Annotated in this window: 54 protein-coding genes and 1 pseudogene (1 of these 55 running past the window's edge); 31 read left to right on the top strand and 24 right to left on the bottom strand. The window is 71.6% G+C overall.

The annotated features are described in order from the left end of the window. The 3 genes in view from ctaD to ABCS02_RS25675 are tightly spaced (at most 3 nt apart) and all read left to right on the top strand, a layout consistent with a single transcriptional unit that may run on beyond the window. Positions 1-1,285, top strand: the 3' portion of a protein-coding gene (gene ctaD / locus ABCS02_RS25685) for a cytochrome c oxidase subunit I (RefSeq protein WP_345838532.1). The gene continues 470 nt to the left of window position 1, outside the view; only the last 1,285 of its 1,755 coding nucleotides appear in the window; its start codon lies off the left edge, out of view; it ends in the stop codon at positions 1,283-1,285. 3 nt (positions 1,286-1,288) lie between these two features. Next, entirely contained in the window at positions 1,289-1,705 is a 417-nt protein-coding gene (locus ABCS02_RS25680) for a cytochrome c oxidase subunit 4 (RefSeq protein ID WP_345838531.1), read from the top strand. Positions 1,706-1,708: 3 nt separating this feature from the next. Further along, complete coding sequence (locus tag ABCS02_RS25675) at positions 1,709-2,506, top strand: protein phosphatase 2C domain-containing protein (RefSeq protein ID WP_345838530.1); 798 nt, start codon at positions 1,709-1,711, stop codon at positions 2,504-2,506. A 196-nt stretch (positions 2,507-2,702) separates the two neighbouring features. On the opposite strand, the gene ABCS02_RS25670 is transcribed toward ABCS02_RS25675, so the two are convergent. Genes ABCS02_RS25670 through ABCS02_RS25655 form a run of 4 tightly spaced genes read right to left on the bottom strand, consistent with a single transcriptional unit; the run spans position 2,703 to position 7,118 of the window. Continuing rightward, positions 2,703-4,556, bottom strand: coding sequence for a ubiquinol-cytochrome c reductase cytochrome b subunit (locus ABCS02_RS25670; RefSeq protein ID WP_345838529.1), 1,854 nt, complete (start codon positions 4,554-4,556; stop codon positions 2,703-2,705). After that, positions 4,556-5,620, bottom strand: a complete 1,065-nt coding sequence (locus ABCS02_RS25665; RefSeq protein WP_345838528.1) for a Rieske 2Fe-2S domain-containing protein — start codon at positions 5,618-5,620, stop codon at positions 4,556-4,558. Before ABCS02_RS25665 ends, ABCS02_RS25670 begins: the two co-directional genes overlap by 1 nt. A 36-nt stretch (positions 5,621-5,656) precedes the next feature. Further along, a complete protein-coding gene (locus ABCS02_RS25660; protein ID WP_345838527.1) occupies positions 5,657-6,463 on the bottom strand; it encodes a cytochrome c in 807 nt (268 codons plus the stop codon). A 19-nt stretch (positions 6,464-6,482) separates the two neighbouring features. Beyond that, positions 6,483-7,118 (bottom strand): heme-copper oxidase subunit III, encoded by a 636-nt coding sequence (locus ABCS02_RS25655; RefSeq protein ID WP_345838526.1) that lies wholly within the window; start codon positions 7,116-7,118, stop codon positions 6,483-6,485. Between the two features lie 121 nt (positions 7,119-7,239). Here ABCS02_RS25655 and trpD point away from each other — a divergent pair, with 121 nt between their 5' ends. Continuing rightward, positions 7,240-8,307 (top strand): anthranilate phosphoribosyltransferase, encoded by a 1,068-nt coding sequence (gene trpD / locus ABCS02_RS25650; protein ID WP_345838525.1) that lies wholly within the window; start codon positions 7,240-7,242, stop codon positions 8,305-8,307. 287 nt (positions 8,308-8,594) lie between these two features. Here the strand turns inward: trpD and ABCS02_RS25645 are convergent, their stop codons facing one another. The 3 genes from ABCS02_RS25645 to ABCS02_RS25635 form a co-directional block, all read right to left on the bottom strand. Then, positions 8,595-9,518, bottom strand: coding sequence for a 5'-3' exonuclease (locus ABCS02_RS25645; RefSeq protein ID WP_345838524.1), 924 nt, complete (start codon positions 9,516-9,518; stop codon positions 8,595-8,597). Positions 9,519-9,537: 19 nt separating this feature from the next. Beyond that, positions 9,538-10,170, bottom strand: coding sequence for a hypothetical protein (locus ABCS02_RS25640; RefSeq protein WP_345838523.1), 633 nt, complete (start codon positions 10,168-10,170; stop codon positions 9,538-9,540). Positions 10,171-10,298: 128 nt separating this feature from the next. Further along, entirely contained in the window at positions 10,299-10,829 is a 531-nt protein-coding gene (locus ABCS02_RS25635) for a hypothetical protein (protein WP_345838522.1), read from the bottom strand. A 61-nt stretch (positions 10,830-10,890) separates the two neighbouring features. Here ABCS02_RS25635 and ABCS02_RS25630 point away from each other — a divergent pair, with 61 nt between their 5' ends. After that, a complete protein-coding gene (locus ABCS02_RS25630; protein WP_345838521.1) occupies positions 10,891-11,310 on the top strand; it encodes a hypothetical protein in 420 nt (139 codons plus the stop codon). A gap of 15 nt (positions 11,311-11,325) precedes the next feature. Here ABCS02_RS25630 and ABCS02_RS25625 read toward each other — a convergent pair whose 3' ends face one another. Then, a complete protein-coding gene (locus ABCS02_RS25625) occupies positions 11,326-11,691 on the bottom strand; it encodes a VOC family protein (protein WP_345838520.1) in 366 nt (121 codons plus the stop codon). 61 nt (positions 11,692-11,752) lie between these two features. On the opposite strand from ABCS02_RS25625, the gene ABCS02_RS25620 reads away from it, so the two are divergent. Continuing rightward, positions 11,753-12,214 (top strand): MarR family transcriptional regulator, encoded by a 462-nt coding sequence (locus ABCS02_RS25620; RefSeq protein WP_345838519.1) that lies wholly within the window; start codon positions 11,753-11,755, stop codon positions 12,212-12,214. On the opposite strand, the gene ABCS02_RS25615 is transcribed toward ABCS02_RS25620, so the two are convergent. From ABCS02_RS25615 to ABCS02_RS25595, 5 genes are all read right to left on the bottom strand, one after another. Next, positions 12,201-13,238 carry an FUSC family protein gene (locus ABCS02_RS25615; protein ID WP_345838518.1) on the bottom strand — a complete coding sequence of 346 codons (1,038 nt, stop codon included), beginning with the start codon at positions 13,236-13,238 and terminating at the stop codon, positions 12,201-12,203. The genes ABCS02_RS25620 and ABCS02_RS25615 overlap by 14 nt on opposite strands. Positions 13,239-13,262: 24 nt before the next feature. Further along, on the bottom strand, positions 13,263-14,303 hold the full coding sequence (locus ABCS02_RS25610) for an FUSC family protein (RefSeq protein WP_345838517.1): 1,041 nt from the start codon (positions 14,301-14,303) through the stop codon (positions 13,263-13,265). Between the two features lie 22 nt (positions 14,304-14,325). Beyond that, complete coding sequence (locus tag ABCS02_RS25605; protein WP_345838516.1) at positions 14,326-14,811, bottom strand: hypothetical protein; 486 nt, start codon at positions 14,809-14,811, stop codon at positions 14,326-14,328. Between the two features lie 24 nt (positions 14,812-14,835). Beyond that, the gene (locus tag ABCS02_RS25600) at positions 14,836-16,638 is read right to left on the bottom strand and encodes a pyruvate kinase (protein WP_345838515.1); all 1,803 of its coding nucleotides are present in this window, start codon (positions 16,636-16,638) and stop codon (positions 14,836-14,838) included. 100 nt (positions 16,639-16,738) lie between these two features. Continuing rightward, complete coding sequence (locus ABCS02_RS25595; RefSeq protein ID WP_345838514.1) at positions 16,739-18,784, bottom strand: copper-translocating P-type ATPase; 2,046 nt, start codon at positions 18,782-18,784, stop codon at positions 16,739-16,741. A gap of 99 nt (positions 18,785-18,883) precedes the next feature. Between ABCS02_RS25595 and ABCS02_RS25590 the strand changes: the two genes are divergently transcribed. Further along, the gene (locus ABCS02_RS25590) at positions 18,884-20,014 is read left to right on the top strand and encodes an NAD(P)-binding domain-containing protein (protein WP_345838513.1); all 1,131 of its coding nucleotides are present in this window, start codon (positions 18,884-18,886) and stop codon (positions 20,012-20,014) included. A gap of 3 nt (positions 20,015-20,017) precedes the next feature. Here ABCS02_RS25590 and ABCS02_RS25585 read toward each other — a convergent pair whose 3' ends face one another. Then, positions 20,018-20,995 carry a LacI family DNA-binding transcriptional regulator gene (locus ABCS02_RS25585; RefSeq protein ID WP_345838512.1) on the bottom strand — a complete coding sequence of 326 codons (978 nt, stop codon included), beginning with the start codon at positions 20,993-20,995 and terminating at the stop codon, positions 20,018-20,020. A gap of 122 nt (positions 20,996-21,117) precedes the next feature. Here ABCS02_RS25585 and ABCS02_RS25580 point away from each other — a divergent pair, with 122 nt between their 5' ends. Genes ABCS02_RS25580 through ABCS02_RS25555 form a run of 6 tightly spaced genes read left to right on the top strand, consistent with a single transcriptional unit; the run spans position 21,118 to position 29,828 of the window. After that, on the top strand, positions 21,118-22,530 hold the full coding sequence (locus ABCS02_RS25580; protein WP_345838511.1) for a cytochrome ubiquinol oxidase subunit I: 1,413 nt from the start codon (positions 21,118-21,120) through the stop codon (positions 22,528-22,530). Between the two features lie 11 nt (positions 22,531-22,541). Continuing rightward, positions 22,542-23,558 (top strand): cytochrome d ubiquinol oxidase subunit II, encoded by a 1,017-nt coding sequence (gene cydB, locus ABCS02_RS25575; RefSeq protein WP_345838510.1) that lies wholly within the window; start codon positions 22,542-22,544, stop codon positions 23,556-23,558. Between the two features lie 10 nt (positions 23,559-23,568). After that, the gene (locus ABCS02_RS25570) at positions 23,569-25,122 is read left to right on the top strand and encodes a GMC family oxidoreductase (RefSeq protein ID WP_345838509.1); all 1,554 of its coding nucleotides are present in this window, start codon (positions 23,569-23,571) and stop codon (positions 25,120-25,122) included. Position 25,123: 1 nt separating this feature from the next. Continuing rightward, positions 25,124-26,356 carry an MFS transporter gene (locus tag ABCS02_RS25565; RefSeq protein ID WP_345838508.1) on the top strand — a complete coding sequence of 411 codons (1,233 nt, stop codon included), beginning with the start codon at positions 25,124-25,126 and terminating at the stop codon, positions 26,354-26,356. After that, positions 26,356-29,061: a glucosidase gene (locus tag ABCS02_RS25560; RefSeq protein ID WP_345838507.1), complete on the top strand. Its 2,706-nt coding sequence runs from the start codon at positions 26,356-26,358 to the stop codon at positions 29,059-29,061. Before ABCS02_RS25565 ends, ABCS02_RS25560 begins: the two co-directional genes overlap by 1 nt. After that, a complete protein-coding gene (locus ABCS02_RS25555) occupies positions 29,058-29,828 on the top strand; it encodes a glucose 1-dehydrogenase (protein ID WP_345838506.1) in 771 nt (256 codons plus the stop codon). The genes ABCS02_RS25560 and ABCS02_RS25555 overlap by 4 nt, the downstream gene beginning before the upstream one ends. Positions 29,829-29,847: 19 nt before the next feature. Here the strand turns inward: ABCS02_RS25555 and ABCS02_RS25550 are convergent, their stop codons facing one another. The 3 genes from ABCS02_RS25550 to ABCS02_RS25540 form a co-directional block, all read right to left on the bottom strand. Then, a complete protein-coding gene (locus ABCS02_RS25550) occupies positions 29,848-30,261 on the bottom strand; it encodes a nitroreductase/quinone reductase family protein (protein WP_345838505.1) in 414 nt (137 codons plus the stop codon). Positions 30,262-30,295: 34 nt separating this feature from the next. Beyond that, on the bottom strand, positions 30,296-31,483 hold the full coding sequence (locus tag ABCS02_RS25545; RefSeq protein ID WP_345838504.1) for an acyl-CoA dehydrogenase family protein: 1,188 nt from the start codon (positions 31,481-31,483) through the stop codon (positions 30,296-30,298). Between the two features lie 108 nt (positions 31,484-31,591). Beyond that, on the bottom strand, positions 31,592-32,356 hold the full coding sequence (locus ABCS02_RS25540; protein ID WP_345838503.1) for a glucose 1-dehydrogenase: 765 nt from the start codon (positions 32,354-32,356) through the stop codon (positions 31,592-31,594). 181 nt (positions 32,357-32,537) lie between these two features. On the opposite strand from ABCS02_RS25540, the gene ABCS02_RS25535 reads away from it, so the two are divergent. The 10 genes from ABCS02_RS25535 to pgi are packed head-to-tail and all read left to right on the top strand — an operon-like array spanning position 32,538 to position 43,895. After that, on the top strand, positions 32,538-34,679 hold the full coding sequence (locus ABCS02_RS25535; protein ID WP_345838502.1) for an Ldh family oxidoreductase: 2,142 nt from the start codon (positions 32,538-32,540) through the stop codon (positions 34,677-34,679). A gap of 13 nt (positions 34,680-34,692) precedes the next feature. Further along, entirely contained in the window at positions 34,693-35,841 is a 1,149-nt protein-coding gene (locus ABCS02_RS25530) for an acyl-CoA dehydrogenase family protein (RefSeq protein ID WP_345838501.1), read from the top strand. Next, a complete protein-coding gene (locus tag ABCS02_RS25525) occupies positions 35,838-37,307 on the top strand; it encodes a class I adenylate-forming enzyme family protein (protein ID WP_345838500.1) in 1,470 nt (489 codons plus the stop codon). The genes ABCS02_RS25530 and ABCS02_RS25525 overlap by 4 nt, the downstream gene beginning before the upstream one ends. Then, on the top strand, positions 37,304-38,137 hold the full coding sequence (locus ABCS02_RS25520; protein WP_345838499.1) for a DUF6282 family protein: 834 nt from the start codon (positions 37,304-37,306) through the stop codon (positions 38,135-38,137). Before ABCS02_RS25525 ends, ABCS02_RS25520 begins: the two co-directional genes overlap by 4 nt. 56 nt (positions 38,138-38,193) lie before the next feature. Further along, positions 38,194-39,390 carry an L-2-hydroxyglutarate oxidase gene (gene lhgO / locus ABCS02_RS25515; protein ID WP_345838498.1) on the top strand — a complete coding sequence of 399 codons (1,197 nt, stop codon included), beginning with the start codon at positions 38,194-38,196 and terminating at the stop codon, positions 39,388-39,390. A gap of 52 nt (positions 39,391-39,442) precedes the next feature. Further along, entirely contained in the window at positions 39,443-40,159 is a 717-nt protein-coding gene (locus tag ABCS02_RS25510; RefSeq protein ID WP_345838497.1) for a SatD family protein, read from the top strand. Further along, positions 40,135-40,887: a hypothetical protein gene (locus ABCS02_RS25505; protein ID WP_345838496.1), complete on the top strand. Its 753-nt coding sequence runs from the start codon at positions 40,135-40,137 to the stop codon at positions 40,885-40,887. The genes ABCS02_RS25510 and ABCS02_RS25505 overlap by 25 nt, the downstream gene beginning before the upstream one ends. A 48-nt stretch (positions 40,888-40,935) precedes the next feature. After that, positions 40,936-41,151, top strand: a complete 216-nt coding sequence (locus tag ABCS02_RS25500; protein WP_345838495.1) for a hypothetical protein — start codon at positions 40,936-40,938, stop codon at positions 41,149-41,151. Positions 41,152-41,203: 52 nt separating this feature from the next. After that, the gene (locus tag ABCS02_RS25495) at positions 41,204-42,157 is read left to right on the top strand and encodes an NADP-dependent oxidoreductase (RefSeq protein ID WP_345838494.1); all 954 of its coding nucleotides are present in this window, start codon (positions 41,204-41,206) and stop codon (positions 42,155-42,157) included. A 58-nt stretch (positions 42,158-42,215) separates the two neighbouring features. Further along, positions 42,216-43,895, top strand: coding sequence for a glucose-6-phosphate isomerase (pgi, locus tag ABCS02_RS25490; RefSeq protein WP_345838493.1), 1,680 nt, complete (start codon positions 42,216-42,218; stop codon positions 43,893-43,895). A 152-nt stretch (positions 43,896-44,047) separates the two neighbouring features. Here the strand turns inward: pgi and ABCS02_RS25485 are convergent, their stop codons facing one another. After that, on the bottom strand, positions 44,048-45,559 hold the full coding sequence (locus ABCS02_RS25485) for an MFS transporter (protein WP_345838492.1): 1,512 nt from the start codon (positions 45,557-45,559) through the stop codon (positions 44,048-44,050). Positions 45,560-45,675: 116 nt separating this feature from the next. Between ABCS02_RS25485 and ABCS02_RS25480 the strand changes: the two genes are divergently transcribed. Continuing rightward, a complete protein-coding gene (locus ABCS02_RS25480) occupies positions 45,676-46,323 on the top strand; it encodes a TetR/AcrR family transcriptional regulator (protein ID WP_345838491.1) in 648 nt (215 codons plus the stop codon). A 10-nt stretch (positions 46,324-46,333) separates the two neighbouring features. Here the strand turns inward: ABCS02_RS25480 and msrA are convergent, their stop codons facing one another. Together msrA and msrB are read right to left on the bottom strand one after the other, a co-directional pair. Then, positions 46,334-46,882, bottom strand: coding sequence for a peptide-methionine (S)-S-oxide reductase MsrA (gene msrA / locus ABCS02_RS25475; protein WP_345838490.1), 549 nt, complete (start codon positions 46,880-46,882; stop codon positions 46,334-46,336). After that, entirely contained in the window at positions 46,879-47,346 is a 468-nt protein-coding gene (gene msrB, locus ABCS02_RS25470) for a peptide-methionine (R)-S-oxide reductase MsrB (protein ID WP_345838489.1), read from the bottom strand. The genes msrA and msrB overlap by 4 nt, the downstream gene beginning before the upstream one ends. A gap of 164 nt (positions 47,347-47,510) precedes the next feature. Between msrB and ABCS02_RS25465 the strand changes: the two genes are divergently transcribed. Then, positions 47,511-48,731 carry an alpha/beta fold hydrolase gene (locus ABCS02_RS25465; protein WP_345838488.1) on the top strand — a complete coding sequence of 407 codons (1,221 nt, stop codon included), beginning with the start codon at positions 47,511-47,513 and terminating at the stop codon, positions 48,729-48,731. Positions 48,732-48,771: 40 nt separating this feature from the next. Then, positions 48,772-50,142 (top strand): FAD-binding oxidoreductase, encoded by a 1,371-nt coding sequence (locus ABCS02_RS25460; RefSeq protein WP_345838487.1) that lies wholly within the window; start codon positions 48,772-48,774, stop codon positions 50,140-50,142. A 3-nt stretch (positions 50,143-50,145) separates the two neighbouring features. Here the strand turns inward: ABCS02_RS25460 and ABCS02_RS25455 are convergent, their stop codons facing one another. Continuing rightward, on the bottom strand, positions 50,146-50,661 hold the full coding sequence (locus ABCS02_RS25455; protein WP_345838486.1) for a hypothetical protein: 516 nt from the start codon (positions 50,659-50,661) through the stop codon (positions 50,146-50,148). A gap of 210 nt (positions 50,662-50,871) precedes the next feature. Here ABCS02_RS25455 and ABCS02_RS25450 point away from each other — a divergent pair. The 4 genes and pseudogenes from ABCS02_RS25450 to ABCS02_RS25435 form a co-directional block, all read left to right on the top strand. Then, positions 50,872-51,193, top strand: a pseudogene (locus ABCS02_RS25450) (PQQ-dependent sugar dehydrogenase); the annotation flags it as partial. A gap of 285 nt (positions 51,194-51,478) precedes the next feature. Then, complete coding sequence (locus ABCS02_RS25445; RefSeq protein WP_345838606.1) at positions 51,479-52,216, top strand: CoA pyrophosphatase; 738 nt, start codon at positions 51,479-51,481, stop codon at positions 52,214-52,216. 216 nt (positions 52,217-52,432) lie between these two features. Further along, on the top strand, positions 52,433-53,332 hold the full coding sequence (locus ABCS02_RS25440) for a phospholipase (RefSeq protein ID WP_345838485.1): 900 nt from the start codon (positions 52,433-52,435) through the stop codon (positions 53,330-53,332). A gap of 1 nt (position 53,333) precedes the next feature. After that, positions 53,334-54,296, top strand: coding sequence for a hypothetical protein (locus tag ABCS02_RS25435; RefSeq protein ID WP_345838484.1), 963 nt, complete (start codon positions 53,334-53,336; stop codon positions 54,294-54,296). Between the two features lie 12 nt (positions 54,297-54,308). On the opposite strand, the gene ABCS02_RS25430 is transcribed toward ABCS02_RS25435, so the two are convergent. Both ABCS02_RS25430 and ABCS02_RS25425 read right to left on the bottom strand, forming a co-directional pair. Then, a complete protein-coding gene (locus ABCS02_RS25430; RefSeq protein ID WP_345838483.1) occupies positions 54,309-54,674 on the bottom strand; it encodes a type II toxin-antitoxin system PemK/MazF family toxin in 366 nt (121 codons plus the stop codon). Further along, the gene (locus ABCS02_RS25425; RefSeq protein ID WP_345838482.1) at positions 54,671-54,889 is read right to left on the bottom strand and encodes a ribbon-helix-helix domain-containing protein; all 219 of its coding nucleotides are present in this window, start codon (positions 54,887-54,889) and stop codon (positions 54,671-54,673) included. Before ABCS02_RS25425 ends, ABCS02_RS25430 begins: the two co-directional genes overlap by 4 nt. 85 nt (positions 54,890-54,974) lie before the next feature. Here ABCS02_RS25425 and ABCS02_RS25420 point away from each other — a divergent pair, with 85 nt between their 5' ends. Beyond that, the gene (locus ABCS02_RS25420; protein ID WP_345838481.1) at positions 54,975-55,520 is read left to right on the top strand and encodes a dihydrofolate reductase family protein; all 546 of its coding nucleotides are present in this window, start codon (positions 54,975-54,977) and stop codon (positions 55,518-55,520) included. Between the two features lie 11 nt (positions 55,521-55,531). Here the strand turns inward: ABCS02_RS25420 and ABCS02_RS25415 are convergent, their stop codons facing one another. After that, positions 55,532-55,933: a DUF3054 domain-containing protein gene (locus tag ABCS02_RS25415; RefSeq protein WP_345838480.1), complete on the bottom strand. Its 402-nt coding sequence runs from the start codon at positions 55,931-55,933 to the stop codon at positions 55,532-55,534. Positions 55,934-55,950 lie beyond the last annotated feature (17 nt).

Raw genomic sequence — 55,950 nt, 5'->3', positions numbered from 1 at the left:
CGGTTGGTTCGCCTATCAGCCGCTCGCGAGTGCGACCTTCTCGCCGGGCGTCGGCGGCAACCTCTGGATGCTGGGCCTCGGCATCAGCGGTTTCGGCACGATCCTCGGCGCCGTGAACTTCATCACGACGATCATCACGATGCGTGCCCCGGGCATGACCATGTGGCGGATGCCGATCTTCTCGTGGAACACGCTGATCACGAGCATCCTCGTCCTGATCGCGTTCCCGGTGCTCGCCGCCGCGATCCTCGCCGCCGCCGCCGACCGCGTGCTGGGTGCGCACATCTACGATCCGCAGAACGGCGGCGTGCTGCTCTGGCAACACCTCTTCTGGTTCTTCGGCCATCCCGAGGTGTACATCATCGCGCTGCCATTCTTCGGCATCGTGTCGGAGATCTTCCCGGTCTTCAGCCGCAAGCCGATCTTCGGCTACAAGACCCTCGTGTACGCGACGATCTCGATCGCGGCGCTCTCGGTCGCGGTGTGGGCGCACCACATGTACGTGACCGGTGCGGTCCTGCTGCCGTTCTTCGCGCTCATGACGATGCTCATCGCGGTGCCGACGGGCGTGAAGATCTTCAACTGGATCGGCACGCTCTGGCGAGGGTCGGTGACCTTCGAGACGCCGATGGTGTTCGCGCTCGGCTTCCTCGTGTCGTTCGTTTTCGGCGGTCTGACCGGCGTCATCCTCGCCTCGCCCGCGTTGGACTTCGCGCTGTCCGATTCCTACTTCGTGGTCGCGCACTTCCACTACGTCGTGTTCGGCACGGTCGTGTTCGCGATGTTCGCGGGCTTCTACTTCTGGTGGCCGAAATGGACCGGGCGAATGCTCAACGAGCGCCTCGGCTACATCCACTTCTGGCTGCTGTTCATCGGCTTCCACATGACGTTCCTCATCCAGCACTGGCTGGGCGTCGACGGCATGCCGCGCCGCTACGCCGACTACTCGGCGGAGGACGGCTGGACGTGGCAGAACCAGGTCTCGACGATCGGCGCGATGATCCTCGCGAGCTCGATGATCCCGTTCCTCCTGAATGTGTGGATCACCGCGCGCCGCGCGCCGAAGGTCACGGTCAACGACCCGTGGGGCTACGGAGCGTCGCTCGAGTGGGCCACCTCGTGCCCGCCGCCGCGTCACAACTTCACCTCGATCCCGCGCATCCGCAGCGAGCGGCCCGCGTTCGACCTGAACCACCCCGAGGCCGCGCTGGCCGTGGGGGTGGGCCCGGCGAAGGATGCGCCGGATGCCCCGGTCGTGGACGTGGCTGCCGGAGAGGTGAAGTAAGCGATGCGCACCAATACCGGACTCTGGTGGCTTCTCGCCGGCTTCTTCCTCTTCGTCGAGGTCGTCTACACCGTCTGGCACGTCATCTCGTACGGCGTTCCGGAGTATGTCGGCACGGTGGCCTTCCTCTTCGGCGCCCTCATGTCGGTCATGATCGCGTTCTACACGTCGCGCGTGCACCGCGCACAGGGCGGGGAGCTGCCCGAGGACACCGTGACGGCCGACATCGACGACGGCGACCCCGAGATGGGCGAGTTCAGCCCGTGGTCGTGGTGGCCGATCGTCCTGGCCGCCTCCGCCGCGATCGGCGCGATCGGGCTTTCCGTCGGCACCTGGATGGTCCCGATCGGGCTGGGCGTGTTCGCGGTCGCGATCGTCGGCTGGGTGTACGAGTACTACCGCGGTTACTTCGCGCGCTGATCCGTGCCGATCCGCTTCCGGGCGGGCGCGGCGTCGGACGTCGGAGCCTTCCGCACGTCGAATCAGGATGCCGCGTTCACGGCGCCCTGGGGCGCTGCCGTCGCCGACGGCGTCGGTGGCGGTCCGTCGGGAGATCTCGCGTCAGCGGCGCTCCTGAGGCGATTCGCGGACGGTGCCGTCGGGATCCCCGACGAGCGCCGGCTGCTGGAGCGGATCCGCGCGGCGAACGGTGATCTTCGCGGCCACGTCCGACGCGATCCATCCCTTCAAGGGATGGCGACGACGCTCACGGGCGCGTTCGTGAGCCTGCACGGCACCGTGCTGCTCGCACACACCGGCGACTCGCGCGCGTACCTCCTCCGGGGCGGCACGCTCACGCGGGAGACGCGTGACGACTCGTACGTCCAGGTGCTCGTCGAGCGCGGGTTGCTCACGCCCGAGGATGCCGCCCAGCATCCGCGCCGCAACCTCATCACGTCGTCCCTCGGGGGAGGTGACGCCGACCTCGTGTCGGTGCGCGAGCGCGACGCCCTGACCGGAGACCGCTGGCTGCTGTGCAGCGACGGCCTCTCCGACTACCTCCCGGACACCGAGCTCGCCGCGATCCTCGCCGGCATCCGGTCGCCCTCCGGCGCCGCCGAAGCGGCCGTGAGCCTCGCCCTGGAGGCCGGCTCCCGCGACAACGTCACCGCGGTCGTCGCCGACCTCGTAGAGGCCTGGGACGCGAGCGATCCGCATCCGATCTTCTTCGGCTCCGCCGCCGCCCCCCTCGACGTGATCGACGCGCTCGAGAGCGCCTGACCCGCCCGCTCCTCCGCCCGCCGCTGCCACGCCGGCCCACCCATCCGCGAGACTGCATCGGCGCTCCGAGGCTGCGGGGTACGCCTGACGTCTCGGAGCGCACGTGCAGTCTCGCGGATGGCGGGGACGGGGCGGGGCCGGGATGACGAAGGCCCCCGGGTAACCGGGGGCCTTCGTCAGGGGGCGGGGGAGCAGATCAGCGCTCGGGCTTGTCCTCCGGCTCGTGCGGCGCGATCTCCGTCGTCGGCTCGTTGCTGGTCTGGTTCAGTTCCGTAAGGCCCCGGGGGGAGGGGAGCTCGCCCTCGGCCTTCGCGAACTTCTCGACGACGGGGTGACCGTCCTCGATCGCGCGCTGCGCCGCGGCCTCGACCTCTTCGGCCTCCGCCTCGTCGAGGTGGGTCAGCTCGTGGTGCTGGTGCGCCACGGCCTCCTCGAGCTGCGCGTGGGTGACGGGCGTCAGCCGGTCCTCGAAGAACCAGCGCGAGAAGCTCGAGCGCAGGTGCTCGTGCCACGGGATCCGGCCCTGGGCGTTCGGGCGCACCACGAGCGGCTCGTACGTCTCGTAGTCGACGAGCTTCCAGCGCTCGTACTCGTCGAGCGGCTGGTGCACCTCGATGTACTCACCGCCCGCGAGACGGACGATGCGGCCGGACTCGTAGCCGTGCAGCGCGACCTCGCGGTCCTTCTTCTGCAGCCCGATCGCGACGCGCTTCGTGATGAAGTACGCGATGATCGGCGCGACGATGAGCGAGACCTGCAGGGTGTGCGTGACGCCCTCGATCGTGAGCATGAAGTGCGTCGCGATGATGTCCGACGAGGCGGCGGCCCACAGGACCGCGTAGAACACGACACCGGCGGCGCCGATCGCGGTGCGCGTCGCGGCGTTGCGCGGGCGCTGGGCGATGTGGTGCTCGCGCTTGTCCCCGGTGACCCAGGACTCGATGAACGGATAGATCGCGACGAGGACCAGGAACACGACCAGCACGACGACCGGGATGATGATGTTCCACGACCACGTGTGATCCCAGAACACGCTCTCCAGGTGCGGCGGCACGAGACGCAGGGCGCCGTCCGCGAAGCCGATGTACCAGTCTGGCTGGGTTCCGGCGGAGACGGGGGAGGGGTCGTACGGACCGTACGCCCACACCGGGTTGATCGTGAACAGCGAGGCGATCAGGACGATCACGCCGAACACCGTGAAGAAGAAGCCGCCCATCTTCGAGGCGTAGATCGGCAGCATCGGGTAGCCCACGACGTTGTTGTTCGTCCGTGCCGGGCCCGCGAACTGCGTGTGCTTGTTCACGATCATGAGGATGAGGTGAACCGCGAGCAGCCCGACGAGGATCGCCGGCAGCAGCAGGATGTGGAGCGTATAGAAGCGGCCGACGAGCTGGTCGCCCGGGAACTCGCCGCCGAAGAGGAGGAACGAGGTCCACGTGCCGATCAGAGGGAGGCCCTTGATGAGGCCGTCGATGATCCGGAGGCCGTTGCCCGACAGCAGGTCGTCGGGGAGGGAGTAGCCCGTGAAGCCCTCGCCCATGGCGAGGACGAACAGCACGAAGCCGATGACCCAGTTCAGCTCACGGGGCTTGCGGAACGCACCCGTGAAGAAGATGCGGAGCATGTGCACGCCGATGCCGGCGACGAACGTGAGGGCGGCCCAGTGGTGGATCTGGCGGACGAGCAGACCGCCGCGGATGTCGAACGACAGGCGCAGCGTCGAGTCCAGCGCGGCCGACATCTCGACCCCGCGCATGGGGGGGAACGCGCCCGTGTAGTGCGTCGGCACCATCGAGGCCTGGAAGAAGAACGTCAGGAACGTTCCCGAGAGGAGTATGACGACGAAGCTCCACAGCGCGATCTCGCCGAGCATGAACGACCAGTGGTCGGGGAAGATCTTGCGACCGAGCTCCTTCACGAAGCCGGAGAGGCTCGTGCGGTCGTCGATGTAGCTCGCGGCTGCTCCGACGAAGCCGCCGATCGGCTTGACCTCTTCCTCGGACTTCGCGGGTGCGTCGACGGCCCCGTCAGTGGCGGTGGCGGTGCTCATCAGTGGCGCTCCCAGAAGCTCGGACCGACGGGTTCGTTGAAGCCGCTCTGCGCGATGAGGTATCCCTCGTCGTCGACCGTGATGGGCAGCTGCGGCAGCGGACGGGCGGCCGGGCCGAAGATGACCTTCGCGCCGTCCGAGATGTCGAACTGCGACTGGTGGCAGGGGCACAGCAGGTGGTGGGTCTGCTGCTCGTACAGGCCGACGGGGCAGCCGACGTGCGTGCAGACCTTCGAGTAGGCGACGATGCCGTCGTATGACCAGCCCTTGCGGTCCGGCGCCTCGGTCAGCTGGTCCTGCGGCATCCGCACCATCAGCACGATCGCCTTGGCCTTCGCGTTGAGGTAGGCCTTCTCGTCCGCGTCCTTGAGGTCGGCGAGCGGCTCAGGGATGACGTGGAACGCCGAGCCGAGCGTGACGTCCGAGGCCTTGATGGGCCGGCCGCTCGGGTCGTGCGCCAGGCGCATGCCCTTCTCCCACATCGTCTCCTCGAGGAGCGTGACGGGGTTCTCGTTCATCGGCGCGAGGCCGCGGAAGAGCGTGAGGCCGGGGAGGATCGACGCACCGAGCGCGATGAACAGCGAGTTGCGGATCATCGTGCGGCGCCCGAAGCCGGACTCCTCGTTCGCGTCGACGAACGCCTTGATCGCGGCAGCGCGGGTCGAGTCCTTGCCGCGCGTCGGGTGGCGGTGCTCGACGAACTCCTTGTCGCTCATGATCGCCTTCGACCAGTGCAGGGCACCGACGCCGATCGCGAGCAGGGCCAGCGCGATGCCGAGCCCGATGAAGAGGTTGTTGTCGCGGATGCTCCCGATCGAGCCGTCCTCGATGGGGAAGATCATGTAAGCGGCGATCGCCCAGATGCTGCCCGCGACCGACAGGTAGAAGAGCGTGTAGACCGTGCGGACCGCGCGGCGCATCGCCGCGGGGTCCTTGTCGGTCATCCGCTCGCGGTGCGGCGGCAGGTCAGGGGTCTGCACCGGGTCGGGCACCGCCACAGCGAGCCCCGAGGAGGGCTGCCAGTTCGCCCTCTCCAGGTCTGTTGCGTCGTCCTCGTGTGCCATGGTGCTCCTCGTACGTTCCGTATGGTCGATCGTCGGTCAGTTGGACTTCGCGGTGATCCACACCGTGACCGCGATGAGCGTGCCGATACCGAAGATCCAGATGAACAGGCCCTCCGAGACAGGACCCAGGTCGCCGAGGCCGTAGCCGCCCGGGGACTCGTTCTGCTGCAGCCAGAGCAGCGACGAGATGATGTCGCGCTTGTCCTCGGGCGTGAGGTTCATGTTGTTGAAGACCGGCATGTTCTGCGGGCCGGTGACCATCGCCGCGTAGATGTTGAGCGCGCTCGTCGTGTGGATGTTCGGGGCGTACTTGCCTTCGGTGAGCGCACCGCCCGCGGCGGCGACGTTGTGGCACATGGCGCAGTTGATGCGGAACAGCTCCGCGCCGCGCGCGACGTCGCCCTGACCGTCGATGATCCGGTTGTCGGGGTACGACGGGCCGGGGGCGACGGACTGGACGAACGCGCCGATGTCGGCGATCTGCGCCTCGGTGAACTGCACCGGCTTCTGCGGAGCCTGCGGGCCCTGAGCCTGCAGCGGCATCCGGCCGGTCGAGACCTGGAAGTGGACCGCGAGCTCGCCGACGCCAACGAGCGACGGGCCGTTCTCGGTGCCCTGCAGGTTGAGGCCGTGGCAGGTGGCGCAGTTGGCCTGGAAGAGCTTCTTGCCGTTGTCGGCGTTGCCCATCGAGGCGGTCGGTGCGGTGTTGTCGCTGGTCGCGGCCATCGCGGCGGATGCGCCGGCGTAGATCCCGCCCGTGAGCAGGAGGCCGATGCCGATCAGAGCGGCTGCGGCGAAGGGACTGCGGCGACCGGCCTGACGGCGCTTCGGGTGACGTGCCATAGGATTTCGGCTCCGCTTTCTACTTCAGGAAGTAAATGACGAGGAACAGGGCGATCCACACGACGTCGACGAAGTGCCAGTAGTACGACACGACGATCGAGGTCGTCATCTCCTTGCGCCCGAAGTTCTTGACGGCGTAGGCCCGGCCGATCACGAGCAGGAAGGCGACGAGGCCGCCGGTGACGTGGAGGGCGTGGAAGCCGGTGGTGAGGTAGAAGGCCGACGCGTACGAGTTCGCGCTGATCGGCATCCCCTCGGTGACGAGCTGGGCGTACTCCCACACCTGGCCGGAGACGAAGATCGCGCCGAGAGCGAAGGAGAGGAAGAACCATTCCGTCATGCCCCACCGCAACGGGCTGCCGCCCGTCTTGTAGGGCTGGAAGCGCTCAGCGGCGAAGACGCCCATCTGGCAGGTGACGGACGAGAGCACGAGGATGATCGTGTTCACGGTCGCGTACGGCACGTTGAGGTGCTCGGTCTGCGATGCCCAGAGCTGCGGCGACGTGCTGCGCAGCGTGAAGTAGATCGCGAAGAGCCCCGCGAAGAACATGACCTCGCTGCCAAGCCAGACGATCGTCCCGACCGCGACCGGATCCGGACGCTTAACGGTACGCAAAGCCTGGGAGTACGTCGCTGGGGTCGTCACGGACTCCATTATGGCCGAAACCGGGAGGCGATTTTCGCACCACGACGCCGTGACGCGGCCGTCCTGACACTTAGGACCGCCTAAGAATCGGCGGCGAAGTCGCCGTGAGTCCCTCACTAGGATCGTGCCTATGGCGGACCTGTACACGTGGCCGACGACCCTCACCACGCTTCTCGAGGGGCGGGATCTCAGCGTGTCCGAGTCGACGTGGGCGATGCGGCGCATCATGGCGGGCGAGGCGACGCCTTCGCAGCTGGCCGGTTTCCTGATCGCGCTGCGCGCCAAGGGCGAGACCGTCGACGAGATCGTCGGCTTCCGGGATGCCATTCTGGAGGCAGCGCTCCCGCTGCCGGTGCCCGCGGACGTCCTCGACATCGTCGGCACGGGCGGGGACCGCTTCGGCACGGTCAACATCTCCACGATGTCGGCGATCGTGGCCGCGGCATCCGGGATCCCGGTCGTGAAGCACGGCAACCGCGCCGCGAGCTCGTCGTCGGGCTCCTCCGACGTGCTGCGCGCGCTGGGCATCGACCTCGGGCTCAGCCCGGAGGCGGTTGCCGAGTCCCTCGCGCGGACCGGCATCGCCTTCGCCTTCGCGTCGGCCTTCCACCCGGGCTTCCGGCACGCGGGCGCGACCCGCGCCGAGCTCGGCGTGCCCACCGTCTTCAACATCCTCGGCCCCCTCTGCAACCCCGCGCGGGCCGAGGCCAACGCCGTCGGGGTCGCGCATCTCGACCGGGTGCCGCTCATCACGGGCGTGTTCCGGACCCGCGGCGCGACCGCGCTCGTGTTCCGCGGCGACGACGGGCTGGACGAGCTGACGACGACCGGCCACAGCCGCGTGTGGGAGGTCTCGCTCGGGGACGTGCACGAGCACGACCTCGACCCGCGCGACATCGGCATCCCGTTCTCGGACATCGACGAGCTCGTCGGCGGCAGCCCGGAGCACAACGCCGAGGTCGTCCGCCGCGTCTTCGGCGGCGAGACCGGGGCCGTGCGCGACATCGTGCTGCTCAACGCGGCCGCCGGCATCGTGGCGTTCCGCCTCTCCGTCGATGCGGGCGAGGTGCAGCGGCCGATCGTCGAGCGCCTCGCGGAGGCGAAGGACGTGGCCGAGGCCGCGATCGACAGCGGCGCCGCCGCCGCGAAGCTGCAGGAGTGGGCCGAGACCACCCAGGCCCTCGCCGCCGCGTCCTAGCCTGCCGCCCCGGCCGCCGGGCCCGTGCCGAGGGCCGTGACGAGCGGAGGAGATGGGACGAGCGGAGGGCCGGATCGGTCCGAGCATCCTCCCTCTGTCCCATCTCCTCCGCTCGTGACGGGTGCGGTCGCGGGCGTGTGGGTGGGGCCGCGCGGGCGAGTGGGCTCACCTGTCGCTCCCGACCGCTTGCGCGACTGATGGGGACAGGTGAGCGGGATGGCTTGTCGCTCACCTGTCGCGAGATGCGGCGCGGCGGGTCGATCGCGCCGGGTGAAGGGCGTGGGGGGTCAGGCGACCGTGGCGAAGGCGTCGCGGACGCGGGCCACCGAGGAGGCGAGGGACCAGCGCGCGGCGAAGTCCTCCAGCGCGGGATCGGCTTCGGGGACGGGGCGGATGCGGGCATCCGGGACGTCGAGGCGCAGGTCGCGCGCGACCTCGACCACGCGCGGCGCGACGGCGAGGTAGTCGAGGCCGGCGAGGACCTTCGTGGCCTGGCCCGGCGACATCCCGACGCCGGCGCGGGCGGCGGCGATGATCCCGGCGAGGCTCCCGTGCGCGTCGATCAGGGTCGCGGCGGTCTTCTCGCCGATGCCGGCGACACCGGGCAGGCCGTCCGAGGAGTCGCCGCGGAGCGTGGCGTAGTCGGCGTACTGATATCCGTGGATGCCGTACTTCGCCAGGATGACGGCATCCGTCACCACCTCGAGATTGCTCATCCCGCGGGCGGTGTAGACCACCCGGACGTCGCGGTCGTCGTCGACGAGCTGGAAGAGATCGCGGTCGCCGGTGACGACATCGACCGCGAGATCCGAGTTCGTCGCGAGCGTGCCGATCACGTCGTCGGCCTCGTGCTCGGGCGCGCCCACGACCGGGATGCCGAGGAGCGCGAGCGCGTCGCGGATGACCGGCACCTGGATCTCGAGGGGATCCGGGACCACCTCGACATCGGGGGCATCCTCGACGACGAGGGCCACGCGGTGGGTCTTGTAGCTCGGGATGAGGTCGACGCGCCACTGCGGACGCCAGTCGTCGTCCCAGCAGGCGACGAGATGCGTGGGGGAGTAGAGAGTGACGAGCTTCGCGATGCTGTCGAGCAGCCCCCGGACCGCGTTGACCGGGGTGCCGTCGGCGGCCCGCACCGTGTCGGGGACACCGTAGAACGCGCGGAAGTACAGGGATGCGGAGTCGAGCAGCATGAGGCGCGGGGTCACCCGGCCAGTCTGGCAGGGGTCAGCAGCCGGGGCCGCGCGGATTCTCCAGGCAGGTGCGCTGCACGAGCGCGGTGCGCACCTCGACGATGCGGACGTCGTAGGCCGCGCTCGTCGCGCGGACCGCGCCGGCGACCGGCCGCCAACCCCCGCCGAAGTCGACGGATGCCGCGTAGTCGACGCGCGCGTGCGCGGAATACGTGCCGGGCGCGGCGTAGACGTGGCTCGTCGGGGTGGGGGTGAAGTCGGCCTGCCCGAGGCGAGACCAGGATGCGCCGCCCGTCGTCGCGGCGCGGGTGCCGCCGTCGCCGTAGTCGAACGCGAAGCCGACCGGTACGAAGCGGACCGTGACGGCGTAGCCGAGGAGCGTGCCGGTGAGCCGCTGCTCGGATGCCGCGGCCACGAGGTTCGTCGGCATGCCCACGACGCCGAGGCCGGTCGGCTCACCCGTGATGCTCGGGGCGTCGGGGACGAAGGAGGCGAGGTCGGCGAGCGTGACGTCGGGGAGGCTCGCGACCTCGTAGCCGCCCCGGCACAGCGCCGTCGCGCACGCCCGCGTCGGCGCCGGCGCCGGGGCCGGCGCGGCAGGCCCGGCGTCGGAGTCGGCGTTGTCGGAGCCGCTGCCCGACCCTGGCCGAGTAGTGGAGCCCGACACGTCGACGCTCGTGCCGTCGGTGGTGGCTTCGCAGTGTGAGGACCATCCGGACCCGCATTGAGAGCCGGCTTCCACAGGAACGGCGAGTGGGAGAAGAGCTGCCGCCACGGCGAGTGGGAGAAGAGTTGCTATTCGCACGGTGTTCCGTCGGAGCGCCCGGTGATGGATGAGATCCGCAGCCCAGTGTCGGAGATATCTGACTTCTCGAAGCTGACCTTCATGCGCTGCACATCTCCTCGATCGGGATCGACGGCCGAAGCGCCTGACGAGTCGAACAACTCCACGCGACTGACGTCGAGGCAGACAGAGGCGCTCAACGGGGTATCCGGGCGCCTCTCGAAGAGATCGACGGCTGAGTCGCCACGAACGGTGAGACCATCAGCATGCATCCGAGAGAAGGACCTGCGATCCTCGGCGTTGGCGTCGCCGGTGGTCCAGGAGTAGACGTCCTCGAAGGTGGGGGGGTCGGCGAGGTCCACTCGGTTCAGGGCGTCGACGTAGGCGCGGTAGGTCGCCTCGGCGGCCGCGAAGGCCTCCGCGTCGGAGGCGAAGGACGGGGCGGGGGTCGGGGTGGGCGAGGGGACGGGCGTGCAGCCGGCCAGGGCGACCGCCGCCAGGGTGAGCGCCGCCAGGGCGAGGGCGGACGCGCGACGGAGCATGCAGCCACCGTAGTGAGCGTGCCGGACGGCATCCGCGGTTATCCACAGGCATACTAAGCGCGTGCAGATCTCCAAGCTCCTCGCGACCGCGACGATCGTCGCCGTCGGAACCGTCGGTCTCTCCGCGTGCGCGGGATCGTCGAGCGGCGGCTCCACGTCGTCGCCCACGCCCACGGCAATCGGCGGCAACTTGATCGCCCCCGTCACGATGAGCGCGAACGATCTGCAGGGGGCGACGGTGAAGCTGCTCGTCGGCCAGGTGCTCAACATCAACACCGGCTCGCTCGCGACCGACAGCTACTCGGGCACCGTGGCCGACATCCACGTCGCGGCCTTCACGGCGGGCTACACGAAGGACGGCGCGACCTTCAACCCCGGGGTGACCGGCATCGCTCCGGGAACGACGACCGTGACCATGACGAACGCGAACGGCGGCATCCAGCCGTTGCAGTTCACGGTCGTCGTGTCCGCCAAGCAGTAGCCCGCCGCGCGCCGCTCAGGCGCGGTCGTGGAGGGTGACGCGGTAGCCGTCGGGGTCGGCGAAGGTGAAGGTTCGCCCGAACGGGCCGTCGATCGGCGCGGACACGATCGTGTGTCCGTCGGCGACGAGGGCGTCGTGGATGGCCTGCACGTCGGTGGCGTGGAGCCAGATCGCCGTGCCGACGCCGGGCTGGCCGGCGTCGAGGTCGGTGCCCGGAACGATGTCGCGGAGGGCGAACGCGATCGGCGACGTGGCGAAGACGACGGCATGCGGCGGTCCGGCGGGCGAGCGGACGAGGCCGAGGTACTGCTCGTAGAACGCCTGCGACGCGTCGAGGTCGCGCGCCTGCAGGGAGATGAAGTCGGGGCCGGTGGCGGGCATGGAGTGCTCCTTAGATCGTGTCAGTCTTCTGACACGAGGAACTGTATGTCAGACTACTGACATGAGTCAAGACGACGCCGGTGTCGACCTGGAGACCTCCCTGGGCTACCTCCTGAAGGAGGCGTCGAGCGCCCTCCGCATCGCGATGGAGGACGTGCTGCGGCCGCTCGGGATGACCGTGACCCACTACGCGTGCCTCGAGCTGCTGGCGCAGCGACCCGGGTTGTCGAACTCCGAGCTCGCGCGCGGCGCGTTCGTGACCCGGCAGTCGATGAACGTGCTGCTCCAGGCGCTGGAGCGGGAGGGGCAGGTGACCCGGCCCTCGGAGGCGCCCGTCGGGAAGGTCCTTCCCACCCGGCTCACGCCGCGCGGCCGGCGGAGCCTGGAGAAGGCGAGCAGCGCGGTCCGCTCCGTGGAGATGCGGATGCTGGCGGGCCTGACCGAGACCGAGCAGCGCGGCGCGTTCCGGATCCTCCAGAGCATGGTCCGTTCCCTGCGCGAGAGCGGCGTCAGTCCGTCGTGAGGTTCTCGTGGACGCGCCGCAGGTCCTCCACGAGCGCGCCGACGAGGATCCAGTGCCGCGGCGCCTGGGCGACCACGAGCGGCGTCGTCAGCACGGGCAGCTCGGCGGTCATCGTGGACTCGGACGGCTCCGCGCGCCGCAGCAGGAGCAGCGTGTCGTGCCCCGCCCGGCGGAGCTGGTCGGCGATCTCGCGCACGATCGGATCCGCGCCGAGGTCGGGGTCGTAGCGGTCGTAGACCCCGCGGGTCATCCCGGACAGTTGCGTCACGATCGGCGTGAACTTCTCCAGGAGGTGCGCGAGCTCGGCGAGCTCCTCCCGGTGCCGTCGGCCGCGCGGGTTGAACGTGAGCGACTCCGCGGCCGCTGCGACGGCGGCGTTGGCCGTCGCCAGCAGGGGCCGGAGGAGCCGCACGCGCGTCATCAGATCCTCGCGCTGCGCGGGCGTCTGCGGCGTGACGAGCGCGTCCGCGAGCCGGTCGAAGGCCGCCGCCATCTCCGCCCCGAGCGCGTCGATCTTCTCCTGCGCCGGCCGCGCGAGCACCGGCGGGACGATCAGCAGGTTCACGATGAAGCCGAGCACCGCGCCGATCAGCGTCTCGATGACGCGGTCGAGCGCGTAGGCGGGGGTGGACACGCCGATCGACAGTACGAGGAGGGCGCTGATCGCGATTTGGTTGGAGCCGACCGGCGTCATCCGCAGCGCCCACGCGAGGAGCAGCCCGCCGGCGACGGCGACGAGGATCACCCACGGCTGGGGACCGAAGAGGATGCTGAGCCCGGACGCGAACACGACGCCCGCGATCACTCCGGCGGTGTACTCGATCGCGCGCGTGAACGACTGGTTGACGCTCGGCTGAACCACGAGAAGAGCGGCGATCGCGGCGAAGATCGGCGGCGGACCCGGGATGAGCAGCGGCGCGATCAGCCACGCCGCGAGGGTCGCCACGATCGACTTCACGACCTGGAGGAACGGCCCCCGCTGGGGTGCTCGGACGGCCTTCGTCATGCGCGCGGTGACACTCATGCGACCACGCTAGAGGGCGGGGGATCAGACGGTGGCGAGGTTCTCGTGGATGCGCCGCAGATCCTCCATGAGCGCGCCCACGAGCACCCAGTGCCGCGGGGGATCTGCGATCGAGAGCGGCGTCGTGAGGGCCGCCGGCTCGATGGCAGCCGCCGATCCGGGCGCCTCGACGCGCGCCCCGGTGGTCCGCACGTCGTGGCCCGCGCGCCGCAGGTGCTCGGCGAGCTCGCGGACGGCGGGATCGGCGCGCAGCGTGTCGTCGTAGCGGTCGGTCACCGCGCGCGTCATCCCGACGAGCTGCGTCACGATCGGGGTCAACAGGGTGCACAGCCGCGTGAGCCCGGCGAGCTCCTCGCGGTGGCGGCGGGCACGGGGGTTGAGCGCGAGCGAGTCCCGGCCGGCCGCGATCGCGTCCGCCGCCTCCTGCACCAGCCCGTGCAGCGTCCGGGCGCGGGCGAGGAGCCGGACGCGCTCGTCCGCGGTGAGCGGGGTCTGCAGGGCGTCGGCGAGGCGGTCGAAGGCCGCGGCGAGCTCGTCCGTGAAGGCCTGGAGCTTCGCGTGCGCGGGGGCGAGCGCCACCGGCGGCACGATCGCGAGGTTCACGAGGAAGCCGATGATCGCGCCGACGAACGTCTCGACGAGCCGGTCGATCGCGTAGTCGGGCGTGATCGGCGCCATCGCCAGCACCAGGACCGCGCTGATCGCGATCTGGTTCGCGCTGCCCGGCGTCATGCGGAAGACCCACGCGAGGAGGAGACCGACCGTCGCGGCGGTGAGCACCACCCACGTTCCCTCGCCGAACAGGAGGCCGAGGAGCGAGGCGACCCCGACGCCCGCGACGACCCCGACGGTGCGTTCGAGGCCCTTCGTGAGGGACTGGTTCACGCTCGGCTGCACCACGAGCAGCGCGGCGATCGCGGCGAACACGGGCGGCGGGCCGCCGGGGATCACGACGAGCGCCACGAGCCAGGATGCCGCGACCGACACCGCCGACTTCAGGACCTGGAGCAGGGGCCCGCGCTCGGGGGCCTGGAACGATCGAATCATGCGCCGCGTGGCATCCACGTGCCCACGCTAACGGCGCGCGCTACGGACGGCGGGCGTTGAGCGCCGACGCGGCCTGGGCGGGCGTCCGGTCGAGCTGGCTCTTCGGCCAGGTGAGGTCCCAGCCTCCCGACGAGGCGCGCGTGGCACGCATCGCCTCGGCCGTGTGCTCGGTGCGCGGCACGGACGCGACCGCGTCGTAGCGACGCAGGCGGATGCCGAGCAGGAGCGAGGTGCTGCCGATCCGGTCGATGTCGCTCCAGGGCACGACGCCGACCGCGGCGATGCGGATGCCGGCGTCCGTGGCGCGCAGGATCGTGCTGCGGACCCACATCCGCGCGATCGAGAAGCCGCCGCCGATGCCGAAGAAGCCGATCGCGCCGACCCCGACGACGATGTTGAGCACCTGATCCGGTCCGACGGCGATCACGACGACGCCCATCGCGGCGACTACGGCGCAGAAGACCGCGAGGATCACGAGGCGTCCGCGCGGGGACACGATCGACACGGGCGGACGGACATCGGTCACGATCGCCCAGCCTAGCCCGCGGGCTCAGCCGTCGCGCTGCCAGGAGCCGAGGCGCCGCAGCAGCGGCCGCTTCTTCTCGAGGTGCTCGTGCATGCGGCGCAGGATGTCGTCGAGCGCCTCGATCGCGTCGGTGATGTACGGCCCCTTGTTGAGCATGACGCACTCCGCGCGGTCGCCCGCCGCGGCATCCGTCACCTCCGCGCGGGTCGGCACGCCGGAGCCGGCGAGGCTGTCGAGCACCTGCGTCGCCCAGATGACGGGGATGCGGGCGGCCTCGCAGAGCCAGAGGATCTCCTCCTGCACCTCCGCAAGCCGCTCGAACCCGGCTTCGACGCCGAGGTCGCCGCGAGCGATCATGACCCCGACGCGCGGGCGCCGCATGAGCTCGAACACGATCTCGGGGAGGGCGGCGAACCCCCGCGTCGTCTCGATCTTCACGACCACGCCGAGGGCGGACTCGTGCTCCTCCAGTCGGTCGAACAGGGCGCGGACGTCGGTCGCGGAGCGCACGAACGACAGCTGCACGATGTCGGCGATCCGCATGACGTGGACGAGAGCCTCGTCGTCCTCGTCGGTGAGCGCTCCGACCGGCAGGTCGGTGTCGGGGAGATTGATGCCCTTCTCGGCACGCAGCTTCGTGCCGCCGGGGGCGGCGAGCGTGATCTCGACGGAGGCCTCGTCCTCGCCGGTCGCGGTGACGACGCCCTCGATCACGCCGTCGTCGAACGCGACGCGGTCGCCCTCGCGGACGGACTCGAGCGCCTCGGGGAGCGTGCAGCCGATGCGGTGGTCGCCGGCGTCGGTGGCGGCGACGGGCGTCAGGTCCGTCGTCAGCGTGACGGTGTCGCCGACGTGGATGCGGAGCGCGCGTTCGACCGGCGGCAATGCGCCGATCCGCGCGATCCCGTGCGGGGCGGCCAGCTCGGTGCCGGTCGCGAGGTAGGACGTGCGGTCGACCGTGACGAGGACCGCGCCGTCACGGATCTCGGCGACCGGCAGCGTCCGTTCGCGATCGCGCGTGTCGAAGAGGTGGACCTCGTCGCCGAACGACAGGCCGGCGAGCCAGTCCGCGTCGTCGATCGGTGCGATCACCCCGTCGAGCGGACCGGTCTCGGCATCCGGCGCCGTCAGCCAGAGCCGTGCGAGCTGCGTGACGCGCCCGAGCTCGTCGCGCGTCGGCCGCACCTTGGCGACCCGCGGGCCCGGCGCGATCGGACCGGTGCGGAGCTTGGGTCCCGCCAGATCCATCGCGACCGGGATGCCGGCATCCGTCGCGCGGACATGGGCCGCCATCCGCGCCCACGCCTCGGGGCCGTCGTGCGCGCAGTTGATCCGCGCGACGTCCATTCCGGCGCGCGCATACGCCGAGACCAGGTCCGGGTGGTCGGCGGCCTGGCCGGGGAGGGTGACCATGATGCGCGTGCTGCGGTCGTCGGGCGTGCCGCCGAGCAGCTGCGCCGCGTGGATGCCGAGCTCGCGCAGGGCCGTCGCGTGCGAGACCGGCTCCTCCGTGTTCTCCGCCTCCGGGCGCAGCGCATCGTCGAGCATCGCGAGGACGGCGTCGAGGTTGCCGAGCACGTCGGGCTCCATGCGCCCGAGCGAGGAGAGGCCCTCCGCGCTGAGGCGTCCCTGGAGCTCCCGCAGATCGTGCGAGCGCAGTGCGAGGTAGTGGGCGAGGTTCGCGGCCCCGGCGCGGTGCGACGTGTGGACCGCTGCGATCGTCGCGTCCGCGGCGCGTTCCGCCGCGATCGCCTCCCCGCGCAGGGCGGCGACGTCCGCGCGCAGGACCTCGAGGCGATCGGCGCGCTGTGGCGTCGGTGGATGCATCGATGCCCTCCTTTTCGTCGACGCTATCCGAGCCCGGTGAACGGATGGCGTCCCGACGGGGGCCGGAATGCGGTGATCGCTATGGATCACCTGAGAGAGCTCAGGCGCCGGGCGACAGGTCGATCCGGCGGAGGGTCTGCGCGTTGAGGGCCACGACGATCGTCGAGAGCGACATCAGCAGGGCGCCGACGGACGGTGGCAGCACGAAGCCGACCGGGGCGAGGACGCCTGCCGCGAGCGGCACAGAGATCAGGTTGTATCCGGCCGCCCACGCGAGGTTCTGCACCATCTTCCGGTAGGTCGCGCGCGACAGCCGGATGACGGACACGACGGAGCGCGGGTCGGAACTGGCGAGGATGACGCCCGCCGACGCGATCGCGACGTCGGTGCCGGCGCCGATCGCGATGCCGACGTCGGCGCGCGCCAGCGCGGGTGCGTCATTGACCCCGTCGCCCACCATCGCCACGATGCGTCCGCCGGTCTGGAGCTCGGCGACCTTCGCGGCCTTGTCCTCGGGTCGGACGCCCGCGAAGAAGCGCTCGATCCCGAGCTCCGCCGCGACGGCGCTGGCCACGGCGGGGGCGTCCCCGGTGATCATCGCGACCTCCACGCCCAGCCCGCGGAGCGCCTCGACGGCGGCGCGCGACTCGGGGCGCACGTCGTCGGCGACCTCGATCGTGCCGAGCGGCTCGCCCGCGCGGACGACCCACAGGACCGTGCCGGGGGAGTCGGACGCGGGATGCGGCAGGCCGAGCTCGGTGAGGAGGTGCGGCCCGCCGACGCGGACCTCCTCGCCGCCGACCGTGGCGCTGACGCCCACGGCCGGTGCGGCGGAGAACCCGGATGCGACCGGCACCGGCAGGTGTGCCGCGGCATCCCGGATCGCGCGGGCGAGCGGGTGCTCGCTGTCCGACTCCGCCGCCGCCGCGAGCGCGAGGAGCTCGTCCGCGTCGACCCCGGCCGCCGGCCGCACGGCCGTGACGGCCGGCTCGCCGCGCGTGAGGGTGCCGGTCTTGTCGAAGAGCACGACGTCCACGAGCCGCATGCGCTCGAGGGCGAGCCGGTCCTTCACGAGGATGCCGGCGGACGCCGCGCGACCCGTCGCGATCGCGACGACGAGCGGGATCGCGAGGCCGAGGGCGTGCGGGCACGCGATGACGAGGACCGTGATCGTACGGACGACCGCCTCGTCCGGCATCCCGAGGGCCGTCCAGACGACCGCAGTGAGGATCGCCGCGCCCAGCGCGAACCAGAAGAGCAGCGCGGCGAACCGGTCCGCGAGCCGCTGCGCGCGGGACGTGGAGGACTGCGCGTCCGCGACGAGGCGCCGGATGCCGGCGAGCGCGGTGTCGTCGCCGGTCGCGGTCACCACGACGCGGAGCCCCGAGTCGGTCGCGACCGTGCCGGCGGTGACAGCGTCGCCGACGGCGCGCGTGACCGGACGCGACTCGCCCGTGATCATCGACTCGTCGACGGCGGCGGCGCCGTCGACGATCCGTCCGTCCGCGGGAATCGTCGCGCCCGGACGGACGACGACGGTGTCGCCGACGCGGAGCTCGGCGGGGGAGACCGTTACCGTGCGCCCGTCCTCGACGCGCTCGGCCGTGTCGGGCAGGAGGGCGGCGAGGGCGTCGAGCGCCGAGCTCGCCTGCGCGAGGGAGCGCATCTCGAGCCAGTGGCCGAGGAGCATCACGACGATGAGGAGCGCGAGCTCCCACCAGAAGTTCAGCTCGTGGTCGAGGAGGCCGAGCGTGGCGCCCCACGAGGCGAGGAACGCGACGGTGATCGCGAGGGAGATGAGGAGCATCATCCCGGGCTGGCGGGTGCGCAGCTCCGACCAGCCGCCGGTGAGGAACGGCCGGCCGCCCCAGATGAACATGACTGTGCCGAGGATCGGCGACACCCAGGTCAGACCGGGGATGGCGGGCAGGGTGTAGCCGAGGATCATCGCGAACATCGGCGAGAGGGCGACGACCGGCACCGCGAGCACGAGCATGATCCAGAAGAGGCGCCGGAACTGCCCCACGTGGCCGCCGTGGTCGTGGCCCCCGTGGTCGTGGTCGCTGTGCCCCGCGTGTTCGTGGTCGTGCGGGTGCGTGTGCTCGGCGTGTCCGTCGTGCGTCATGTCCATCTCGTGCTCGGCCATCACTCTCCCTCTCTGATACCCCCCTAGGGTATCGAGAACGTCGAAACGCGTCGTGCTCTTCCCGGAATAACACGATCGGCGTCGCGGTTTCCCTCGGTCGTGGATATCTCGCCGGTCGACGTGCTCGTGATCGGCGCCGGGCAGGCCGGGCTGTCCGCCGCCTACCATCTGCAGCGCCGCGGGTATGCGGCTGCGACGTCCGACGCCCGCGAGGCGCGGGGCACGTACGTGGTGCTCGACGCGAATCCGGCGCCCGGCGGCGCCTGGCAGCACCGGTGGCCGTCGCTGCGGATGGCGACGGTGAACGGCATCCACCAGCTGCCCGGGTACCCGGTGCCGCCTGCCGATCCCGCGGCGGCGAGCCACGACGTCCTCCCGGCCTACTTCGCCGAGTACGAGCGGCGGTTCAGGCTCGCGATCGAGCGACCGGTCGCGGTGCGGGCCGTACGGCGGGCCGACGACGACCCGCACGGCCGACTGCTCGTCGAGAGCGACCGGGGCACGTGGTCGGCGCGGTTCGTCATCAACGCGACCGGCACCTGGACGCATCCGTTCTGGCCGCACTATCCCGGACAGGAGCTGTTCCGCGGGCGGCAGCTGCACGTCGCCGACTATGTCTCGGCCGACGAGTTCGCCGGGCAGCGGGTCGTGATCGTCGGGGGCGGCGGCTCGGCGCTGCAGCTGCTCGACGAGATCTCCCACGTCGCCGAGACGACCTGGATGACCCGCCGCGAGCCCGAGTGGATCCACGACGACTTCGACGAACCCGCGCGTATCGCGGCGATCCGGGGCGTCGAGGAGCGCGTGCGGCAGGGCCTCCCGCCCGGCAGCGTCATCTCGGTGACGGGGCTCCGGTGGAACCGGTGGGCGCAGTCCGCCCACGACCGGGGAGTCCTCGTGCGGCATCCCATGTTCACGCGGATCGAGGAGGACGGCGTCCGGATGCCGGATGGCTCGTTCCTCCCCGCGGACGTCATCCTCTGGGCGACCGGGTTCCGTGCCGCGATCGACCACCTCGCGCCCCTCCGGCTCCGGACGCCGCAGGGCGGCATCCGCGTCGCGAACGCGCGCGCGACGGACGAGCCGCGCCTGTTCCTCATCGGCTACGGGCCCTCGCAGTCGACGGTCGGTGCGAACCGTGCCGGCCGCGAGGCCGTGCGGGCCATCATGGCGGAGCCGGACGTCGTCCGCGCGGCAGACGCGAACGGGCTCGTCGCCGTCTCGCGCTGACGGTCAGGCGGAGGCGCGCTCGACGACCACGAGGCGCTGCGGTCCCTCGGTCACGGGCAGCGGCTCGCCGTCCTCGAGTGCCGCGACGATCGCGTCCGGGCCGCCGAGCCGCACGAGCTGATACGTGACGGTCGTGAGCGCGGGGATCGCGAAGGCCGCCAGCGGGTGGTCGTCGATGCCGATGACGGCGACGTCGTCCGGAACGCGGATGCCGGCGCCGTGCAGTGCCGCGAGCACGGGGAACGCGACCTCGTCGTTGTACGTCGCGACCGCCGTCACCCCGGCATCCCGCACCGCCGTCACGATCGCGTCCGGATCGGTACCCGCGCCGAGCGCCGTGAACCGGAGGCCGAGCAGCCGCGACTCGTCCTCCGCTGAGAGGCGCCGCTGCTCCGCGAGATGCGCGAGCGGCGCGTCGGCGGGGCTCCAGTATCCGATCCGCTCGTGGCCGCGGCGCTGCAGGAAACGGATCTGCTCGCGCGCGCTCATCCCGATCCACCGGTCGAGCTCGGGCCGGGAGGAGAGGCTGACGAGCCGGTGGACGCCGAGGCCCTGGAGCTCGTCCGCGAGCTCCTCGGGGAGCGGCGACGTCGTGAGCACGGCGAACGGCGTCACGACCGACGCGAGACCGCGCAGGAGCGTGTGGTCGGTGCCGCCTCGGCCGGGCGGCGCGACGACGGCGATGTACCCCGCCTCCTCGATCGCGGCCGCGAACTCCCGCGCCTGCGCGGAGATGCGCTCGCCGTGCGGCAGGTCGCTGAGGTCCACGAGCACGATGCGGGTGCGCCCGCGGGCGAGCGCCTGCGCGTGCGCGCTCGGCACGTAGCCCAGGGACTGCGCGGCGGCGAGGACGCGATCGCACGTGCTGGCCGGGATCGTCTGCCCGGGCGTGCGGTTGAGCACGTAGCTGACCGTCGCGGTGGACACGCCGGAGAGCCGTGCGACGTCAGCAGCGGTGGGACGGCGAGGGCGTTCGAGCATGTCGGTTCTCAGCGTAGGCCTCGTCGCGGCGGCGCGCTGATTCACCGGCAGTTCACCGTGCGGAGGGCCCGCCGGGTCTAGCGTGAAGCTGTTCGCGCTCTTGGCGTGGAGGGGAGCGGAGCTTGGACGACCTGGACCTCAGCCGCATCCAGTTCGCTTTTACGAGCATCTATCACTTCTTCTTCGTGCCGATGACGATGGGCACGGCCGTGCTGGTCGCGATCCTCCACACACGCTGGTACCGGAAGCCGACGCCGGAGCGGAAGCGCGTGCTCCGCTTCTTCGGCGGGCTGATGCTCATCTCGATCGCGGTCGGCGTGGTGACCGGGCTCGTCCAGGAGTTCCAGTTCGGCACGAACTGGTCCGCGTACGCGCGGTTCGTCGGCGACGTGTTCGGTGCACCACTCGCGATGGAGGGCCTGCTGGCCTTTTTCCTGGAGTCGACGTTCCTCGGCCTCTGGCTCTTCGGCTTCGGTGTGCTGCCGCGCGGCCTCCATCTCCTGACGGCGTGGCTCGTCGTGCTCGGGGCGTTCCTTTCGGCGGTCTTCATCATCGCGGCCAACTCCTGGATGCAGAACCCGGTCGGCTACACGATCAACCCGGACACGAACCGCGCCGAGCTCACCTCGATCGGCGACCTGTTCACCAACCGGATCTTCATCGGGGGATACGTCCACGTCGTGGTCGCGGCCCTCATCATGGGCTCCTGCCTCATGCTCGCGGTCTCGGCGTGGCAGCTGCGCAAGAAGCGCAACGTGGCCGAGTTCGCCTCGACGGCGAAGCTCAGCCTCGTCGTCCTGTTCATCGCGGCGGTCGTGCAGTTCCCGGTCGGCGGCCAGCTCGGGATCAACGAGACCACCTACCAGCCGATGAAGATCGCCGCGGCCGAGGCCAACTGGAACACGTGCCAGCCCTGCTCGTTCTCGGTGCTGCAGATCGGCGGATGGACCGCGGACGACCCGCCGACCAAGATCATCGAGATCCCGCACCTGCTCTCGATCCTCGCGACCGGCACGTGGGACGGGCAGGTTCAGGGGCTCACACCGCTGCAGGACCAGTACGCGCAGCAGTACGGCCCCGGCGACTACGTCCCGCCCGTCGCCGTGCAGTACTGGTCGATGCGCGTCATGGCGTACGGCGGCGCGGCGCTCGCGATCTTCGCGGCGTGGGGGCTCGTCCTCCTGTGGCGGCGGCGCCTTCCCCGAGCGCGCCTGTTCCTGTGGATCGCGAGCTGGATCATGGTCACGCCGTTCTTCATGACGACCGCCGGATGGCTGCTGACGGAGAGCGGACGCCAGCCGTGGATCGTGCAGGGGCTCATGCTCACGAAGGACGGCCTGTCCGGCTCCGGCAGCGCGGCGCAGATCATCGTCAGCCTCGTGATCCTCGGGGTCCTCTACGTGTCGATCGGCGTCGTCGCGACCGTGCTCATGATCCGGCACGCCCGCCGCGGCCTCCCCGAGGACGACACCGGCCCGACGGATGCCGACGACGCCCGGCCCTCCGACCACCAGACCCCGTCGCTGACGTACTGAGGAGCGTGAGCATGGAGCTGTCGACGTTCTGGTTCATCGCCATCGCGTTCTTCTGGACGGGCTTCTTCGTGCTGGAGGGCTTCGATTTCGGGGTGGGCATGCTCCACGCGATGATCGGGCGCGACGACGTCGAGCGCCGCGTCATGATCAACACGATCGGGCCGGTGTGGGACGGCAACGAGGTCTGGCTCATCGTCGCCGGCGCCGCGACGTTCGCCGCGTTCCCGGGCTGGTACGCGAGCTGGTTCTCGGCGCTCTACCTCGCCGTGTTCCTGCTGCTGGCGGCCCTCATCCTGCGCGGCGTGTCGTTCGAGTTCCGGGGCAAGCTCTCCGGCGCCACGTGGCGCGCGGTCTGGAGCTGGAGCCTCACGATCGGCTCGTTCGTCGCGCCGCTCCTGCTCGGGATCGCGCTCGGCGACCTGCTCGCGGGTCTCCCGCTCGACGCGAACGGCGACTTCACCGGCACGTTCCTCGACCTGTTCACCCCGTACGGCGTGCTGCTCGGCCTGACGCTCGTCGGGCTGTGCCTGCTGCACGGGGCCGCGTTCCTCGGGCTGCGCACCACGGGCACGATTCTGGCCCGCTCGCGCGCGCTCGTCGGGGTGCTCGCGATCCCGGTCGGCGTCCTAGTCGCGGCGGTCGCGGTCGCCACGGCCCTTCTCGCGCCGACGGGGCCGTGGGGGATCCTGGCCGTCGCGTTCCCGGTCGCCGGGATCCTCGTCGCGATCGCGACGGGCATCCGTGGCCGCGCGCCGCGCACGACGTTCGTCGCGACCGCGGTCGCGATCGGCGGCACGATCGTGGCGCTGTTCGCCCACCTGTACCCCGCGCTGCTCGTCTCCACGACCGATCCGTCGGCGACGCTCACCGTCGCGAACTCCGCGTCGAGCGCGTACTCGCTGCAGGTGATGACGGTCGTAGCGCTCGTGGCGGTGCCGATCATCCTGCTCTACCAGGGCTGGAGCTACGTCGTCTTCCGCCGCCGGGTCGCCGCTCCCGTCTCCGAATCCACCCGCCCACTCGACTGAAGGCACGGACATGGACCACGAGTACGACGTCATCATCATCGGCTCCGGCGCGGGGGGCGGCACGCTCGCCCATCGCCTCGCGCCCACGGGCACGCGCATCCTGATCCTCGAGCGCGGCGACTGGCTGCCGCGCGAGACGCAGAACTGGGATGCCACCGAGGTGTTCGTCCACAACCGCTACGTCTCCAAGGACACGTGGTACGACGAGAAGGGGAAGAGCTTCCAGCCGCAGGTGCACTACAACGTCGGCGGCGCGACGAAGCTCTACGGCGCCGCGCTCTACCGGCTGCGGGCCGAGGACTTCGGCGAGCTCCAGCACTATGACGGCGTCTCGCCCGCGTGGCCGGTTCCGTACGACGTGTTCGAGCCGTATTACACGCAGGCCGAGGAGCTCTACCAGGTGCACGGCGCCCGCGGCGAGGACCCGACCGAGCCCCCGAGCAGCGCGCCGTACCCCTGGCCCGCCGTCACGAACGAGCCCCGCATCCAGAAGCTCTTCGACGACCTGCAGCGTTCGGGCCTGACGCCGTTCCATGCCCCCGCGGGCGTCATGCTGAACGAGGCCGACATGGCGCACGGCCGCTGCATCCGCTGCGCATCGTGCGACGGTTTCCCGTGCCTGGTGCACGCGAAGTCCGACGCCGAGGTCGTGGCGGTGCGCCCCGCCCTGGAGCATTCGAACGTGACGCTCGTCCGCGGCGCGGAGGTGACGCGTCTGGAGACGGATGCCACCGGCCGCACCGTCACGGAGGTCGTCGCGACCGTCGACGGCCGGCCGGAGCGGTTCCGCGGCGCGATCGTGGTCGTCTCCGCCGGCGCGGCGAACACCGCCAAGCTTCTGCTGCGCAGCGCGAGCGACCGGCATCCGAACGGGCTTGCGAACGGCTCCGATCAGGTCGGACGCAACTACATGTTCCACAACAGCCTCGCCTTCCTCGCCGTCTCCCCGGAGAAGAACGACACGCGCTTCCAGAAGACCCTCGCCGTCAACGACTTCTACTTCGGCGACGACGACTTCCGTTACCCGATGGGCAACATCCAGATGGTCGGCAAGAGCTCGGCCCCGATGTACCGCGGCGAGAAGCCGATCGAGACGAAGCTCGCCCCGACCTTCGCGCTTACCGAGGTCGCGACGCACGCCGTCGACTTCTGGCTCTCCACGGAGGATCTCCCGCTCGCGGAGAATCGCGTGACGCTCGCGCCCGACGGGAACGTCGTGCTCAGCTACACGCCCAACAACCGCAAGCCGCTCGACGAGCTGTTCCACCGCATCGCGCACCGGCTCAACCACCTCGGCTTCGACCGGAGCCGCATCGCCGAGCGCAACGCCTACATGAAGAACGAGATCCCCGTCGCGGGGTGCGCGCACCAGGCGGGCACGGCGCGGTTCGGCGCCGATCCCGCGACCTCCGTCCTGAACACCGACTGCCGCGCCCACGAGGTCGACAACCTGTACGTCGTCGACACGAGCTTCTTCCCGTCGATCGGCGCGGTGAACCCCGCGCTCACGGCGATGGCGAACGCGCTCCGCGTCGGCGACCACCTCGCAGAGCGGCTGCGCTGAGATGACGGATGCCGCGGGTGGGGGACCGGGGGCGCGCCGCGGGGCGCCGCTCGTGTTCGGCGCGGGCCTGGCGCAGGGGCTCGTGCTCGTGTGCTTCCCGGCGGCGGCATCGGTCCTCACCTCGCCCGCCGGCTACGCGCTGAGCGCGACGCAGTACGGCTTCATGTTCGCGCCGCAGGTCGTGCTGGCGATCGCCGGCGCGGCCCTCACCCCGGTGCTCGCGCGGCGCTGGTCGCTGCGGGGCGTGCTCGGCCTCGGTCTCGCCGCGAACCTCGCCGCGATGCTCCTCATGGTCGCGAGTCTCGGGGTGGCGCCGTCGGCGCTCGCGTACGTGCTCCTCCTTGCCGCGACCGGATGCCTCGGCGTCGGCTTCGGCACGTGCGTCTCCTCGCTCAGCCAGTTCGCCGCCGCGCTGAAGGCGGGCGCGGAGAACCGCAACGTGCTCGTGCTGAACGTCATGCTGGGCCTCGGCACGGCGCTCGCGCCCGTGCTCGTCGCGCTGCTGCTGCCGGACTGGTGGATCCTCCCGCTCCTCGTGTCGGCCGGGCTCGTCGTCCTCCTGGTGGCGACCGCGCGGGTCCGGCTCGACCCGGGCGCGCCGGCGCCGGCCGCGGGCGCCGCCGCCCCGCGACCGCGGCTTCCGCGCCGGTTCTGGTGGTACGTCGCGGCGGTCGTCCTCTACGGCGTGTGCGAGACCCTGTTCGGCAACTGGTCGACCCTGTACCTCTCCGGCGAGCGTCAGCTGCCGACCGCGGTCGCGTCGGCGGCGCTCGCCGCGTTCTGGGCGTGCGTCACGCTCGGTCGCGTGATCGTCGCGATCCTGCCCGCGCGCATCCCGGTCCCCGCGGTGTACGTCGTGCTCCCGTTCCTGATCGCGGGTGCCAGCCTCGCGGTCGCGTCGGCGAGCACGTCGGTCGCGGCCGTGCTGGCGTACGCGGCGGCCGGGCTCGCGTGCTCGGCGATGCTGCCGCTCTCCGTCAGCTTCGGCGAGCGCGAGTTCGCGCGCTGGGGATCGACCTCGTCGGGCGAGCTCATCGCCGGCTATCAGGTCGGCTACGGCATCGCGGCGTTCGGCGCGGCGCCGCTTCTCGCCGCGACCGGGCTCCCGCTCGGCGCCGTCTACGTCGTCGGCGCCATCGCGGCCCTCGCGCTGGCTGTGACCGCTCTCACGATCTCCCGCGGACGCGCGCTGCGCGCCGCGCCCTTCCTCACCACCGGCACGAAGGAGTCCTGATGACCGACATCCCCGCCTCGCACGGCGCCGCGGCGAAGACCGCGGAGGGCATCCGACTCGCCGAAGCGGCCACCGTGCCCTGGCGCGACTGGGGTCCGTACCTGGCGGAGCGCGCGTGGGGGACGGTCCGCGAGGACTACAGCGCCGACGGCGAGGCCTGGGCGTCGTTCCCGCACGAGCACGCGCGCTCGCGCGTGTACCGCTGGAACGAGGACGGCATGGCCGGCTTCTGCGACGAGAACCAGACGTGGTGTCTCTCCCTCGCGCTGTGGAACGGCGTCGATCCGATCCTCAAGGAGCGCATGTTCGGCCTCACCGGGCCGCAGGGCAACCACGGCGAGGACGTCAAAGAGTACTGGTGGTACCTCGACGGCACGCCGACCCACTCGTGGAACACGTGGCGCTACCACTACCCGCAGCGGGCCTTCCCCTACGAGGAGCTCGTGGAGGAGAACGCGCGCCGCGGCAAGCACGACCCCGAGTACGAGCTCGTCGACACGGGCGTCTTCGACGAGGACCGGTACTGGGTGGTCACGGTCGACTATGCGAAGGACGGGCCGCGCGACCTCCTCATGAACATCACCGTGGAGAACGCCGGCCCCGACGAGGCGACGATCGAGGTCCTGCCGACGCTGTGGTTCCGCAACAACTGGTCGTGGGGCTATCCGGATGCCCCGGAGCCCGTGCTCTACGCCGCGGACGGCCGGATCGTCGGCGAGCACTCGCGCTCCGGTCCGCTCGTCCTCGTCGGTGAGGGGGAGCCGGAGCTGCTGTTCTGCGACAACGAGACCAACACGCAGCGCCTGTACGGGGAGCCCGGGCCGGCGTACCCGAAGGACGGCATCAACGACTACGTCGTCGATGGGGCCGCGACGGTGAACCCCGCGCAGCGCGGCACGAAGGCCGCCCTCCGGTACACGCTCACCGTTCCCGCGGGCGGCTCCGCGCGTGTGCGCGCCCGCCTCGTCGGGGCCCCGCATCCCTCCGTCGGGATCTCGGCCGCGAAGCTCCGGTCGCGGAAGATCCCGACCGGCGACAAGTTCGACCGCGTGCTGGCCAAGCGGCGCGCGGAGGCCGACGCGTTCTACGACGCGACGCTCCCGGTGTCGGCGGGCGCCGAGGAGTACCGGGTCGCCCGGCAGGCGTTCGCGGGCCTCCTGTGGGGGAAGCAGTTCTTCCACTACGACGTGGAGCGCTGGCTCGAGGGAGATCCCGGGCACCCGGCCCCGCCGCCGGGCCGCGGCCTCATCCGCAACGGCGGCTGGCGCCACCTCGACAGTCACGACGTCATCCTCATGCCCGATCCGTGGGAGTACCCCTGGTTCGCGGCGTGGGACCTCGCGTTCCACTGCGTAACGCTCGCGCACATCGACCCCGAGTTCGCGAAGGCGCAGCTCATCCTGCTGCTGCGCGAGTGGTACATGCATCCGGGCGGGCAGATCCCGGCGTACGAGTGGAACTTCTCCGACGTCAATCCGCCCGTCCACGCCTGGGCCGCGATCCGCGTCTTCGAGATCGACGGCCGCACCGACTTCTCGTTCCTCGCCCGCGTGTTCCACAAGCTGCTGATCAACTTCACGTGGTGGGTCGACAACAAGGACAAGGAGAGCGACAACCTCTTCGAGGGCGGCTTCATGGGCCTCGACAACATCTCGCCCCTCGACCGGTCGAAGCTCTCCGCCGACATCGGATACCTGGAGCAGGCGGACTCGACCGGGTGGATGGCGATGTACGCGATCGACCTCCTCGACATCGCGCTGCGGCTGGCCCTGCACGACGCCTCCTACGAGGACATCGCGACGAAGTTCTTCGAGCACTTCACCGCGATCGCGATGGCGGCGAACGACGGCATCATGTGGGACGAGGAGGACGCGTTCTACTACGACGTGTTCCACCGCGCAGACGGTGTCGACGTGCCGATCAAGGTGAAGTCGCTCGTCGGTCTCGTGCCGCTGCGCGCGGCGCTCTCGTACGGCGTCGACTTCGTCGGCGACGCCCTGCCCGACTTCCGGGACCGGGGGCAGTGGTGGCTCGCGAACCATCCGCAGGCGCAGTCGCTGTTCCACATCCGCGACATCGACGGGGTCCGTCATCGCCTGCTCGCCCTCATCCCGCCGGACCGCCTCGTGCGGCTGCTCGGCAACCTCTTCGACGAGAACGGGCTCCTCGGCCCGTACGGCGTCCGCGCGATCTCGGCCTGGCACCGCGAGCACCCGTTCTCGATGTGGGTGGGCGACGAGCTCGCAACCGTCGACTACGAGCCCGCGGAGTCGACGACCGCGCTGTTCGGCGGCAACTCGAACTGGCGCGGGCCGGTGTGGATGCCGCTGAACGTCATGATCGTGGAGGCCCTGCGCGACTACGACGAGCTCTCGCCGGACGAGTTCGACGTGGAGTTCCCGGCCGGGTCCGGGCGGACGCAGTCCCTGGCCGCCTCGGCGGACGACATCTCGCGCCGGCTCGTCTCGATCTTCCTCCCGGGCGAGGACGGACGCCGCCCGGTGCACGGCTGGTACGACCGGCTCGCCGTGGATCCGCGCTGGAAGGACAACCTCGCATTCCACGAGTACTTCCACGGCGACACCGGAATGGGGCTGGGCGCTGCCCACCAGACCGGCTGGACCGCGCTCGTGGCGCACCTCATCATGACCACCGGGGCGGCGACCTCCCCCCGCGACCAGGAAGAAACGGAGACACCGGAATGACTCTCGAAGGCAAGGTGGCGGTCGTCACCGGCGGCAACAGCGGCATCGGCAAGGCGATCGTGCTCGAACTCGCGGCGCAGGGGGCCTCCGTCGTCATCGACTACGTGTCCCACCCGGAGGCGACCGAGGAGCTCGAGCAGAAGCTCGCGGCGCTCGGCGACGACCGGGTGAGCGCCGTCGACGCCGACGTCAGCAAGGTGGGGGACCTGCAGCGTCTCGTCGACGCGGCCGTCACCGCCTTCGGCCGGCTCGACATCATGGTCAACAACGCGGGCGTCGAGACCCGGACGGACGTCCTGGAGACCACCGAGGAGCAGTACGACTTCGTGATGGACGTCAACCTCAAGAGCGCGTTCTTCGGCACGCAGCTCGCGGCGAAGCAGATGATCGCGCAGGGCGGTGGCGGCTGCATCATCACCATCAGCTCGGTGCACGAGGACTGGCCCATGCCGGGCAACACCGCGTACTGCCTCTCCAAGGGCGGCGCGCGGATGCTCGCCCGTACCGCGGGTCAGGAGCTTGGCCCGCACGGCATCCGGATCGTCAACGTCGGACCGGGCGCGGTCGCCACCCCCATCAACACGTCGACGATGGCCGATCCCGCGAAGATGAAGACGCTGGATGCCGCCATCCCGCTCGGCAGGATGGCGCAGCCGGAGGAGATCGCGAGCGTCGTCGCGTTCCTCGCCTCCGACGGCGGGGCCTACCTCAACGCGACGACCGTGTTCGTCGACGGCGGTCTCATGCACTCCAGCCCCGGGCTGTAGCGCAAGCCGCCGGTCGGAGTCAGGCGGTCGTGTCCCGCACGAGGTGGAAGACGGCGATCGTCCGCTTCGTGCGCTTCTCGTAGGACGCGAAGCCGGATGAGGCCGCCGTGAAGCGCTGCCACGCCGCATCCCGCTCCGCGCCGCGGAGCTCGACGGCCGTCGTCGGCACGGTGCCCGTGCCCGTCTCGACCTGGATCGCGGGGTGCGCGCGGAGGTTGTGCGCCCACGCGGGCTCCTCGGGCGCGCCGCCCTTCGACGCGGCGACGAGCCAGCCGTCGTCGGTGGGGATCCCCATGAGGGGATTGACGCGGGCCGCGCCCGTGCGGGCGCCGGTCGTGTGCAGCAGGATCAGGCGGTCGCCGAATCCTTCGGTCTCGACGTGTCCGCCGTTGCGTCGGAACTCGTCGATGATGAGCGCGTTGAAGTCGGTCACGCCCTCAGCCTAGGCGCGCCGCGAGCGCGGGGGCTCAGACGACGGTCGCGACGGGCTGCTCGTTCCCGAGCAGCTTCTTCCCGTAGATCTCCTCGGCGATCTCGTGGTTCAGGTAGGAGTGCCGCGTGGCGACCGAGATGTTCCGCGAGATGCGCTGCAGCGGACTGACCAGGGCGAACGCGCCGGCGCCGGACACCGAGATCAGGCCGTCGACCGCCTCGCGCAGCGTCTTGCCGACCCAGGCGAGGGCCAGCCGGCGCTCCGCGCGCTCGAGCTCCGGCATCTCGTCGCCGAGGGCCGCATAGTGCATCACGGCGGCGGCGGAGTCCTCGGCCACGAGCTCCGCGGCCCGGATGGCGTTCGCGGCCCGCGCGATCCCGATCTGCGCCGTCGGCGCGTCCACGTGCGAACGGTAGGTGGTGTCCGAGATGCCCTTCGATGGCGCCCGCCCGATCACGTACTCCAGTGCCGCCTTCGCCATCCCGAGGATGGGCCCGGCGACCAGCACGCTCCCGGTCGGCACGAACGCCGTCGCGTAGAGCTCTTCCTCGAGGTGTGGCGTCGCCCGCCAGCGGGCCAGGTCGTGGCCCGATCCGGCGTTGAAGTCGATCCGGTGGTCCGGGACGAAGACGTCCTCGCCGACCCACGTGTTGCTGCCGGTTCCGCTCATTCCCGCGACGAACCAGACGTCCTTGAGTGTCAGCTCGCTCGTGGGAAAGACGACCAGCCCGCCGAGGATCTCACCGTCCTCGGTCGTCGTCATCGCTCCCGCGACCAGCCACTTCGCGTGGACGGCGCCGGAGGAGTTCGCGAACGACCCGCTCACGCGGTAGCCCCCGTCCACCTTCACGGCCGTGCCGACCGAGCCCGTGGCGCCGCAGATCAGCGTGTCGGCAGACGCGCCCCAGATCTCCTGCTGCGCCTCGTCGCCCATCCGGCCGACGAGCCACGCGGCGGCGCCGTACAGGGCGGTCGCCCACGACACGGATCCGTCGCCGCGGCCGAGCTCGCGGTGCACCGCGAGCAGGGTGGGGACGTCGACCTCGTAGCCGCCGAAGCGCTTCGGCACGGCGAGTCTGAGCAGACCGGCATCCCGCAGAGCGGCGATGGTCTCGACGCTCACGCGTCGCTCCCGCTCCGTCTCCTCGGCGTTCTCCTTGAGCTGCGGGATCAGTGCGGTGGCCCGGTCCACGAGCTCCTGGTACTCGCTGTTCGTTGACATCATCGTCTTCGCTCCCTCGGAATGTGGCGACATCCTTGCTCGCTGTGCCCAGGACACCGCGGAACCGGGCGCGCGGTCGGGAGCGGTCCGCTCAGCGAACCGCGAGCGTCAGGACGCGGTCGCGCGGGGGAGCGCGAGGTGTCCGGTGTGCGCCGTGATGCCGCCGTCGACGACGAGCGTCGTGCCCGTGATGTAGGAGGCCGCGGGCGAGGCGAGGAAGTAGATCGCCTCCGCCTGCTCGCGCGGGACGGCGAAGCGCTGCATCGGCACGCGGGAGGCGATGTCCTTCAGCAGCTCCTCCATCCCGTTCGCCTGCGAGGTGGCGAGGCCCGTGTCCGTCGCCCCCGGGGCGACGGCGTTCACACGGATGTTCTGCAGCGCATAGTCGAGCGCCGCGGCCCGGACGAGATTGATCACGGCGGCCTTCGAGGTGTTGTACGCCCAGGATCCCGGGTCGGCGCGGATGCCCGCCGTGGACGCGGTCGCCACGATCGCGCCGCCGCCCGACTCGCGCAGCGCCGGAGCGGCGTGCCGGATGCCGAGAACCACGCTGCGGACGTTGATCGCGAGGATCTCGTCCAGCCGTTCGAGGGCGTCGTCCTCTTCGATGCCGGGGCTGCCCGCGGTGCCGGCGTTCAGGGCGACGGCATCCAGTCGCCCGAAACGCTCACGCGCGAGCGCCACCATCGCCGCGTTGGTCTCGACCGTGCGGACGTCGCCTTGGAGCGGGACGACCGTGTCGTGGTCGTCCGTCCACGCGAGAGAGTCGCCGTTGAGGTCGACGGCGACCACGCCGTAGCCACGCTCCGCGAACAGCTCCGCCGTCGCGCGGCCGATCCCCGATCCTGCGCCCGTCACGATTGCCGTCTTCATCTGTGCTCCGATCCTTCGCGCGTGCGAGACACGGCCGACTATCCAGCCGCCGCGGGGCCCCGAGCGCAGCCGGTCCGCTCTCCGAACCGGCCGCCGACCGGGGAGACCCCTCGCAATAGCGTGCAGAACACCGCAGAGTCGCGATCTTCCCGGCTCGGTCGGGAAAGCGAGGGATGCGCCGGTGCTGAGGATCGCGTGGCTTCCGGGTGACGGGGTGGGCCGCGAGGTGACGGCGGGTCCGGCCCGGATCCTGGAGCATCTCGCCGGCGAGGGTCTCGTCGAGGTGACCGGTCCGTGGCCGGTCGGTGCGACGGCGCTCGTGCACGAGGGCGAGCTGCTGCCGGTGGCGACCCGGGCGGCGTGCGACGCGGCGGACGCGATCCTCCTGGGCGCCGTCGGAGACGATCCGCGTCTCGAGCTGCCCGAAGGCACGCGACCGGAGCTGGCGCTGATCGAGCTGCGTCGGCGGTACGACCTGCGGGTCTCCGTGCGGAACGTGTGGCTGGGCGACAGCGAGATCGTGGTGGTGCGGAATCTGCTCGGCGGCGCATACGGCACGGCCGAGGACCGCGAGGAGGGGGATGCGGCGAGCGACCGCTTCCGGCTCACGGCCGGGCAGATCGCGGAGCTCGCCGGCCTCGCGTGCGACCACGCGGAGGCGCTCGGCGGCCTGCTCGTCTCGGTGGACAAGGCGAACCTGCTCGCGACGAGCCGGCTGTGGCGGCGCGTGGTCGGGCAGGTGTGCGCCGAACGCGGCGTCGAGGTCACGCACCTGTACGTGGATCGCGCGGCCTACGAGTTCGCGAGCAGGGACGCGTTTCCCGACGTCGTGCTCGCGGAGGGCCTGTTCGGCGACATCCTGAGCGATCTGCTGTCCGGCCGGGCGGGCTCGCCCGCGCTGTGCGGGTCGGCGAGCATCAATCCCGGGGGGCCGACCGCTGTGCGGTGCCGTGGCCTGTATGAGCCCGCCCACGGGTCGGCGCCCCGCCGCGCGGGCCGGAACCAGGTGAGCCCGCTGGGCGGGTTCCTCGGGCTCGTCAGTCTGCTGCGCAGCCGGCCCGAGACGGCGCCGTGGGCGGAGCGGGTCCGGAACGCGCTGACGGAGGTGTCCGAGTCGGGGCCGTGGACCCGCGATCTGGCACCCGCGGGTCAGCCGGTCTCCGGCACGAGCGAGGTGACGGATCGGGTGGTCGAGCTCGTGCGAGGCCCGGTGCGCCGGGTCGCGCCCGCGGCGCCCCCGCCCGCGCGATGGGACGCGGCCGCGCTGGAGCGCTGGAGCGCCCAGGTGCTCGAGCGCGCCGGGCTCTCCGCACCGGACGCCGACGTCACGGCCGAGGTGCTCGCGTACGCCGACCTCGGCGGCATCGACTCGCACGGCATCGTGCGGCTGCCGGCCTACGCGCGCCTCCTCGAGGAGGGGATCGTGCGCGCCGACGTCCGCCCGGAGGTCGTCCGCAGCGACGGGGCGGTCGCCCTCGTCGACGCGCACGACACGCTGGGCGCCGTGGCATCCGCGTTCGCTCTCCGGCACGCGGAGGAGCTGGCGCGCACGCATGGCGTCGGGTGGGTCAACGTCCGATCGAGCAGCCACCACGGCGCGTGCGGGTACTACGTGCGGGAGGCCGCGCGGCGCGGCTTCGTCGCGCTCGCCGCGACGAACACGGGCGGCCTGGTCGCCGCGGCCGGCTCCACCCACCCCTACCTCGGGACGAACCCGCTCGCGTTCGGTGCGCCCGTCGCGGGGGAGGACCCGTTCGTCCTGGACCTGGCGACCTCCGCGGTCGCGGGCGGCAAGTTCGAGATCGCGCTGCGCGAGGGTGCCAGCGTCCCGCTGGGGTGGGGCCTGGACGCCCGGGGTGCGCACGCGACCGATCCCGCGGCCGTGTACCGCGAGGGGGGATCGCTGCTCCCGCTCGGGAGCTTCCCCGAGCTCGGCGCGCACAAGGGCTTCGGCCTCGGGCTGCTCGTCGAGGTGCTCACCGCGGTCCTCGCCGGCGGTCCGACGGGCCCCGCAGTCGGGAACCTCAGCTTCAAGGCGGCGGTCGCCGCCCCGGCGGTCAGCCACGTCCTGGTCGTGCTGGAGCCCGGGCGGCTCGGCGGCGTCGCCGAGGTCGAGGCGCGGCTCGCGGCGCTCCTCGCGGAGCTGCGCGCCCTGCCCGCCGCCGACGCGACGAACCCCGTGCGTACCCCGGGTCAGCGCCGCGCCGCCGAGACGCGGGCGAGGTCCCATCACGGGGTCCCGCTGGCGGCGTCGACCGTGGTGGTGCTGACCGAGCTCGCGGAGCGCTATGGAGTGGCGTTCCCGGCGCCGGTGGAGAGCTGACGAAAGGAACCGCATGTATCCGTCCCTCACGTTCGACGTCGCGCGCGCCGCGTGGATCGCCGCCACGGCTCGCGAACTCGAGGGGTTCGCGGAGGCGAACCGGGCCGAGCTCGACGCCTGCGACCGGGCCTGCCGGTTCCCGCGAGAGCTGTATCGCGAGCTGGGTGCGCGGGGCTACCTCGCGCCGATGGTCCCCGCCGAGTACGGCGGTCTCGGCGGCGGGGTCGCGGAGTACGCGGTCATCTCCGAGGAGGTGGGTCGGCACGGCCTCGTCTCGGGTCAGATCGCCTCGCAGGGGCAGCGCTGGCTGCTGGACTGGGGCACTCCGGAGCAGAAGGACCGCTGGCTCGCGCCGCTGTCGTCGGGCGAGGCGGTCTTCTCCGAGAGCATCAGCGAGAAGAACGCCGGCTCGTCCTTCCGGAACCTCACCGCGACGGCGGTGCGGGACGGGTCGGACTGGGTCCTCACCGGGTCGAAGACGCACGTGAACCTGGGGCCCGCGAGCGACGTCACGCTGTTCTACGCCGTCGCCGAGGAGGGGCTCACGAGCTTCCTCGTCGACATGACGCTGCCCGGCATCTCGACGCAGCAGACGGATCCGGTCGGCCTGCGGCTCATCCCGACCGGCGACGTGGTCTTCGACGCGGTCCGCGTCCCGGCATCCGCGATTCTGGGCGTCCCCGGCGGCGGCCTGGAGACCTTTCTGTCGACGTTCAACATCAGCCGGCTCGGCAACGCCTCGGAGCTGATCGGGCTGGCCCGCCGCGCGCTGGAGCTGGGTCTGCGGTACGCGCGCACGCGTGAGGTGGGCGACAGCATGGTGACCGACTTCCAGGGGATCCAGTGGATGGTGTCCGACGCCTGGCAGGCCGTGCAGGCCGCGTCGCTCGCGCGGGATCACGCGGCGCTCTGGCACCACGCCGGGCACGACATCGCCTTCGAGACCTCGGTCGCGAAGCGGCTGGCGATCGACGCGGCCGAGAAGGCGAGCGAGACGTCGTTCTCGCTGACGGGCGGTCACGGCCTCTACACCGACGAGCCGTATCACTCGATTCTCAGCGACATCAAGGTCCTCAAGGTGGGCGGTGGCTCCTCCGAGATCCTCCGCAACTACCTCGCCCGCCGGATCCTCAAAGACCCCGGGCACGAGGGTCTGGCATGACCGATCACCTCACCGGGCTGCTCCGCGAGGCGGCACGAGACCGTCCGGAGCTGGCGCTCGGCGTCTCCGGCGACCTCCGGCCGCTGGCCGATCTGCTAGCGGCCGCCGAGCGCCGCGCCGCCGTCCTCCTCGACCGGGGGCTGCAGCCCGGGGACCGCGTGGCGCTCGTCGCCCCGTCGTCGACGGACTATCTCGTGCACGTCATTGCGGGCATCCTCGCCGGTCTTCCCACGGCGCTCGTCAATCCGACCTACCCGACCGAGCTCCTGGCGTCGATGGTCGATGACATCGACCCGGCCGCTGTGGTCGTGGGGGCCGGCGTGGATCCCGCGATCGCGGGCGGCCGGGGCTGGGGCGACGTGACCGGTGCACTCGCGGACTCCGGGGCATCCTCGGACCGCTCGGTCGCGCCGCGCGAGCTTCCCGGCGCGGCGGCGGGCCGCCTCGACACCGCCCTCTTCCTCCACACCTCCGGCACGACGGGCCAGCCGAAGTTCTGCGCGCTGTCCCACGAGTACCTCCTGCGCCTCGGTGCGCGCTTCGCCCAGGAACTCGGGCTGTCGGCGGCGGACCGGGTCCTCGCCCCGCTGCCGATGTTCCACATCAACCCGCTGGGGTACGGCTTCTTCGGGGGCCTCGCGGCGCGAGCGGACGTCGTCAGCGTCGCGGCGTTCTCCGCGAGCGGCTTCTGGCCGCTCGTGCGGAGGGAACGGATCACGGCGCTCGTCCTGCACGCGCCGCCCGTCGAGATCCTCAAGCGCGCGACGACGGCGTCCGACGCGGAGGGACACCGCGTGCGGACGATGTTCTACGCCGACGGCGACTTCATGCGGACGTTCGGCATCGGGCGGGCGACCTCGGGCTACGGTTCGACCGAGTCGGCGGGGCTTTCGCACCTGCGGACGTGGACGTCCGGGGACGAGCTCCCGCGGGACGCCAGTCGGCGCGCCGGTCGCGGACGGGACGACGTCGAGTGGCGGCTCGACGAGTCCGGCGGTCTCCTCGTCCGGGGGACGGCTCCCGGCGTGCTGTTCTCGGGGTACTGGCGGGACGGCGCCGTGCGGCCGGCGCTCGACGAGGACGGCTGGTTCGAGACCGGCGACCTCGGGCGACTCGACGAGGACGGCGGGCTCGTCTTCCTGGAGCGTCGCGCCGAGTCGATCCGCGTCAAGGGCGAGTTCGTGCCGATCCCCTTCGTCGAAGAGCGCCTGGGGTCGATCGCGGCGCTGGACGACCTCGCGATCTGGCGGCGCCGCGGCGACCTCGTCGACGACGAGGTGACGTTGTACGCCGTGTGCGATGCGCTGCCCGTCGACGAGATCCGAGCCGTCGCGGCGGAACTTCCCGCGTTCATGCGGCCGGTCGCGGTCGCGCGGATCGAGCGGATGCCGCGGGATGCCGCCGCCGGCAAGGTCCAGCGGCGGCTGCTCGACGGGGCGGACGTCCTCGAGTGGGTCGAGCTGTGACCGCCGCGATGCCCGACTGGGCGGTCGACCTCGTCGACTTCCACGTGCACTCCTCGCCGAGCGTGCTTCCGCGCCACTCCGACGACGGGGACACGGTCGGCGCCCTGCGGGCGCTCGGGTTCTCGCACGTCGTGCTGAAGGCGCACGAGGGATCCACGGCGGAGCGGGCGGCGCTCGCGGGCGAGGGCGTGTACGGCGGCGTCGTGCTCAACAGCCCGGTCGGCGGCGCGAACCCCGACGCCGTCCATGTCGCCGCGCGCCTCGGCGGCCGCGTCGTGTGGATGCCGACCGTCTCGTCGCGCAACCATCAGGCGCACCAGTCCAGCGGCGAGCTCGACGTGCACACCGGATTCCGCCTGCGTCCCGTCGACGTCGTCACCGACGGCGAGCTCCGCCCCGAGTGGAGGGACGTGCTCGACGCGGTCGCGGCGCACGACCTCGTCCTGGTCAGCGGGCACCTTGCCGCGTCCGAGACGCTCGTCGTCTTCGCCGAGGCGCACCGTCGCGGCGTCCGGCGGCTGCTCGTCAACCACCCGATGATGCCGTTCATGGGGTGGGACGACGACATCGCGGCGGGCCTGCGCGCGCTCGACGCGCACCTCGAGCTCGGCATCCTCCCGGACCTGCTGGCGCCGGAGGGGCCGGGCAGTCTCGCGCTGACCGCGACCTACCCGCGCGAGCTCCTGGTGTTCGGCGGCGACCTCGGCCACGCCTCGTTCGCGACGCCGGCCGAAGCTCTGCCGGCATGGCTGGGCCGGCTCGAGGCCGCCGTCGGCGCGTCGGCGGCCTCCGCCATCATGGGTGCGCAGGGCCGTCGGCTCCTCTTGTGATCACCTTCCGCGCTTCTTGTGATCACCTTCCGCACCTCCCGAGAAAGGACGTCTCCATGACCCAGCGCGTCGCCGTCGTCGGCGGTGGAATCATCGGCACGACCGTCGCGCGCGCGATCCTGCGCCGCGACCCGGGCGTGGCCGTCACCGTCTTCGAGAAGGAGCCGGCCGTCGCCGCCCACCAGACCGGGCACAACAGCGGCGTCGTGCACGCGGGCCTCTACTACGAGCCGGGGTCGCTCAAGGCCCGGCTGTGCCGACGCGGCGGACTGCTGCTGCGGGAGTTCTGCCGCGAGAAGGATCTGCCGTATGAGGAGTGCGGCAAGGTCGTCGTGGCGCAGGACGCGGCCGAGTCTGTGCGGCTCGAGGGCATCGCGAAGCGGGCCGTCGCGAACGGCGTCGAGGGTGTGCGGATGCTGGACGCCGCGGAGCTGCGGCGACGCGAGCCGCACGTTCGCGGCATCCAGGCCCTCCTCTCGCCGGTCACCGCAATCACGGACTTCACCGCGGTGACGCGGGCCGTCGCGCGCGATGTCGAGGAATCCGGCGGCGAGGTGCGTCTCTCGACGGAGGTCCGGGGGATGACCCGCCGGGGCGCGGAGGTCGTGGTGCGCACGTCGGACGACGAGGAGGCGTTCGACTTCGTGATCGGCTGCGCGGGGCTGCAGAGCGATCGTGTCGCGGAGATGGCCGGCGACGGTCCGGAGCCGAAGATCATCCCGTTCCGCGGGGACTACTACGCGCTCGTCCCCGAGCGGCGCGACCTCGTGAACGGGCTCGTCTACCCCGTCCCGGACCCGCGGTACCCCTTCCTCGGGGTGCACGCGACCCCGCGGGTCGACGGCGAGGTGCTGCTGGGCCCGAACGCGTTCCTCGCGCTCTCGCGGGAGGGATACCGGTGGGGCGACGTCTCCGCCGGGGACCTCCTCGACGTGCTGCGGTACCGGGGCTTCCGGAGATTCGCGCGCCGGCACTGGCGGACCGGGGTCGCCGAGCTCCGCCGATCCACGAGCCGGCGGGCGTTCGTCGCCCAGGCCCGGCTGCTCCTGCCGGACGTGCGGCCCGCCGACGTCGTGCGCGTCGCGAGCGGGGTGCGCGCGCAGGCGCTCGAGCCGACGGGGGAGATGGTCGACGACTTCCGGCTGGTGCGCACCGACCGTACGATGTCGGTGCGCAACGCGCCGTCGCCCGCTGCGACGTCGTCGATGGCGATCGCCGAGCACATCCTGGCCGAGCTCGGCACCCCGTGGTAATCAAATAAGCAAATAGCTTCTATTCCTCGAATATAAGCAATACCCTTACGACGTGCCTATCGCGGTCCTCGCCGACATCGTCCGCTCGCGGGAGCTCCCCGACCGCGGTCGCGGTCAGCGCGTCGCGGAGGAGGTCTTCGCGCGCGTCGAGCGCGACCTGGTCGCGGGCGCGACGGGGGAGACGCGCCAGGCGGCGCCGCTCGGAGCGGCCGTGCAGCCCTTCCGTCCCACGGTCGGCGACGAGTTCCAGGCCGTCTACGCGGACCTCGGCGACGCGCTCGCCCGCGTCCTGCTCGTCCGGCTCGCACTGCCCGCCGAGCTCGACTGCCGGTTCGGTCTCGGCAGCGGGTGGATCGCGCCGGTCCCGTCGGGCGATCGCGACGACCTGCAGGACGGCTCGGCGTGGTGGTCCGCCCGCGCCGCCATCGAGGCCGCGCACGCGTTGCAGAGCGGTGTGGCCGACGGCAGCCGCAGCTGGTTCCTCGCGGCCGCCGACGACGCGGACCCCGTGCTGCCGCGGCTGGCCCCGCTCGTCAACGCCTACCTGCTGGCCCGTGATCAGCTCGTGGCCGAGCTCTCCGAGCGCGCCCGGCGCAGCGTGTACGGCTGGCTCGCCGGGCACCGCCAGGTCGACGTCGCCCGCGAGCTCGGGGTGAGCCAGTCGGCCGTGTCGCAAGCGCTCCGGCGCGGACCCGCGGCGGCCCTCGTCGCGGGATGGACCGCCCTGCGCGAAGGAGGGATGCCGTGGCACTCGCCGGCCTCGTCCTGATCTCGATCGGCCTGCTCGACCTCGCGCGCGACCTGAGACCGCCGCGCTGGACGGGGCTGCGCTCGGGCATCCTCACGGCGCTCCTCGCGGGGGTCGTCGTCGTGGCCGCGGCCAGCGTCGCGCTGTCCCTCGGCTACTCGGCGTTCGCCGCTCTCGCGCCGCTGGTCGCGGTCGCCGCGTGGTGGGCGCTGCTGCCGGACCGGCCGCTGCGCTCCCCGAGGCTCGCGCTCGGGCTACCGGTCCTCCTCGCCGTCGCGATCGTGCTGCTGATCGCGCTGCCCGCGCCCGGCGGCCCCTCGGTCCTGCGCGACGCCTATGCGACCACGTCCTTCGCCTCGGCCGTCTCGCTCGACGGCATCCTGCTGATCGCGGGCGTGACGCTGTTCCTCGTCTCGCCCGGCAACCGGATCGTGCGGATCGCACTGCAGGACGAGATCGGCCCCGGCGCGGCGACGTCGTCCGCGACCCCGGTCGTCGGCGGGCTGAAAGGCGGCCGCCTGATCGGCCCGCTCGAACGGATCCTCATCCTCGGCCTGTTCGTGGCGAACGCCGCGGCCGTGATCGCCGCGCTCATCGCGGCGAAGGGGATCGTGCGCTTCCCGGAGATCTCGAAGGACGCCGAGGGCGGCAACCGCGCGGAGTACTTCCTCATCGGCAGCCTCGTCAGCTGGGCTACGGCTCTCGCCGGTGTGGGCGCGCTATGGCTCGCCCACCTCCTGCCGGTGTGAGCAGTCTCTCCTCACTCCCGATCGCGTTCCCCGCCCTAGGCTCGGGGGGTGGAAACCTTCCTCGCGATCCTTCTCCTGGTCAACGCGGCCTTCAACGTGCTCGTCTGGCCCCGCTTCTACGGCCGGATCGCGAAGGATCCTCGCGCCCGCGACGAGAACGGCCGCCGCACGAAGTTCCTCACGGTGCACGCGATCCTGATCGGCGCCGCCCTCGTGCTCGCCGCGCTCTCCGCGGTCGTCGCCGTCTGGGCCCTGGTCGCGTAGCATCCGTCGCCTCGCCGGCACCGCGCGATTTGCAGGGGATAGCGTGGGGGACATGACGGAGAAGCGGTGGATCGCGCCGAGTTTCGGCGACGCGGACGTGTTGGAGCTCGAGCGGTTCGAGGTCGGCGACCTCGCACCGACAGAGGTCGAGATCGAGGTGCGAGCGGTGGGGATGAACCCCGCCGACGCGAAGGCCGTCGCCGGCGCGTACGCCCGGAACGCGTCCGCGCTGCCGATCCGGCCCGGATACGAGGTGTCCGGGGTCGTCCGGCGGCTCGGCGCGGATGCCGCGGGCAGCGGTCTCGCCGTCGGCGACGAGGTGCTCGCCTTCCGCATCAGCGACGGCTACGCGACCGCCGTCGTGACCGACGTCGCGAACGTCTTCCCCAAGCCGGCCGGGCTGAGCTTCGCCGTGGCCGCCAACCTGCTGCTCGCCGCGACGACGGCGGCCGACACGCTGCGTGTCGTCGACGTGGAGGAGGGCGACGTCGTGCTCGTGCACGGCGCGTCCGGCTCGGTCGGCGGCTTCGCGATCCAGCTCGCCCGCCGCGAGGGCGCGGAGGTCATCGGTACGACCTCGGCGCGCCACCGCGACGAGGTGGACGCTCGCGGTGCGATCGCGGTCGAGTACGGCGACGGGCTGCGCGAGCGGATCGCGGCCGTCACGCACCGGGTCGACGCGGCGATCGACTGCGTCGGCACGGACGAGGCCGTCGACGTCTCCGAGGAGCTCGTGGCGGACCGGTCGCGCATCGTCACGATCGCGGCCCAGGCGCGCGCGAAGGCGGACGGCTTCCCCGCCGTCGGCGGCGGCACTCCGGAGAGCGCGGCCTTCCGTGACTCCGTGCGGCAGCAGATCCTCGACCTCGCGGGGTCGGGGGAGCTGCGGATGCCGCCCGTGCGCACCTTCCCGTTCGCCGACGCGCGCGACGCACTGCGTCTGCTCGCGTCCGGGCATCCCGGCGGCAAGCTCGCCCTCGAGGTGACGGCCGCCGACCGCGCCTGACCGTGAACAGATGACGAACGCGGCGGCCGGGTCGGCCGGGCCTCGCTAGGTTGAAGGGGTGACCGCACCCGTCGACCCCACGACCACGTCCGCCTGGAGCCGCCTGTCCGCGATTCGCGACGGCTTCGCCCCCGATCTCCGCGGCTGGTTCGCCGCCGACGCGGGCCGGGTCGAGCGACTGACCCACACGGTCGCCGACCTCCACGTGGACCTCTCCAAGAACCTCGTGACGGACGAGATCCTGAGCGCCCTCCTGACGCTGGCCGAGGAGACGGGCGTCGCCGATCGCTTCGCGCGGATGCTGCAGGGCGCGCACCTCAACACCAGCGAGGACCGCGCCGTCCTCCACACCGCCCTTCGCCGCCCCGGCGGCGAGAGCCCGGCGCTCGTGGTCGACGGACAGGACGTCGACCACGACGTCCACGAGGTGCTCGACCGGATGTCGGCCTTCGCGGACCGGGTCCGCTCGGGCGAGTGGCGCGGCGTCACCGGCAAGCGGGTCACGCACGTGGTCAACATCGGCATCGGCGGATCCGACCTCGGGCCGGTCATGGTCTACGAGGCACTGAAGCCGTATGCGGACGCCGGCATCGAGGCGCGCTTCGTTTCCAACATCGATCCGACCGACGTCGCGCAGAAGACCGCGGACCTCGACCCGGAGACGACGCTCTTCATCGTGGCGTCGAAGACCTTCACGACGCTCGAGACGCTCACCAACGCCCGGCTCGGGCGCGAGTGGTTGTGGGCGCGGCTGACGGATGCCGGCGCGATCGACGGGAGCGACGCGTCCCGCGCCGACGCTGTCGCGCACCACTTCGTGGCCGTGTCGACGGCGCTGGACCGGGTCGCGGCGTTCGGGATCGACCCCGCGAACGCCTTCGGCTTCTGGGACTGGGTGGGCGGCCGCTACTCGGTCGATTCCGCGATCGGGCTGTCGCTCGCGATCGCGCTCGGGCCGGACGCGTTCCGCCAGCTGCTCGCCGGCTTCCACGCCGTGGACGTGCACGTCGCGACGACGCCCCTCGAGCGGAACGCCCCGGTGCTACTGGGCCTGCTCAACGTCTGGTACACGAACTTCCTCGGCGCCCAGTCGCACGCCGTGCTGCCCTACGCGCAGCAGCTGCACCGTTTCCCCGCCTACCTGCAGCAGCTCACGATGGAGTCGAACGGCAAGTCCGTGCGCTGGGACGGCTCACCGGTGGTCACCGACACCGGCGAGATCTTCTGGGGCGAGCCGGGCACGAACGGGCAGCATGCGTTCTATCAGCTCATCCACCAGGGGACGCGCCTGATCCCGGCCGACTTCATCGCGTTCGCCAACCCGGCGTATCCGCTCGAGGACGGCGGCCGCGACGTTCACGGCCTCTACCTCGCGAACTTCCTGGCGCAGACGAAGGCGCTCGCGTTCGGCAAGACGCCCGAGGAGGTCGAGGCCGAGGGCACGACCGGCGCGCTCGTGGCGGCACGCACGTTCCCCGGCAACCGCCCGACCACGTCCATCTTCGCGCCGGCTCTGACGCCGTCCGTGCTGGGGCAGCTGATCGCGCTCTACGAGCACATCGTGTTCACGCAGGGCACGATCTGGGGCATCAACTCGTTCGACCAGTGGGGCGTCGAGCTCGGCAAGCAGCTCGCCCTGCAGATCGCGCCCGCGATCGAGGGAGATGCCTCAGCCCTCGAGGCGCAGGACGCCTCGACCGGCGCACTCCTCGCGTTCTACCGCGCCCACCGCGCCTGACCGCGTGGCGGCGGCCGGACGTCCCGCACAACTCCTGCAATCCGGCCCCGGCCGACGGGGCCGGGGCCGGATTGCCGCTGTCCGCGCGGCAGCGCTGCACGAACCGCAGGAGTTGCGCGGCGCCTCCCGCCGGGTCGCGGCGGGAGGCGAGGTCAGTGCGCGGCGACCGGTTCGGGGGCGTCGGCGCCCGGCGCGGGCTCGACGTGGGGGACACGGCGACGGAACAGGAGCGCGGCGACGATGGCGCCCACCGCGAAGAAGCCCGCAGCCCACCAGTAGGCGGCCGAGTACCCGGCCACCGCGCCCGAGGCGATCGTCGCCGCGGGATTCGCCCCGGACACGAGGTGCGCCGTCAGGTACGCCGTGGTGGCGGTGGCGGCGATCGTGTTGAGCAGGGCAGTACCGATCGCCCCGCCCACCTGCTGGCTCGTGTTGACCATGGCCGATGCGACTCCGGCGAAGTGCCGGTCGACGCCGTAGGTCGCCGTCTGCATGGACGCCGGCATGATCGTGCCGACGGCCGTCCCGAGGATCATGAGCGCGGGCAGGACGTCGGCGGCGTAGGTGCTGCCGACGTCGAGCCGGGTCAGAAGCACCATCGCGGTCGCGCCGAGCAGCATCCCGATCGGCACCATGAGCTTCGCGCCCAGCCGCGGGAACAGCAGGTTCGTGGACAGCTGGGCGGCGAGCACGAGCATCGCGATCATCGGCAGATACGCAAGACCGGTCTGGATGGGGCTGAATCGGAGCGTGAGCTGCAGGTAGTACGTGACGAACAGGAAGGTCGCGAACATCCCCGACCCCGCGATGAGGATCGAGAGGTAGGCCGCACCGCGGTTGCGGTTGAGGATGATCGGCAGCGGGAGCAGCGGATGCGCGGCGCGGCGCTGCCACAGCACGAACGCGACGAGCAGGATGCCGGCGAGCGTCAGCACGCCCCACGCGAGCGGCGAGTCCCAGCCGTCGGTCTCGGCGTTCGCGAAGCCGTACACGATCCCGAACAGGCCGCCCGAGACGAGGATGGTGCCGGGCACGTCGAGCTTCGGGCGCGGGCCGCTGGAGGTCATGCGGCCGATGAACAGCAACGCTCCGACGATCGCGATCGCGGCGAAGAAGATGTTGATGTAGAGGTTCCAGCGCCAGTCGAGAACCTCGGTGAGGAACCCGCCGAGGAGCAGACCGAGCGCCCCGCCTGCGCCGGCGATCGCGCCGAACACGCCGAAGGCGCGCGCGCGCTCCTTCGGGATCGTGAACGTCGTGGTCAGCACGGCGAGGGCGGTCGGTGCGAGCAGCGCGCCGAAGGCGCCCTGGAGGGCGCGCGCGGCGACCAGGATGCCGAAGTCGGGTGCGGCGCCGCCGAGGGCGGAGGCCAGGGCGAAGCCGATGAGGCCGATGATGAACGTGCGCTTGCGTCCGATGAGGTCGGAGAGGCGGCCGCCCAGCAGCAGGAGCGAGCCGAACGCGAGCGAATAGGCGGTCACGACCCATTGCCGGTCGCCGTCGGAGAAGCCAAGGTCGGCCTGTGCCGAGGGCAGTGCGATGTTCACGACGGTCGCGTCCAGCACGACCATGAGCTGGGCGAGGCCCACGGTGACGAGGGTGAGCCAGCGGCGAGCGGACGCCGTGGAGGCGGCCGTCGCGGAAGCTGTCGAGGTGGAGGTCATGTCCGCCACTCTATACGGAACGAAGCAGTTCCGGATATTAAGAGTTCCTGAACTCCCAGGTACCGTATGAGACGCTAGACTGGATCCGGGCCACGACCCAGAAGGAGACAGCCCTCATGACGCCGCTCGAGCTCGTTGTCGACGACGAGGATGCCGTGGCCGCGGAGACGCAACGGCTGGGGCGCAAGCGCGACCACAGCCGCGATCCGGAGATCCTCGAGGCCGCGATCGACGTGCTCGCGGAGACCGGCTACGACCGGATGACCGTCGACATGGTGGCCGCCCGCGCGCGGGCGGGCAAGGCGACGCTCTACCGCCGCTGGCCGTCGAAGGCCGAGCTCGTGCTCGACGCGGTCGCGTGCATGAAGAAGGGCGCGTTCGATCTCGACCGCCTGCCCGACACGGGCACGCTCCGCGGCGATCTGATCGCGATGATCAAGGCGCCGCGCCTCGAGGACAGCGCGCGGAAGATGCAGGTCATGGCGGGGATCGTGTCGGTCCTGTCGCACTCGCCCGAGCTCGCCGACGCGGCCGAGGAGGCGCTCATCGCCCCCCGTCGCACCGCTAACCGCGTGCTCATGCAGCGCGCGAAGGATCGGGGGGAGGTCGCGGCCGATCGCGACATCGACCTCGTCTCGACCGTGTCGTCGGCGATGGTCATGCAGCGGATGCTGATGGAGCGCAAGCCGGTGACACGCGAGTTCGTGGTGTCGATCATCGACGGGATCATTCTCCCGGCGCTGGGTCTGACGCCGGGAGAATGACCGGTCCCGGTCAAGCGGTCGCGGCCGCCTTGTGGCGGGGCAGCACCCAGCCGGCCCGCGGGAAGTGGCACGTGTACCCGTTGGGGTAGCGCACCAGATAGTCCTGATGCTCCGGCTCGGCCTCCCAGAACGGGCCCTCGGCCTCGATCGTGGTCACGGCCTTCGCCGGCCACAGGCCGGAGGCATCCACGTCGGCGATCGTCTCCCGCGCAACCTTCTCCTGCTCGGGGCTGAGCGGGAAGATGGCCGAGCGGTAGCTGGTGCCGATGTCGTTGCCCTGACGGTTCAGGGTCGACGGGTCGTGGATCTGGAAGAAGAACGCGAGGATGTCGCGGTAGGTCGTCTTCCCGGGGTCGAACACGATCTCCACGGCCTCGGCGTGCCCGGGGTGGTCGCGGTAAGTGGCGTGGGCGTTCTGGCCGCCCGTGTAGCCGACGCGCGTGTCGAGCACGCCCGGCTGCCGGCGGATGAGATCCTCCATGCCCCAGAAGCAGCCGCCCGCAAGGACGGCCGTCTCGGTGCCGGGGCGGCGGGTGATGGTTCCGGTGTCGTCGGTCATTCGGCGTCCTCCGTGCTCTCGGGGAAAAGCTCTCTGTACGCACCGTAACCCTGCTGCTCGAGCTCGGCCACGGGCACGAAGCGCAGGGCGGCGGAGTTCATGCAGTAGCGCAGGCCGCCGGCGTCGCGGGGGCCGTCGTCGAAGACGTGGCCCAGGTGGCTGTCGGCGCCGGCGGAGCGCACCTCGGTGCGCTTCGTGAAGAACGAGCGGTCGGTCTTCTCGGTGACGGCATCCGTATCGATCGGCTTCGTGAAGCTCGGCCATCCGGTTCCGCTGTCGTACTTGTCCCTCGACGAGAAGAGCGGCTGGCCGGAGACGACATCGACGTAGATGCCGTCCTCGTGGTGGTCCCAGTAGCGGTTGCGGAAGGGCGGTTCGGTGGCGTCCTTCTGGGTGACCTGGAACTGGGTGTCGGTGAGGCGGCCGAGCGCCTCAGGCGTCTTGCGGTAATCGTTTGTGGTCACGGTTTCCCTCCCGGGTTTCCCGCTGGGCGCAGCGGGGTCATCAGAGGAGAACGGTCGTCCGGCCGCTTTTGGTCCCGGAAGCCTGGGAGCCGGCTGTGAGTTCTCGGGAGCGGGGGATGCCCGCCGCCAGAGTGGCTTCAGCACCGGTCTCGGGGAGGACGGAAATGGGCGACGAGTTCGCGGTCTCGGACGAGTTCTTCGACGGGCAGACCCTGCGGGCGGCGTCCGCGGCCCTGTTCGGCGGGGCGGACATCGGCGAGTGCATCGCGATCGCCCGCCGGGTGCGGAACGGCGACCTCGACAGCTGGCACACGGAGTGGTTCGCCGCGGCGGAGAAGGCGTTCGCGCTCGGCGAGGAGGCCGAGGCCGCGGGGCAGGGCGAGACGGCGCGGCTCGCATTCCTCCGGGCCTGCACGTACTTCCGCACGGCGGGCATCGTCTACCTCGCGCAGCCGGTCGATCCGCGTCTGCCCGAGAGTCTTGCACGGCAACGGGATGCCTTTCGTCGCGCGATCCCGCACCAGTCGGCGGTCATCGTGCCGGTCGAGATCCCGTTCGACGGCATCATGCTGCCGGGCTACCACTACCGCGTCGCCGACGACGGGCGGCAGCGTCCGACCGTCATCCTCGTCGACGGCTACGACGGCACGGTCGAGGAGCTGTACTTCGGCAACGCGCAGGCGGCGCTCGACCGCGGTTACGATGTGCTCGCGTTCGACGGTCCCGGGCAGGGATCGGTGCTGATCGAGCAGGGCGTGCATCTGCGACCGGATTGGGAGAACGTCCTACCGAGCGTGGTCGACTGGGTCGTCGCGCAGCCCACGACCGATCCGGAGCGGATCGCCGTGATCGGGTGGAGCCTCGGCGGGTTCCTCGCGCCGCGCGGCGCGAGCGGGGAGCGGCGTCTCGCGGCCTGCATCGCCGACGCGAACCTCTACGACATGTTCGACATCGCGGTGTCGCGGATGCCGGCGGCGGTGCGCGGCGAGATCCCGGACGGGAATCGGGTTGCGATCGCGACCGTGCAGACGATGCTCGACACGACGATGCGCCGCCCGACGGAGGGATGGTCGTTCCGGCGCGGGCTGTACGTGCACGGCGTCGAGACCGGGATCGACTACATCCGCGACATGCGCGGCTACACCCTGAATGGGTTTGCCGAGCAGATCGCGTGCCCGACGCTCATCTGCCGCGGCGAGTCCGACGACGTCTCCGAGACCGCGTCGCTCACCTTCGACGCGCTCACGTGCCCGAAGGAGTTCATCGAGTTCCGGGATGCCGACGGTGCGGGCGGGCACTGCGAGATGGGCGCCCGGCAGCTGTACCTCGCCCGCGCGTACGGCTGGCTGGACGCGATCCTCCAGCCCGAGCGGGCGGTCGCGTAGCCGCGGCGAGGATGTCCGAGGCCTCCGCTAGGTTCGCGGCATGTCCTCCTTCTCTCCCGATGACGCAGCAGAGCGGCTCCGCGCCTCCCTCGGCCCTCTCGTGATCTTCCCGGGCGACCCCGAGTACGACGTCGCCCGCTCGCCCTGGAACACTGCCGTCGATCAGCGCCCGTTCGCGGTCGCGCGCCCCGCGTCCGCGGACGAGGTGGCGGCCGTCGTGCGCGCCGCCGTCGCCGCCGGGCTCCGGGTCGCGCCGCAGTCCGCCGGGCATGCCGCGGCGGCGCTCGCCGACACCGATCTGGCGGACGTCGTGCTCGTCTCGCTCGCCCGGCTGCGCGGTGTGACCGTCGATGCGGAGGCCGGCGTCGTCCGCGTGGCCGGCGGCACGCTGTGGGGCGAGGTCATCGCCGAGACGGCGCCGCACGGTCTGACGGCGCTGCACGGCAGTGCGGGCGACGTGTCGGTCGCCGGATACGCCCTGAGCGGCGGCGTGTCGTTCTACGGGCGCCGGCACGGCCTGGCGGCGAATGCGATCCGCGCGGTCACGCTCGTGACCGCCGACGGGCGTCAGGTGACCGTCGATGCCGGGTCGGAGCCCGAGCTGTTCTGGGCCGTCCGAGGCGGGGCGGGCGCGTTCGGCATCGCGGTCTCGCTCGATGTTGCGCTGCTGCCGTACGCCGACGTGTTCGCAGGGATGCTGCTGTGGGACGCGTCGCATGCCGGCGAGGTGGCGCGCGCGTGGGCCGCCTGGACGGCGACCGCCCCCGAGAGCGCGACGACGTCGCTGCGCATCATGCATTTCCCGCCGATCCCCGAGCTGCCGCCGTTCCTGCGCGGGCGATCGGTCGTCGCGATCGACGGCGCGATCCTGGAGGCGGACGACGAGGCATCCGACCTGCTGGCTCCGCTGCGCGCGCTGGCGCCCGAGCTCGACACGTTCGGCCGCATCCCCGTCGCGGAGATGCTGGGTCTGCACATGGATCCGCCGCAGCCGACTCCGGGGTACTCGGCGACGGCGATGCTGTCGTCGCTGCCCGCTGAGGCGGCGGACGCGTTCGTGGAGGCCGCGATGAGCGCGCGTCCGATGGTCTCGGAGCTTCGGCACGTCGGCGGTGCGATCGCGCGGCCTCTCGTCGGCGGCGGTGCGGTGTCCTCGATCGAGGGGGACTATCTGCTCGGGTCCGTCAGCGTCGTGCCGACGCCCGAGGCCTTGGCGCCGGCGCGCACGGCGACCGCGGCGGTGATCGGCGCGCTCGGGGCGTGGCGCGCGCCCTCGCTCGCGTTGACGTTCCTCGACGGTGGCGGAGTGGATCCTCGTCCGGGGTTCGGCGCGTCCGCCGATCGGTTGGCTGAACTGAAGCGGTCATACGATCCCGCAGACGTCTTCGTCGCGGCCCACCCCGTCACCTGACCGTCAGCGCGGCTGCGGTTCCTCGATGGCGGTGGACACGGTGAACGAGCCTTCTCCGACGTACCGCGGCGCGCTCTTGATGATCGCGACGACCTCCTCCACCTCGGCGTTGAGCTGCTGCCGGCACTCCTGCAGGTAGTACCGGTACCGCTCGGGGGCGAGCTGCTGCCGCTCCAGGTAGGCGCTGAGCGCGGCGACCATCTTCCGCAGCGCGAGGGTCGCGGGCGACCTGGGCACGAGCTTCTCGCGAGCGTCGCGCACGGCGTCCCGCGCCCGCAGTATCGATCGCAGCACGAGGGCGAGGTCGTCGACGACCTCCGATGCCGAGGGGTCGACGAGCTCGGGGATGTCGGGGGTGAGTGCGCGCCGGAAGTGCAGGTCGTCGACGAGGTTCTCGAGGGCCTGGTGCTCGGCGCGACGGAGCGCGGTGCGCTGCCGCACCACGTGGATGGCGTAGGCGATGCCCACGCCGAGGAGGGCGCCGAGCAGTCCGCCGGCCAGAGAGTCGAGGAAGTTCATGGGTGCCGCGCTTTCATTCTCGGATTTCATCCGTTCGGATGATGCTCGGTGGTGTTTCCGCCGCATCGCGGAGGGGGTCGCTCGTGAAGGAACGGCCACGTCGACCGTGTTCACGGGCGGTGGAATCCGTTCTCCCGGCTGGCATCGCGGAGGCCGCCGTGTGGACCATACGCGTTCCGGCGGTCTCCGCGCGGACCGCTGATCCCGCTCGGTCGCATCGCGTTCGGCCCGGACGGCTGCCTCTACGTCGCGACGGGAGACGCCACGCGACGCGGCGCAGGATCCGGGATCGCGCGGCGGCAAGATCCTGCGCCTCACGCCGGAGGGTCCCCGGCCCCGGGCAATCCGTTCGGCACCGTCGTCTCCTCGCTCGGGCATCGCAACGTGCAAGGCCTGGCTTGGACCGCCGACGGCACGATGTCCCGCGTTCCTCGACCCGATCGTCACGTGGAGTCCGAACGAGGCGAGCCCGAGCGGACCGGCCGCGTCCGGCCGCACGCTGGTCGTCGCGACCCTGCGCGGCGAGCGCGTCTGAACGTTCGACGTCGATGGGGGAGCGCTCGCCGCGGGGCCCGAGCCGCCGTGGGACGGCATGTTCGGCCGCATCCCGCTGCGCGTCCCGTTCCCCCCGGCGTGAGGCGCCCCCGCGCGCACAACTCCTGCAATCCGCGCCACGCCCGGCCGGGTCGCGCGGGATTCCGGGGAACGGCTGACGGGCGCCCGAGCGATTGCAGGAGTTGTGCGGCGGGGGCGGGCGCGACACCGCGGCCGGGGCGACCGGACGTAGCCTGGGAGGGTGAGTGCCGGGCCCCGTGACATGTCCGCGCGGGCGCAGCTCGCTGCGCTGGCTCAGGACCCGGCGTGGGCCGACGGTGACCTCGGCAGTCCGCTCGTCGACATGCCCGCGATCCCGGATGCGCGCCCTGCGGCCGTGCTCGTCCTCTTCGGCGTCCTGGACGGGCTGGCGAGCGAGCGTGATGCCGCCGCGCGCGCGGTCTCGCGCGACCTCGACGTGCTGCTTCTGGCCCGCGCGACGACCCTGCGCGCTCACCCCGGCCAGATCGCGTTCCCGGGCGGTCGCGCCGACCCCGGCGACGACGGTCCCGTCTCGACCGCGCTCCGCGAGGCGCGGGAGGAGACCGGGCTCGACCCGGCGGGTGTCGAGGTGCTCGGAGCCCTGGCGCAGATCCCGCTGCTGCCGTCGCGCTATCTCGTGACGCCGGTGCTGGGATGGTGGCGGCAGCCCTCACCCGTGCGGGCAGTGGACGCAGGGGAGTCCGTCGACGTCTTCCGCGCGCCGCTCGCGGACCTGCTCGACCCGGCGAACCGCGGATCCGTCGTCCTCCGGCGCCAGGGGCTCGAGCATCGCGGGCCCGCTTTCCTCGTGAATCACCCGGCCGGTGCCCACCTCGTGTGGGGCTTCACGGGAGCGATCCTGAGCGCGCTCTTCGACCGCCTCGGGTGGACCGAACCCTGGGATCCGTCACGGCGGCTGGCGCTGCTCGAAGCCCCCGAGGGCTCCGTGGCGGACGACGCCGCTCCAGCTGCATCCTGACATTCGAGGCATCTTCTTCCGACTCCGTGCGAGTGTTCGCTTTTCACCGCCTCACCAGGGGTTGAGCGGGGTTCGCGGCCGGACGCTCCCACGAACCGTACAGGTTTCGTTGACGGTTCGCCCAGACTCATGGCCCAAAGTCAGGGCTTTGTGTCTCACCCGAGGACGCACTGCGCTGTTTCTGCGCGCAGGAAAACCGGAGGAACGAAACCGTCCATGCAGTCTCATCAACCGTCCATTCCCACCCGAAACCGGCGCCGCCGCTCGTTCGTCGTCATCACCACCGCGGGCCTCGCCCTGGGTCTCGCCGGCGCCGTCGGCCTCACCGTGCCCCTGCCTGCTTTCGCCGCGGCGACCCCCCTGTCCGCAGCCCTCCAGGTGCTGCCGGCGGCGGCATCCACCGTCATCCCCGGCAACAAGCCGCTGAGCGACATCACGACCGACGCGCGGTGGACCCTCGACCGGGGCCAGGCCGCGCTCGCGGACGCCGCGTCGGTGTCCTCGGACATCGCCGGCTCCGGCCTCGATCTCGGCGTCGACACCACGATCGACACGTCCGACCTCCAGGACGCCCTGGGGCGCCTGTCGAACCCGGACCTGATCCCGCTCCTGCTCCTGCCGGGAGCCACGGATGCCGCCAGCACGCAGACCGGTGCGGTCACGCAGCGCGTCGCTACGCTGCGCACCGCTCTCGATGGCGCGCGCGCCGCGAAGGCCGCGGCGGAGGCCGCCGCAGCCGAGGCGCAGCGCCAGGCCGAGCAGGCCGCCGCCGAAGCCGCGGCAGCGGCGGCGCTCGCCGCCGCGAACACCCCGGCCGGCGCGCAGGCGACCGCTCGCCAGCTGGCCTCGTCCGAGTACGGCTGGGGCGACGGCGAGTTCTCGTGCCTGCTGTCGCTGTGGAACCGCGAGTCCAGCTGGAACTACCAGGCGTACAACGCGGGCAGCGGAGCCGCCGGCATCCCGCAGGCGCTCCCCGGCAGCAAGATGGCCAGCGTCGGGTCCGACTGGGAGACGAACGCGACCACGCAGATCCAGTGGGGCCTGCGTTACATCGCCGGCTCCTACGGCACCCCGTGCGGCGCCTGGGGTCACTCGCAGTCGACGGGGTGGTACTGACATGTCGACCACTCGCACCGTGCACCGCCGCCGCAACCGTCTCGTCGCCGTCGCGACCGTCTGTGCGGGGGCGGCGCTGACCGTCGTCGCCACGACCGGCGTCGCGGCATCCCTTCCGGTCTCGCAGCCCGCCGCGGCCTCGCATGCGGTGGTGTTCGCGTCGAACACCACCGCGAGCAAGCCGCTCAGCGCGATCACGGCCGATGCCCGCGCCGCGATCGACCGAGGCCACGCCGCGCTCACGGGCGCGGCATCCGTCACGACCGACATCGCCGGATCGGGCCTCGACGTGGGCGCCGACACCTCCATCGATACCTCCGGCCTGGAGTCCGCGCTCGACCGCCTGTCGAACGTCGACACGATTCCGCTCATGCTGCTGCCGGGTGTGACGGATGCCGCGACCGAGCAGACCGACGCTGTGGCCAGCCGCGTGGCGGGCCTGCAGAACGCGCTCGACGGCGCCCGTGCCGCGAAGGCCGCAGCCGATGCCGCCGCAGCGGCGGCCGCTGCCGCCGAGGCGCAGCGTCAGGCCGAGGCGGCTGCCGCCGAGGCCCAGCGCCAGGCGGATGCCCAGGCTGCCGCCGCGCGGGCCGCGCAGGCGCAGCGGTCGTCGAGCTCGAGCAGCTCGGCCTCGGCACCCGCGGTCGGCCCCGTCGATCCGGGCAGCGTGCAGGGGATCGCGCGAGCCATGATGGCATCCCAGTACGGGTGGGGCGACGACCAGTTCGCGTGCCTCGTGTCCCTGTGGAACCGCGAGTCGGGCTGGAACTATCAGGCGTACAACTCGGGCAGCGGGGCCGGCGGCATCCCGCAGGCCCTCCCGGCGAGCAAGATGGCCAGCGCCGGCGCTGATTGGGCGACCAACCCCGCGACGCAGATCGCCTGGGGCCTCGGCTACATCGCCGGCTCCTACGGCACCCCTTGTGCGGCCTGGGGCCACTCGCAGTCCACCGGCTGGTACTGATCCGCCGTCGCCTCAGAGGACGAGGTGCAGGCGGAGCGCGTCGTCGATCGCTCCGATCAGCTCGGCGGAGACCCATCCGACGATGCGCTGGACCCGGGTGATCGACACGGCTCGCACCTGCTCCGCCTGCGCCTTCGAATCCTGCGGGAGTCCGGTGTCTGCGGCCGGCAGCAGGACCTGGAAGGGGAACACCCGCGCCGTCTGGGACGTCAGGGGCACGACCGTGAGGACTCCGGTCCCGGAGCGCGCGGCGGCCGCGTTGGCGGTGTTGTTGCTGACGACGACGGCGGGCCGCGTCTTGGCGGCCTCCGACCCGACCGTGGGGTCGACGGAGATCAGGACGATGCTGCCGCGCCGGACGAGCGGTGTCTGATTCATGCGACGCCAAGGCCGTCGCCCGTCGCGGCCTCCCAGGCGACGTCATCCTTCCACTCGGCGAACGCCTCGGCGTAGGCATCCGACAGGCGACTCTCGCGCAGGAGCCGGATCGCGTCCTGCACGGCGGCCGATCTGCTCGCGTAGCGGCCCGCGAGCTCCTCGGAGTCGAGATACGCCACGTCTTTGTCGTCGAGGCTGACGCTGATCTTGGTCACGGGTGAGATGCTACTCCGGTAGCACCATCGCTGCTACCGCGCCCCCGGGGTGTCCGCCACGGTCGCCGGCGGGTATGGTGGCGCCGTGCGACCGCTTCGGTACTCGATCAACGTCACGCTCGACGGGTGCGTCGATCACCGTGTGGGGATCGCGGACGAGGAGCTGCATCGGCACGCGATGGAGAACATCGCACGGGCTGACGCGGTGCTGTTCGGCCGGGTCACGTACGAGCTGATGGAGAGCGCGTGGCGTCCGCCGGCGTCGGATGCGATGCCCGAGTGGACCCAGCCCTTCGCCCGCGAGATCGATCGGGCGAAGAAGTACGTCGTGTCGAACACCCTGGAGAGCGTCGACTGGAACGCGGAGCTCGTGCGCGGTGACGTCGAGGCCGGCGTGCGCGAGCTCAAGAGCATGCCCGGCGACGGGCTGGCCACGGGTGGCGTCACCCTTCCGACGGCGCTCGCCGAATGGGGCCTGATCGACGAGTACGAGTTCGTCGTGCATCCGCGCGTGGCGGGTCACGGCCCGGCGCTCCTCGCAGGCCTGTCGAAGCCGCTCGACCTCGAGCTCGTCGGCCGCGAGGAGTATGCGTCGGGCGTGGTCGCGCAGCGGTACGTGCCGCGCCGCTGACCGGCGCCGACTCAGCGCCGCGCGCGGAGGGCGCGGATGCCGCGCACGATCGCGCGCCAGCCGACCAGGAACACGAGCAGGGTGATCGCGGCGACGATGACGAACGCGACCGCGACGCCCTGGCCCGAGACCGCGCGCAGCAGCATCCCGACCACGACGGTCGCGGCCCACACGCCGAGGCCGGTGCGGAGCGGGGCGACCGGATGCCGCCACCCGAGCGTGACGACCCAGCCGACGATCAGGCCAACGAGGAACGGCCAGGCGGTGATCGCGAGGCCGGAGCCGCCGGGCCCGAGCACGCCTTCCGCGTGGCTCGCGCGTCCGATCGCGGCGAACGCGACGACGAGCACGATGTCGACGACCAGGGCGAGGACGATGACGCCCGGGCGGGTCTTCGCGGGGGAAAGAGGCATGCGCACCAGGCTAGGCG

Source organism: Microbacterium sp. X-17, assembly GCF_039615055.1.
This window is presented reverse-complemented; position numbering and strand designations above follow the sequence as displayed.

Coding starts and splice junctions, on each gene's coding strand:
- ABCS02_RS25665 (WP_345838528.1), bottom strand. CDS start 5,620: ATGGCACACGAGGACGACGCAACAGACCTGGAGAGGGCGAACTGGCAG.
- trpD (WP_345838525.1), top strand. CDS start 7,240: ATGGCGGACCTGTACACGTGGCCGACGACCCTCACCACGCTTCTCGAG.
- ABCS02_RS25465 (WP_345838488.1), top strand. CDS start 47,511: ATGGGCGACGAGTTCGCGGTCTCGGACGAGTTCTTCGACGGGCAGACC.
- ABCS02_RS25415 (WP_345838480.1), bottom strand. CDS start 55,933: ATGCCTCTTTCCCCCGCGAAGACCCGCCCGGGCGTCATCGTCCTCGCC.
- ABCS02_RS25460 (WP_345838487.1), top strand. CDS start 48,772: ATGTCCTCCTTCTCTCCCGATGACGCAGCAGAGCGGCTCCGCGCCTCC.
- ABCS02_RS25430 (WP_345838483.1), bottom strand. CDS start 54,674: ATGAATCAGACACCGCTCGTCCGGCGCGGCAGCATCGTCCTGATCTCC.
- lhgO (WP_345838498.1), top strand. CDS start 38,194: ATGACCCAGCGCGTCGCCGTCGTCGGCGGTGGAATCATCGGCACGACC.
- ABCS02_RS25670 (WP_345838529.1), bottom strand. CDS start 4,556: ATGAGCACCGCCACCGCCACTGACGGGGCCGTCGACGCACCCGCGAAG.
- ABCS02_RS25525 (WP_345838500.1), top strand. CDS start 35,838: ATGACCGATCACCTCACCGGGCTGCTCCGCGAGGCGGCACGAGACCGT.
- ABCS02_RS25570 (WP_345838509.1), top strand. CDS start 23,569: ATGGACCACGAGTACGACGTCATCATCATCGGCTCCGGCGCGGGGGGC.
- ABCS02_RS25600 (WP_345838515.1), bottom strand. CDS start 16,638: ATGCATCCACCGACGCCACAGCGCGCCGATCGCCTCGAGGTCCTGCGC.
- ABCS02_RS25635 (WP_345838522.1), bottom strand. CDS start 10,829: ATGCTCCGTCGCGCGTCCGCCCTCGCCCTGGCGGCGCTCACCCTGGCG.
- ABCS02_RS25480 (WP_345838491.1), top strand. CDS start 45,676: ATGACGCCGCTCGAGCTCGTTGTCGACGACGAGGATGCCGTGGCCGCG.
- ABCS02_RS25540 (WP_345838503.1), bottom strand. CDS start 32,356: ATGAAGACGGCAATCGTGACGGGCGCAGGATCGGGGATCGGCCGCGCG.
- cydB (WP_345838510.1), top strand. CDS start 22,542: ATGGAGCTGTCGACGTTCTGGTTCATCGCCATCGCGTTCTTCTGGACG.
- ABCS02_RS25625 (WP_345838520.1), bottom strand. CDS start 11,691: ATGCCCGCCACCGGCCCCGACTTCATCTCCCTGCAGGCGCGCGACCTC.
- ABCS02_RS25435 (WP_345838484.1), top strand. CDS start 53,334: ATGTCGACCACTCGCACCGTGCACCGCCGCCGCAACCGTCTCGTCGCC.
- msrA (WP_345838490.1), bottom strand. CDS start 46,882: ATGACCGACGACACCGGAACCATCACCCGCCGCCCCGGCACCGAGACG.
- ABCS02_RS25585 (WP_345838512.1), bottom strand. CDS start 20,995: ATGCTCGAACGCCCTCGCCGTCCCACCGCTGCTGACGTCGCACGGCTC.
- ABCS02_RS25485 (WP_345838492.1), bottom strand. CDS start 45,559: ATGACCTCCACCTCGACAGCTTCCGCGACGGCCGCCTCCACGGCGTCC.
- ABCS02_RS25620 (WP_345838519.1), top strand. CDS start 11,753: ATGAGTCAAGACGACGCCGGTGTCGACCTGGAGACCTCCCTGGGCTAC.
- ABCS02_RS25660 (WP_345838527.1), bottom strand. CDS start 6,463: ATGGCACGTCACCCGAAGCGCCGTCAGGCCGGTCGCCGCAGTCCCTTC.
- ABCS02_RS25530 (WP_345838501.1), top strand. CDS start 34,693: ATGTATCCGTCCCTCACGTTCGACGTCGCGCGCGCCGCGTGGATCGCC.
- ABCS02_RS25440 (WP_345838485.1), top strand. CDS start 52,433: ATGCAGTCTCATCAACCGTCCATTCCCACCCGAAACCGGCGCCGCCGC.
- ABCS02_RS25565 (WP_345838508.1), top strand. CDS start 25,124: ATGACGGATGCCGCGGGTGGGGGACCGGGGGCGCGCCGCGGGGCGCCG.
- ABCS02_RS25595 (WP_345838514.1), bottom strand. CDS start 18,784: ATGGCCGAGCACGAGATGGACATGACGCACGACGGACACGCCGAGCAC.
- ABCS02_RS25655 (WP_345838526.1), bottom strand. CDS start 7,118: ATGGAGTCCGTGACGACCCCAGCGACGTACTCCCAGGCTTTGCGTACC.
- ABCS02_RS25615 (WP_345838518.1), bottom strand. CDS start 13,238: ATGAGTGTCACCGCGCGCATGACGAAGGCCGTCCGAGCACCCCAGCGG.
- ABCS02_RS25545 (WP_345838504.1), bottom strand. CDS start 31,483: ATGTCAACGAACAGCGAGTACCAGGAGCTCGTGGACCGGGCCACCGCA.
- ABCS02_RS25445 (WP_345838606.1), top strand. CDS start 51,479: ATGTCCGCGCGGGCGCAGCTCGCTGCGCTGGCTCAGGACCCGGCGTGG.
- ABCS02_RS25455 (WP_345838486.1), bottom strand. CDS start 50,661: ATGAACTTCCTCGACTCTCTGGCCGGCGGACTGCTCGGCGCCCTCCTC.
- ABCS02_RS25555 (WP_345838506.1), top strand. CDS start 29,058: ATGACTCTCGAAGGCAAGGTGGCGGTCGTCACCGGCGGCAACAGCGGC.
- ABCS02_RS25495 (WP_345838494.1), top strand. CDS start 41,204: ATGACGGAGAAGCGGTGGATCGCGCCGAGTTTCGGCGACGCGGACGTG.
- ABCS02_RS25560 (WP_345838507.1), top strand. CDS start 26,356: ATGACCGACATCCCCGCCTCGCACGGCGCCGCGGCGAAGACCGCGGAG.
- ABCS02_RS25680 (WP_345838531.1), top strand. CDS start 1,289: ATGCGCACCAATACCGGACTCTGGTGGCTTCTCGCCGGCTTCTTCCTC.